Annotated in this window: 56 protein-coding genes and 1 tRNA gene (1 of these 57 running past the window's edge); 38 read left to right on the top strand and 19 right to left on the bottom strand. The window is 63.1% G+C overall.

What is annotated here, in order from left to right:
- Both MJ601_RS15000 and acnA read right to left on the bottom strand, forming a co-directional pair.
- On the bottom strand, positions 1-141 hold the start of the coding sequence (locus MJ601_RS15000) for a UDP-2,3-diacylglucosamine diphosphatase (protein WP_242127817.1). It extends 735 nt beyond the left edge of the window; the window shows 141 of its 876 coding nt (coding positions 1-141); it begins with the start codon at positions 139-141; the stop codon falls past the left edge of the window.
- A gap of 203 nt (positions 142-344) precedes the next feature.
- Positions 345-3,014, bottom strand: coding sequence for an aconitate hydratase AcnA (gene acnA, locus MJ601_RS14995; protein ID WP_242127815.1), 2,670 nt, complete (start codon positions 3,012-3,014; stop codon positions 345-347).
- Between the two features lie 414 nt (positions 3,015-3,428).
- On the opposite strand from acnA, the gene MJ601_RS14990 reads away from it, so the two are divergent.
- Complete coding sequence (locus tag MJ601_RS14990) at positions 3,429-3,686, top strand: hypothetical protein (protein WP_242127813.1); 258 nt, start codon at positions 3,429-3,431, stop codon at positions 3,684-3,686.
- A 39-nt stretch (positions 3,687-3,725) separates the two neighbouring features.
- On the opposite strand, the gene MJ601_RS14985 is transcribed toward MJ601_RS14990, so the two are convergent.
- Together MJ601_RS14985 and MJ601_RS14980 are read right to left on the bottom strand one after the other, a co-directional pair.
- The gene (locus MJ601_RS14985; RefSeq protein ID WP_242127812.1) at positions 3,726-3,929 is read right to left on the bottom strand and encodes a DUF5818 domain-containing protein; all 204 of its coding nucleotides are present in this window, start codon (positions 3,927-3,929) and stop codon (positions 3,726-3,728) included.
- A 5-nt stretch (positions 3,930-3,934) separates the two neighbouring features.
- Positions 3,935-4,120, bottom strand: a complete 186-nt coding sequence (locus MJ601_RS14980; protein WP_242127810.1) for a DUF1328 domain-containing protein — start codon at positions 4,118-4,120, stop codon at positions 3,935-3,937.
- A 238-nt stretch (positions 4,121-4,358) separates the two neighbouring features.
- On the opposite strand from MJ601_RS14980, the gene MJ601_RS14975 reads away from it, so the two are divergent.
- The 17 genes from MJ601_RS14975 to MJ601_RS14895 all read left to right on the top strand — a co-directional run bounded on the left by MJ601_RS14975 (position 4,359) and on the right by MJ601_RS14895 (position 22,858).
- A complete protein-coding gene (locus MJ601_RS14975) occupies positions 4,359-5,102 on the top strand; it encodes a DUF4198 domain-containing protein (RefSeq protein ID WP_242127809.1) in 744 nt (247 codons plus the stop codon).
- Between the two features lie 23 nt (positions 5,103-5,125).
- Entirely contained in the window at positions 5,126-5,506 is a 381-nt protein-coding gene (locus MJ601_RS14970; RefSeq protein ID WP_242127807.1) for a hypothetical protein, read from the top strand.
- 9 nt (positions 5,507-5,515) lie between these two features.
- Positions 5,516-6,244: a HupE/UreJ family protein gene (locus MJ601_RS14965; protein ID WP_242127805.1), complete on the top strand. Its 729-nt coding sequence runs from the start codon at positions 5,516-5,518 to the stop codon at positions 6,242-6,244.
- Position 6,245: 1 nt separating this feature from the next.
- The gene (locus MJ601_RS14960; protein ID WP_242127803.1) at positions 6,246-6,854 is read left to right on the top strand and encodes a hypothetical protein; all 609 of its coding nucleotides are present in this window, start codon (positions 6,246-6,248) and stop codon (positions 6,852-6,854) included.
- Positions 6,855-6,873: 19 nt separating this feature from the next.
- The gene (locus MJ601_RS14955) at positions 6,874-8,085 is read left to right on the top strand and encodes an acetyltransferase domain-containing protein (protein WP_242127802.1); all 1,212 of its coding nucleotides are present in this window, start codon (positions 6,874-6,876) and stop codon (positions 8,083-8,085) included.
- A gap of 335 nt (positions 8,086-8,420) precedes the next feature.
- Positions 8,421-10,565: a TonB-dependent siderophore receptor gene (locus MJ601_RS14950; RefSeq protein ID WP_242127801.1), complete on the top strand. Its 2,145-nt coding sequence runs from the start codon at positions 8,421-8,423 to the stop codon at positions 10,563-10,565.
- Positions 10,566-10,662: 97 nt separating this feature from the next.
- Positions 10,663-11,712, top strand: coding sequence for a PepSY-associated TM helix domain-containing protein (locus MJ601_RS14945; RefSeq protein ID WP_242127800.1), 1,050 nt, complete (start codon positions 10,663-10,665; stop codon positions 11,710-11,712).
- Positions 11,709-12,635, top strand: coding sequence for a 2-hydroxyacid dehydrogenase (locus MJ601_RS14940; protein ID WP_242127799.1), 927 nt, complete (start codon positions 11,709-11,711; stop codon positions 12,633-12,635). Before MJ601_RS14945 ends, MJ601_RS14940 begins: the two co-directional genes overlap by 4 nt.
- Positions 12,636-12,921: 286 nt before the next feature.
- Positions 12,922-13,590 carry a haloacid dehalogenase type II gene (locus MJ601_RS14935; protein ID WP_242127798.1) on the top strand — a complete coding sequence of 223 codons (669 nt, stop codon included), beginning with the start codon at positions 12,922-12,924 and terminating at the stop codon, positions 13,588-13,590.
- Positions 13,591-13,598: 8 nt separating this feature from the next.
- Complete coding sequence (locus MJ601_RS14930) at positions 13,599-14,882, top strand: NAD(P)/FAD-dependent oxidoreductase (RefSeq protein WP_242127797.1); 1,284 nt, start codon at positions 13,599-13,601, stop codon at positions 14,880-14,882.
- Complete coding sequence (locus MJ601_RS14925; RefSeq protein WP_242127796.1) at positions 14,879-16,414, top strand: ABC transporter substrate-binding protein; 1,536 nt, start codon at positions 14,879-14,881, stop codon at positions 16,412-16,414. The genes MJ601_RS14930 and MJ601_RS14925 overlap by 4 nt, the downstream gene beginning before the upstream one ends.
- Complete coding sequence (locus MJ601_RS14920) at positions 16,414-17,394, top strand: ABC transporter permease (protein ID WP_242127795.1); 981 nt, start codon at positions 16,414-16,416, stop codon at positions 17,392-17,394. Before MJ601_RS14925 ends, MJ601_RS14920 begins: the two co-directional genes overlap by 1 nt.
- Positions 17,391-18,212, top strand: coding sequence for an ABC transporter permease (locus MJ601_RS14915; protein ID WP_242127794.1), 822 nt, complete (start codon positions 17,391-17,393; stop codon positions 18,210-18,212). Before MJ601_RS14920 ends, MJ601_RS14915 begins: the two co-directional genes overlap by 4 nt.
- Positions 18,209-20,071: an ABC transporter ATP-binding protein gene (locus tag MJ601_RS14910; protein WP_242127793.1), complete on the top strand. Its 1,863-nt coding sequence runs from the start codon at positions 18,209-18,211 to the stop codon at positions 20,069-20,071. The genes MJ601_RS14915 and MJ601_RS14910 overlap by 4 nt, the downstream gene beginning before the upstream one ends.
- The gene (locus MJ601_RS14905; RefSeq protein WP_242127792.1) at positions 20,068-20,376 is read left to right on the top strand and encodes a (2Fe-2S)-binding protein; all 309 of its coding nucleotides are present in this window, start codon (positions 20,068-20,070) and stop codon (positions 20,374-20,376) included. The genes MJ601_RS14910 and MJ601_RS14905 overlap by 4 nt, the downstream gene beginning before the upstream one ends.
- On the top strand, positions 20,358-21,731 hold the full coding sequence (locus MJ601_RS14900; protein ID WP_242127791.1) for an FAD/NAD(P)-dependent oxidoreductase: 1,374 nt from the start codon (positions 20,358-20,360) through the stop codon (positions 21,729-21,731). Before MJ601_RS14905 ends, MJ601_RS14900 begins: the two co-directional genes overlap by 19 nt.
- Positions 21,728-22,858: an NAD(P)/FAD-dependent oxidoreductase gene (locus tag MJ601_RS14895; protein WP_242127790.1), complete on the top strand. Its 1,131-nt coding sequence runs from the start codon at positions 21,728-21,730 to the stop codon at positions 22,856-22,858. Before MJ601_RS14900 ends, MJ601_RS14895 begins: the two co-directional genes overlap by 4 nt.
- Positions 22,859-22,941: 83 nt before the next feature.
- Here MJ601_RS14895 and MJ601_RS14890 read toward each other — a convergent pair whose 3' ends face one another.
- The gene (locus tag MJ601_RS14890; protein WP_242127788.1) at positions 22,942-24,414 is read right to left on the bottom strand and encodes an aldehyde dehydrogenase family protein; all 1,473 of its coding nucleotides are present in this window, start codon (positions 24,412-24,414) and stop codon (positions 22,942-22,944) included.
- Between the two features lie 201 nt (positions 24,415-24,615).
- Between MJ601_RS14890 and MJ601_RS14885 the strand changes: the two genes are divergently transcribed.
- From MJ601_RS14885 to MJ601_RS14860, 6 genes are all read left to right on the top strand, one after another.
- On the top strand, positions 24,616-25,473 hold the full coding sequence (locus tag MJ601_RS14885) for a GNAT family N-acetyltransferase (RefSeq protein ID WP_242127786.1): 858 nt from the start codon (positions 24,616-24,618) through the stop codon (positions 25,471-25,473).
- Positions 25,470-26,933, top strand: a complete 1,464-nt coding sequence (locus MJ601_RS14880; protein ID WP_242127785.1) for an NAD-dependent succinate-semialdehyde dehydrogenase — start codon at positions 25,470-25,472, stop codon at positions 26,931-26,933. The genes MJ601_RS14885 and MJ601_RS14880 overlap by 4 nt, the downstream gene beginning before the upstream one ends.
- 116 nt (positions 26,934-27,049) lie before the next feature.
- Positions 27,050-28,129, top strand: a complete 1,080-nt coding sequence (locus tag MJ601_RS14875; protein WP_242127783.1) for a tartrate dehydrogenase — start codon at positions 27,050-27,052, stop codon at positions 28,127-28,129.
- A gap of 139 nt (positions 28,130-28,268) precedes the next feature.
- On the top strand, positions 28,269-29,654 hold the full coding sequence (locus MJ601_RS14870) for an aspartate aminotransferase family protein (RefSeq protein ID WP_242127781.1): 1,386 nt from the start codon (positions 28,269-28,271) through the stop codon (positions 29,652-29,654).
- Positions 29,655-29,675: 21 nt separating this feature from the next.
- Complete coding sequence (locus MJ601_RS14865; RefSeq protein ID WP_242127779.1) at positions 29,676-30,170, top strand: Lrp/AsnC family transcriptional regulator; 495 nt, start codon at positions 29,676-29,678, stop codon at positions 30,168-30,170.
- Entirely contained in the window at positions 30,167-31,315 is a 1,149-nt protein-coding gene (locus MJ601_RS14860; RefSeq protein ID WP_242127777.1) for a M20 aminoacylase family protein, read from the top strand. Before MJ601_RS14865 ends, MJ601_RS14860 begins: the two co-directional genes overlap by 4 nt.
- Before the next feature lie 25 nt (positions 31,316-31,340).
- On the opposite strand, the gene MJ601_RS14855 is transcribed toward MJ601_RS14860, so the two are convergent.
- The 6 genes from MJ601_RS14855 to MJ601_RS14830 all read right to left on the bottom strand — a co-directional run bounded on the left by MJ601_RS14855 (position 31,341) and on the right by MJ601_RS14830 (position 36,223).
- Positions 31,341-32,045: a copper resistance protein B gene (locus MJ601_RS14855; protein ID WP_242127774.1), complete on the bottom strand. Its 705-nt coding sequence runs from the start codon at positions 32,043-32,045 to the stop codon at positions 31,341-31,343.
- Positions 32,046-32,185: 140 nt separating this feature from the next.
- A complete protein-coding gene (locus MJ601_RS14850) occupies positions 32,186-33,136 on the bottom strand; it encodes a copper resistance protein B (protein ID WP_242127771.1) in 951 nt (316 codons plus the stop codon).
- Positions 33,133-34,884: a copper resistance system multicopper oxidase gene (locus MJ601_RS14845; RefSeq protein WP_242127769.1), complete on the bottom strand. Its 1,752-nt coding sequence runs from the start codon at positions 34,882-34,884 to the stop codon at positions 33,133-33,135. Before MJ601_RS14845 ends, MJ601_RS14850 begins: the two co-directional genes overlap by 4 nt.
- Before the next feature lie 35 nt (positions 34,885-34,919).
- Positions 34,920-35,501, bottom strand: coding sequence for an RNA polymerase sigma factor (locus MJ601_RS14840; protein WP_242127766.1), 582 nt, complete (start codon positions 35,499-35,501; stop codon positions 34,920-34,922).
- Positions 35,498-35,953 (bottom strand): periplasmic heavy metal sensor, encoded by a 456-nt coding sequence (locus MJ601_RS14835; RefSeq protein WP_242127764.1) that lies wholly within the window; start codon positions 35,951-35,953, stop codon positions 35,498-35,500. Before MJ601_RS14835 ends, MJ601_RS14840 begins: the two co-directional genes overlap by 4 nt.
- A 3-nt stretch (positions 35,954-35,956) precedes the next feature.
- A complete protein-coding gene (locus MJ601_RS14830; RefSeq protein WP_242127762.1) occupies positions 35,957-36,223 on the bottom strand; it encodes a hypothetical protein in 267 nt (88 codons plus the stop codon).
- Between the two features lie 233 nt (positions 36,224-36,456).
- On the opposite strand from MJ601_RS14830, the gene copC reads away from it, so the two are divergent.
- Together copC and copD are read left to right on the top strand one after the other, a co-directional pair.
- Positions 36,457-36,834 carry a copper homeostasis periplasmic binding protein CopC gene (copC, locus tag MJ601_RS14825; protein ID WP_242127761.1) on the top strand — a complete coding sequence of 126 codons (378 nt, stop codon included), beginning with the start codon at positions 36,457-36,459 and terminating at the stop codon, positions 36,832-36,834.
- A gap of 5 nt (positions 36,835-36,839) precedes the next feature.
- Positions 36,840-37,709, top strand: coding sequence for a copper homeostasis membrane protein CopD (gene copD, locus MJ601_RS14820; protein ID WP_242127759.1), 870 nt, complete (start codon positions 36,840-36,842; stop codon positions 37,707-37,709).
- On the opposite strand, the gene MJ601_RS14815 is transcribed toward copD, so the two are convergent.
- Positions 37,706-38,704, bottom strand: coding sequence for a 2-hydroxyacid dehydrogenase (locus tag MJ601_RS14815; protein ID WP_242127757.1), 999 nt, complete (start codon positions 38,702-38,704; stop codon positions 37,706-37,708). The two genes, copD and MJ601_RS14815, sit on opposite strands and share 4 nt — an antisense overlap.
- A gap of 125 nt (positions 38,705-38,829) precedes the next feature.
- Between MJ601_RS14815 and MJ601_RS14810 the strand changes: the two genes are divergently transcribed.
- Complete coding sequence (locus MJ601_RS14810; RefSeq protein ID WP_242127755.1) at positions 38,830-39,294, top strand: SH3 domain-containing protein; 465 nt, start codon at positions 38,830-38,832, stop codon at positions 39,292-39,294.
- A gap of 16 nt (positions 39,295-39,310) precedes the next feature.
- Here MJ601_RS14810 and MJ601_RS14805 read toward each other — a convergent pair whose 3' ends face one another.
- The gene (locus MJ601_RS14805) at positions 39,311-40,816 is read right to left on the bottom strand and encodes a peptide MFS transporter (protein WP_242127753.1); all 1,506 of its coding nucleotides are present in this window, start codon (positions 40,814-40,816) and stop codon (positions 39,311-39,313) included.
- A 137-nt stretch (positions 40,817-40,953) separates the two neighbouring features.
- Between MJ601_RS14805 and MJ601_RS14800 the strand changes: the two genes are divergently transcribed.
- Positions 40,954-41,532, top strand: coding sequence for a nitroreductase family protein (locus MJ601_RS14800; protein WP_242127751.1), 579 nt, complete (start codon positions 40,954-40,956; stop codon positions 41,530-41,532).
- Positions 41,533-41,604: 72 nt separating this feature from the next.
- The gene (locus tag MJ601_RS14795; RefSeq protein ID WP_242127749.1) at positions 41,605-41,949 is read left to right on the top strand and encodes a GntR family transcriptional regulator; all 345 of its coding nucleotides are present in this window, start codon (positions 41,605-41,607) and stop codon (positions 41,947-41,949) included.
- 64 nt (positions 41,950-42,013) lie between these two features.
- Here the strand turns inward: MJ601_RS14795 and MJ601_RS14790 are convergent, their stop codons facing one another.
- Positions 42,014-43,381 carry a DEAD/DEAH box helicase gene (locus tag MJ601_RS14790; RefSeq protein ID WP_242127747.1) on the bottom strand — a complete coding sequence of 456 codons (1,368 nt, stop codon included), beginning with the start codon at positions 43,379-43,381 and terminating at the stop codon, positions 42,014-42,016.
- A 111-nt stretch (positions 43,382-43,492) separates the two neighbouring features.
- Positions 43,493-43,927 carry a hypothetical protein gene (locus tag MJ601_RS14785; protein ID WP_242127745.1) on the bottom strand — a complete coding sequence of 145 codons (435 nt, stop codon included), beginning with the start codon at positions 43,925-43,927 and terminating at the stop codon, positions 43,493-43,495.
- 78 nt (positions 43,928-44,005) lie between these two features.
- On the opposite strand from MJ601_RS14785, the gene MJ601_RS14780 reads away from it, so the two are divergent.
- The 4 genes from MJ601_RS14780 (at position 44,006) to MJ601_RS14765 (ending at position 48,183) form a co-directional block, all read left to right on the top strand.
- A complete protein-coding gene (locus MJ601_RS14780; protein ID WP_242127743.1) occupies positions 44,006-45,445 on the top strand; it encodes an FAD-binding oxidoreductase in 1,440 nt (479 codons plus the stop codon).
- 153 nt (positions 45,446-45,598) lie between these two features.
- A complete protein-coding gene (locus MJ601_RS14775; protein ID WP_242127741.1) occupies positions 45,599-46,387 on the top strand; it encodes a SapC family protein in 789 nt (262 codons plus the stop codon).
- 294 nt (positions 46,388-46,681) lie between these two features.
- Positions 46,682-46,756: transfer RNA gene (locus tag MJ601_RS14770), tRNA-Glu, on the top strand.
- Positions 46,757-46,920: 164 nt separating this feature from the next.
- The gene (locus MJ601_RS14765; RefSeq protein WP_242127738.1) at positions 46,921-48,183 is read left to right on the top strand and encodes a tyrosine-type recombinase/integrase; all 1,263 of its coding nucleotides are present in this window, start codon (positions 46,921-46,923) and stop codon (positions 48,181-48,183) included.
- Positions 48,184-48,329: 146 nt separating this feature from the next.
- On the opposite strand, the gene MJ601_RS14760 is transcribed toward MJ601_RS14765, so the two are convergent.
- The gene (locus MJ601_RS14760) at positions 48,330-49,856 is read right to left on the bottom strand and encodes a serine/threonine-protein kinase (RefSeq protein WP_242127736.1); all 1,527 of its coding nucleotides are present in this window, start codon (positions 49,854-49,856) and stop codon (positions 48,330-48,332) included.
- A 495-nt stretch (positions 49,857-50,351) separates the two neighbouring features.
- On the opposite strand from MJ601_RS14760, the gene MJ601_RS14755 reads away from it, so the two are divergent.
- On the top strand, positions 50,352-50,969 hold the full coding sequence (locus MJ601_RS14755) for a nucleotide-binding protein (protein ID WP_242127734.1): 618 nt from the start codon (positions 50,352-50,354) through the stop codon (positions 50,967-50,969).
- 47 nt (positions 50,970-51,016) lie between these two features.
- On the opposite strand, the gene MJ601_RS14750 is transcribed toward MJ601_RS14755, so the two are convergent.
- Positions 51,017-51,907 carry a toll/interleukin-1 receptor domain-containing protein gene (locus MJ601_RS14750; RefSeq protein ID WP_242127731.1) on the bottom strand — a complete coding sequence of 297 codons (891 nt, stop codon included), beginning with the start codon at positions 51,905-51,907 and terminating at the stop codon, positions 51,017-51,019.
- Between the two features lie 43 nt (positions 51,908-51,950).
- Positions 51,951-52,208 (bottom strand): hypothetical protein, encoded by a 258-nt coding sequence (locus tag MJ601_RS14745; RefSeq protein WP_242127729.1) that lies wholly within the window; start codon positions 52,206-52,208, stop codon positions 51,951-51,953.
- 100 nt (positions 52,209-52,308) lie between these two features.
- On the opposite strand from MJ601_RS14745, the gene MJ601_RS14740 reads away from it, so the two are divergent.
- Positions 52,309-52,929, top strand: coding sequence for a helix-turn-helix domain-containing protein (locus tag MJ601_RS14740; protein WP_242127727.1), 621 nt, complete (start codon positions 52,309-52,311; stop codon positions 52,927-52,929).
- Positions 52,930-52,932: 3 nt separating this feature from the next.
- Positions 52,933-53,823, top strand: coding sequence for an ImmA/IrrE family metallo-endopeptidase (locus MJ601_RS14735; protein WP_242127725.1), 891 nt, complete (start codon positions 52,933-52,935; stop codon positions 53,821-53,823).
- A 900-nt stretch (positions 53,824-54,723) separates the two neighbouring features.
- On the opposite strand, the gene MJ601_RS14730 is transcribed toward MJ601_RS14735, so the two are convergent.
- On the bottom strand, positions 54,724-54,933 hold the full coding sequence (locus tag MJ601_RS14730) for a helix-turn-helix transcriptional regulator (RefSeq protein ID WP_242127723.1): 210 nt from the start codon (positions 54,931-54,933) through the stop codon (positions 54,724-54,726).
- Positions 54,934-55,447: 514 nt separating this feature from the next.
- Here MJ601_RS14730 and MJ601_RS14725 point away from each other — a divergent pair.
- Together MJ601_RS14725 and MJ601_RS14720 are read left to right on the top strand one after the other, a co-directional pair.
- Positions 55,448-55,750 carry a type II toxin-antitoxin system RelB/DinJ family antitoxin gene (locus MJ601_RS14725; RefSeq protein WP_242127721.1) on the top strand — a complete coding sequence of 101 codons (303 nt, stop codon included), beginning with the start codon at positions 55,448-55,450 and terminating at the stop codon, positions 55,748-55,750.
- Positions 55,747-56,046, top strand: a complete 300-nt coding sequence (locus tag MJ601_RS14720) for a type II toxin-antitoxin system RelE/ParE family toxin (RefSeq protein ID WP_242127719.1) — start codon at positions 55,747-55,749, stop codon at positions 56,044-56,046. The genes MJ601_RS14725 and MJ601_RS14720 overlap by 4 nt, the downstream gene beginning before the upstream one ends.
- The last annotated feature ends 2 nt before the right edge of the window (positions 56,047-56,048 follow it).

Below are 56,048 nucleotides of genomic sequence, written 5' to 3'. Positions count from 1 at the left end.
GAGATGGATGTCGGAAATCCAGATGGTGCGATAGCGCCGACGCTTTCCTTCCCGTTCGGGGATGGTGAACCTGTCGTCGGCGTCATCCCCCTCCGACAAGCCAACGTCTGCCAGGAAAGGCAGGCGTGTGATGGCGTTCATGATACGACCCCTGAGCTGTTTCCCTCAGGAGCGAATCCTTAGCGTGACAATGTTACAACTCCGCACCGAATATGACGGAAATGGTACGGTTTTGGCGAAAAAAGGCGGTATGATTCAGCGGCCGTGCGACCTTCTCGACCCTGAAAGAAAAAGGGCTCCCGCAACGGCGGAAGCCCTTGATTTCAACTCAGCGCGTCAGCCGATCAGGCGGCCAGCTTGCGCAGGACATATTGCAGGATGCCGCCGTTCAGGAAATAATCCAGTTCGTTGACGGTATCGATGCGGCACAGCGCGGTGAAGGTGAAGGTCGAGCCGTCGGCGCGCTTCACGATCACATCCACATCCTGGCGCGGCTTCAGGCCCGCGACATTCTGGATGGTGAACGTTTCGTCGCCGGTGAAGCCGAACGTGTCCTTGCTCTCGCCATTCTTGAACTGCAGCGGCAGCACGCCCATGCCGACCAGGTTCGAACGGTGGATGCGCTCGAAGCTTTCGACGATCACGGCGCGGACGCCCAGCAGGTTGGTGCCCTTCGCCGCCCAGTCGCGCGACGATCCGGTGCCATATTCCTTGCCGCCGATGACGACCAGCGGCGTACCGTCGGCCTTGTGCTTCATCGCCGCGTCGTAGATCGGCATGACTTCGCCTTCATAGCGGGTCATGCCACCCTCGACGCCATCCAGCATCAGGTTCTTGATGCGGATATTGGCGAAGGTGCCGCGCATCATGACTTCGTGATGGCCGCGACGCGCGCCATAGCTGTTATAGTCGGCCTGCGCCACCTGATGCTCCGACAGCCACTTGCCGGCCGGCGAAGTCGCCTTGATGGACCCTGCGGGCGAGATGTGGTCGGTGGTGATCGAATCGCCGAAGATCGCCAGCGGCTTGGCTTCGATGATGTCCGTGACCGGCTTCGGGGTCATGGTCAGGCCCTCGAAATAGGGCGGGTTGGCGACATAGGTCGACCCGGCGCGCCACTGATAGGTGTCCGAACCCGTGACCTCGATCGCCTGCCAGTGGGCGTCGCCCTTGTAGACGTTGGCGTAGCGGGCCTGGAACATCGGGCGATCCATGCAGCCGGCCATGGTCGAGGCGACCTCGTCATTGGTGGGCCAGATATCCTTCAGGAACACGTCCTGACCGTCCTTGCCCTGCCCGATCGGGGTGGTGATGAAATCCTCCACCACCGTGCCCTTGAGCGCGTAGGCGACGACCAGCGGCGGCGAGGCGAGGAAGTTGGCGCGCACGTCGGGCGACACGCGGCCTTCGAAGTTGCGGTTGCCGGAGATGACGGCGGCCGCAACCAGGCCATTTTCGTTGATCGCCTTGCTGATCGGCTCGGCCAGCGGGCCGGAGTTGCCGATGCAGGTGGTGCAGCCATAACCGACCAGGTTGAAGCCGACGGCATCGAGGTGCGACTGAAGACCGGCCTTTTCCAGATAGTCGGTGACGACCTGCGAACCGGGAGCGAGCGAGGTCTTGACCCAGGGCTTGGGCTTCAGGCCCAGTTCGTTCGCCTTCTTGGCGACGAGACCGGCGGCGACCAGCACGCCGGGGTTCGACGTGTTGGTGCAGCTCGTGATCGCGGCGATGGTGACGTCGCCGTCGCCAATGTCGAAATCCTTGCCCTCGACGGGAACGCGCTGCTGCGCCTTCTTGTAGGTGTTGGCCATGTCCGCGTTGAACACGTCGTCGACTTCCGGCAGCGACACGCGGTCCTGCGGACGCTTCGGACCGGCAAGGCTGGGGACGACAGTGGCGAGGTCCAGTTCCAGCGTGTCGGTGAAGACCGGCTCGACGGCGGGATCGATCCAGAAGCCCTGCTCCTTGGCATAGGCTTCGACCAGCGCGATATTCTCATCGGCACGGCCGGTGAGACGCATATAGTCCAGCGTCTTGTCATCGATGCCGAAGAAGCCGCAGGTCGCGCCATATTCCGGCGCCATGTTGGCCAGCGTCGCACGGTCGGCCAGCGATAGCGAGGCAAGACCGGGGCCGAAATATTCGACGAAGCGGCCGACCACGCCCTTGGCGCGCAGCATCTGGGTGCAGGTCAGCACCAGGTCGGTGGCGGTCACGCCTTCCTTCAGTTCGCCGGTCAGCTTGAAGCCGACGACTTCGGGGATGAGCATGGAGACGGGCTGGCCCAGCATCGCGGCCTCGGCCTCGATGCCGCCCACGCCCCAGCCCAGAACGCCCAGGCCGTTGATCATGGTGGTGTGGCTGTCGGTACCGACGCAGGTATCGGGATAGGCGACGGTGACGCCGTCGGGGCCGGTGCTCGACCAGACGGCCTGCGCGATATTTTCCAGATTCACCTGGTGGCAGATGCCGGTCCCCGGGGGCACGGCGTAGAAGTTGGCGAGCGACTTGCTGCCCCACTTCAGAAAGTCGTAGCGCTCCATGTTGCGCTGATATTCGATTTCCACATTCTGCTCGAACGCCTTGGGCGTGCCGAATTCGTCGACCATGACCGAGTGGTCGATGACGAGGTGGACGGGAACCTGCGGGTTGATCTTGCTGGCGTCGGCGCCTAGCGCGGTCATCGCGTCGCGCATGGCGGCGAGGTCGACGACACAGGGAACGCCGGTGAAATCCTGCATCAGCACGCGGGCGGGGCGATACTGGATCTCGCGCTCGGCCTTGCCCTTGTCATTCTGCCAGTCGACGATCGCCTGGATGTCCTCGGTGGTGACGGTGACGCCGTCCTCGAAACGGAGCAGGTTTTCCAGCAGCACCTTCATCGAGAAGGGCAGACGGCTGACGTCGCCGAGCTTGGCGGCCGCCTTCTTCAGCGAATAATAGGCGATGTCCTTGCCGCCGACCTTCAAAAGATCGCGCGTGCCCAGTGTGTCCTGTCCGATGGCGGTCATAAGTTGTGCGTCTCCTCGCATAGCCCCGACCGGGCAGCAGGATGACGTATTCCACCAGGGGCTCGCCGGACGGCGACGAAATACCGGACGGCAAGGTGGCGGGATGCGCCCCTTCCAACCGGTCGAAGCGGGTATGTCCCGATGCGCGCCGCCATAGCGCTTGTCGTCCCGGAGTCAAATGCGAAGGCGCGAAAACGGGACATCTCGCGAATCTTTCTTGTAGACGCGGTCCTCGGCACCGGGATACATTGGGGGACAGCCGCGTTCTGGTTCAAGGAGCGGGCTACGCAGAGATGAAAAACGGGTCGCTCGCTCTGACTGTCGTCGTTGCATCATGTCTGACGCGAAACGCATGCCTTCGCTCACGCCGATGCCCGATAATATATGTCTGAGGAGGAAGAGACGATGCGCCCAATGTCCAACCTCGCTACCGGCAAATCTTTTGACCCGGCCTTAAGGGGTTACATCATTCATTATCATCCGGGGGAAGCCAATCACTGCCCCAGTTGCGGCCGCAGCCAGTGGATGGTCGGCCGCCTGATGGCGGAATGCGCCTATTGCGAAACCGCGCTTCCGCTGGAAAATAACAGGGGCGTCGGCGCCTGCGCCCGTTTCGTGCGCGCGCATGACGTCATGACCCCTTGCGATCCCCGCGATTCGTTCAATCCGTGATGAGAGCACGGTTCTGAAGCCAATATGGCCGCAGCCCGTTCAGGCAGCGGCCACCCCTTCCACCTCGACAATATCGTCCCCGGCATAATATCCCTGCACCCGCACCCGTTTTTCGACATGGTCGACGGGCACGCGCAGCAGCACCAGCCGAAAGGTGCCGCCCAGATCGCGCTGGAGCAGGAAGCCGGCCTCGTCGCGTATCAGCCGGCCAGTCTCGTCCACTCCAGCGCCAATCTCGGTCATGGACGTCAGTCTATAGCGTTCTTGATGCCCTTGCCAGCCAGAAGACCCAGGACGAGGAAGATGGCGAACAGCGCAATCGCGACGATGAACAGAATCTTGGCGATGCCGACAAATGTGCCCGCAGCCCCACCAAAGCCCAAGATGGCAAGCACGGCGGCGATCACGAGCGAGATGATGGCCAGACGGATCATGCGACTCTCCTTTCGATGAAACAGCCGATTTCTCAACGGACGATGCAGCGAGGGGTTCCGGCCAGCGGGGAGAAGAGCGGCTGTCCGGACCATTTCCGCAGAGTTGCAACGCTTCACCTATTTGCGTCACTCATTTGACATAATCTGCTTCCGCCCGTCCTCAATTCGGCATCAAACGGCTGGCCGCTATCATAGCCTGCTTCTCCAAGAGGACATTTTGACCCAGCGGAGGCCTGCCATGAAATCGAACCGACTGATCACCGCAGCCCTTTGCGCGGGTGTCGCCCTTGCCGCCGCGGCGCCGTTGAGCGCCCATGGCATCTGGTTCGCGCAGCGGGCAAAGCAGCTTGCCCTGATCTATGGCGTGGGTGCCGACGATCTGGACGCGGTGAAGCGCCTGCCGCTGGTCAAGACCGTCACCGGCTATGACAGCGACTGGGCACCGGTCAACGTCTCGCTGCGCACGGCGGGAGCGATCCCGGTCGTCGACAGCGACGAACCGGTGGCGGCCGTCGCGGCGGTCATGGACTATGGCTATTGGAGCAAGACGCCCGATGGCGAATGGCACAACAAGGGCCGCGATGAAGTGCCCAACGCCACGCTGGCAGAGCATAATTTCAAATATGCAGTCCACCTGACGCAGATGCCGACCAAGCCGGTTCCGCTGCTGGAGGGCCACACGCTCCAACTGGTTCCCGCGGACCTCAACATCCCCCAGAAGATGGGCGAGCCGATGAAGGTGCGCGTCTATTACAAGGGCAAGCCCGTCGCCGGGGCGACCGTCATGCAGGATTATGTCAACGATCCCGACGAGGCCGCTCCCGCCAAGACCGGCGCCGACGGCACCGCGACGATCAGGCTGCGCAACCAGGGCATCAACGTGCTGATGGCCATCTATGTCGGCCCGACCACCGACGAGAAGGTCGATCATGAGGAATATCGCGCCTCGCTCTCCTTCGTCCTGCCGCACGCGCCGGAATGAGCCTTCATCTTGGAGAATATGCCATGAAGTTCCTGTCTTTTCGCGCCGGTCTTGCGGCCCTTGCCCTTGCCGCCCTGCCCGCCACCGCCTTCGCCCATGGCAGCATGAAGCCGCAGCATGGCGGCTTGGTCCAGATGACGGGCGAGACGATGTTCGAACTCGTCACCGGCCCGAAGGGCGTCGACGTGTACCTCAGCGAGGAGGATGAGCCGATCCCGGCCGCAGCCTATACCGCAAAGCTGACGCAGAGCGCGGGCGGTGCCAAGACCGAGGCGGCGCTCAAGCCCGCGGGCGGCAACAAGCTCTCCGCGCCCGGCTTCAAGGCGGTCAAGGGCGCGAAGATCGTCGTCGCCCTGATCGACAAGAGCGGCGCCAAGACCTTCGCCACCTTCCAGACCAAATAGGAATCGGACATGATCGGCGCGACCCTTTCCCCACCCAGTTCCCGGAACCTGCGGCGGGTCGCGCTGCTCGCCCTGGGGCTGATGCTGGCGCTGCTGAGTTCGACGCTCTGGGCGCATGGCGTCAATGAGAATGACAAGGCCTTCATAGAAGGCGCATCGGGCGTCAACATCATCCCCTACATGTATCTGGGCGCCAAGCATATGGTGACCGGATACGACCATCTGCTGTTCCTGGCCGGGGTCATCTTCTTCCTCTACCGGTTGAAGGATGTCGGCGCCTATGTGACGCTGTTCGCCATCGGGCACAGCACGACGCTTCTGCTGGGCGTCATCCTCGACATCCGCGCCAATCCCTTCATCGTCGACGCCATCATCGGCCTGTCGGTGGTCTACAAGGCGATCGACAATCTGGACGGTTTCCGCACCTGGTTCGGCTTTTCGCCCAATCCCAAGGCGGCGGTGCTGATCTTCGGCTTTTTCCACGGCTTCGGGCTTGCCACCAAACTTCAGGAGTTGACCTTGGCGAAGGATGGAATGATATATAATCTCATTAGCTTCAATGTCGGCGTCGAGATGGGGCAGTTCATGGCGCTGACGATCATCCTTCTTCTCATGAACCTGTGGCGCATGAGCGACAGTTTCCGCCGCAGCGCCATCTTCGCCAACGCCGCGCTGATGACCGCCGGTTTCGTTCTGATCGGCTACCAGCTTGCCGGCTATTTCACTCAAGGGGCCTGACATGAACACGCAGACCATATCCGCGCCTCCTGCCCGGATTTCTCCTTCCCCCGCGGCACTGGCCAAGGCGACCGGCGGCGCGGCGATCGCTGCGGCCGCGATCCTGACGCTGTTCGTGCTGCCCGCCGAATATGGCATCGACCCTAGCGGCGTCGGAACGGCCCTGGGCCTCACCGGCATGGTCGCGGGCAAGCCGAAAACCGTGCCCGCCACTCCCGCCCCTGCAGGTGCAAGTGATATTCCCACCCCCAGCAAGGCAAGCATTTCCCGGTCCACGCCGTGGCGGCAGGATGAAATGACGATCGCCCTGCCCCCGCACAGCGGGCAGGAAGTGAAGGCGCATATGCAGAAGGGCGACAGCTTCATCTTCGAATGGAAGTCGACCGGCCCGATCAAGGCGGAAATGCATGGCGAAGAACCGAACGCCGCCGACGATGCCTTTACCGATTACTGGAAGGAACTGGAGATCAGCGGCGGACAGGGAGACTTCACCGCGCCCTTTGCCGGCATCCATGGCTGGTATTTCCGCAACAAGGGCGAGACTCCCGTTACCGTCACGGTGAAGACGGTGGGCTTCTACAAGGATATCTACCAGCCCAAGGCCGAATAGAGCATAAAGGACAGGTGCCATGAGCAGTATCGCGGGCCAAGCCCCCTCCATCGGCCTTAGGGCCTCCGCCTCCCCCATGGACGCCGCCAAGGCGCGCACGCGCCTGATCGCCATCGATGCGTTGCGTGGCCTCGTCATGCTGTTCATGCTGGTCGATCATGTGCGCGAAACATGGTTCCTGCATTTGCAGGTGACCGATCCGGTGAATGCGAACACGACCGATCCGGGACTGTTCTTCACTCGCCTGCTCTCGACTTTCTGCGCGCCGACCTTCGTGGCGCTGACGGGCCTGTCGGCCTGGCTCTACGGTCAGTCGCACAGCAAAGGCGAAGTGTCGGAATTCCTGTTCAAGCGCGGCCTGTTCCTGCTGTTCCTGGAATTCACCGTCGTCTGCTATGCATGGCCAACACAGGCGAACATATTTCCGCCGCCGGTCCTGTGGATGCAGGTGATCTGGACAATCGGCCTCAGCATGATCTGCCTTGCCGGCCTGATCCACCTTCCGCGCCCGGCGCAGTTCGCGCTAGGTCTGGCGATCGTCTGCCTGCACAATCTGCTCGATCCGCTCCGGCTGACGGCGGAATCGCCCTTCTTCATCCCCTGGGCGCTACTGCATCAGCGTGACAAGTTCGAGATTGCGGGCATGGCCTTCAAGACCACTTATCCGGTGCTGCCGTGGATCGGCGTGATCCTGCTCGGCTATGCCTGCGGTCCCTGGTTCGCGAAGGGCAGCGATCCGGAGCGGCGCATCCGGCGACTGACCATGCTGGGCCTTGGCCTCGTCATCGGCTTCGTCATGATCCGCTACCTCAACGTCTATGGCGACAAGCCCTGGTTCATTGCCCAGACGCCCCTGCGCACGGTGATGAGCTTCCTGGCGCTCACCAAATATCCGCCTTCGCTGCTGTTCCTGATGCCGACCATCGGCACCGGCTGCCTGCTGCTCGCGCTGTTCGAAACCTATCAGGACAGCAGGGCCATGCCGCACCTCGCCATGCTGGGCGGCGCCCCGATGTTCTATTATATCCTGCATCTCTACACGCTGAAGGTCATCTACAACATCGCGCTGCTGATGTACGGCCCGACCAAGGGCACGGTGTTCGGGGTCGACCATCTGCGCTGGGTGTGGATCTGGGTCTTCATCCTGATCCCCATCCTCTATTTCCCCACCCGCTGGTTCGCGCAACTCAAGCAGCGCCGCAAGGACATCTGGTGGCTTAAATATCTGTGATCCCGAGTGCCTGCGGGTTCCTGGCCGCCTTCCCTGTGGAAGGCGGCCTTTTTCCCGGGCTTCCCGCGAGAGTAAACAGCCGGCGCACGACCGGATTTTCATGCCGTCCGGAAGGTCATTTCACAATTTTTCACCGTCAGGAGCACCCAGTTTGACGTAATATTTCTGCAACACGGACTTAGCCTGACTTCAACAAGAGGTGAAAATCACCCTGTGACCGGCCCCCGAACCAAAGGACGCGAAAGAAGTCCGGCGGGAAAGAAAGAGAAGAACAGGCCGGCTCACCCCGTTTCGCAGGACATAAGGGAACAGCGATTTTACAAGGGGTAAGCAATATGCGCAATTTTCCGGCTTTTCGTCTGGCCTTGACTGCCAGTGCCGCCGCCATCGCCTTCGCTTCCAGTGCCCAGGCCCAGACGGCAGGAGATGCCGGGGACGGCTCGATCGTCGTCACGGCGATGAAGCGCCAATATTTCGGCGACACGCCCGTCAAGGAAATCCCGCAGGCGGTGCAGTTCCTGGAAGGCAAGCTGCTCGACGACCTCAACATCACGCGCCTCGACACCGCGCTGGAACTGGCGAGCGGTGTTTCGAAGCAGAATAATTTCGGCGGCCTGTGGGACAGCTTCGCGATCCGTGGCTTTGCGGGCGACGAGAATTTCCCAAGCGGCTTCCTGGTCAACGGCTTCAACGGCGGCCGCGGCTATGGCGGTCCGCGCGATGCGTCGAACGTCGAGCGGATCGAAGTGCTGAAGGGACCGAATTCGGCGCTCTTCGGCCGCGGCGAGCCGGGCGGCACGATCAACATCGTCACCAAGAAACCGGTGCTGGAAAAGACCTTCGGCAGCTTCGGCGTCGCAGGCGGCAGTTGGAATAACTACCGCATCGAGGGCGACTATAACCTGCCCATCAACGAGATGTTTGCGGTACGCCTGAACGGAGCGGTGGAAGATGCCGACAGCTTCCGCGACACGGTCCACACCCGCAAATATGTGCTGACGCCGTCCTTCCTTGCCAAATTCTCGGACAAGGACCTGTTCACCTATGAAATGGAATATGTGAACCAGGCGGTGCCGTTCGATCGCGGCGTGGTGGCGCTCAAGGACCTGACGACGGGCGTTTACACACTGGGCGCCATTCCCAGCTCACGCTTCCTCGGCACGCCGCTCGATGGTCCGATCAAGGTCAAGGTTTTGGGCCATCAGGCGCAGTATCAGCATGACTTCAATGATGACTGGACGCTGATGCTGGGTGCCGGTTACAAGGACACGATCTTCCGGGGCTATTCCAGCGACCCTGAACTGGTTCAAAGCCGCCAGCAGCTCTATACGGACGGCCAAACACTTACTCGTCAGCGCCGCTATCGCGACTACAGCACCACCCATATGGTGTTCCGCGGCGAAATCAGTGGGAAGTTCGAAACCGGATCGATCCTCCACAATATCCGCATTGGCGCGGATTGGGACCGTTTCAAGATCGACACCTACCAGACCCGTTACCGTCCGCGGCCTAACCCCTACAGCATCAATATCTATAATCCAGACTACAGCACTCCGGTTCCCACGCCCAACAGCATCGTTCAGAACGCGACCGAAATTCAGAAAGCCTGGGGCATTTATGCGCAGGACCAGATCGAGATCACCGAACAGCTGAAGGTTCGCTTCGGCGGCCGCTATGACGATTTCAGTCAGGATATCGACAACAGGGCTCCGGGCGCGATCGACCCCAACCCTCACAAGGCCTATACCAAATTCAGCCCGATGGCCGGTCTGGTGTTTGAGCCGACGAAAAGCCTGTCGTTCTATGCCAGCTATGGCAAGGGCTTCCGCCCCAATAGCGGCACCGACTGGCAGGGCACCCCATTCGATCCCGAAATCAGCCGTTCCTACGAGGTTGGTGCCAAGTTCGTCACGCCTGATGGCCGCTTGACCAGCACCTTGTCGCTTTACTCTATGAAAAAGACGAACGTGTTGAGCAACGACTCTGCTCATGCGGGCTTCTCGGCGCCTGTGGGCGCTGCCAAAAGCAAGGGTGTTGAGTTCGACCTTAATGCCAAGCTACCCGCTGGTTTCGAACTGTTCCTGACTTATGCCTATACCGACGCAGGATGGGCAGACGCTGTTACGGACCCGAATTTCCAGCAACCTATCAACAAGGGCGATCCGCTGATCAACATTCCCAAGCATCAGGGCAATGCCCTGCTGTTCAAGAATTTCTCGATCGGGGAGCATGAAGCCATGCTGGGCGCGGGCGTGAACTATGTCGGGCGGCGTCTGGGCGAGACCGCAACCACCTTTTTCCTCCCCAGCTATACGCTGGTAAAGGTGCTGGGTTCGTTCAACATCACCGACCAGATCAAGGTGTCTGCGGACGTCAATAATCTGCTGAACAAAACCTACTACGCCAGTTCCTATGCAAGCTTGTGGGTCCAGCCGGGCACGCCGCGGTCGTTCACGGTTCGGGCGACGTTTGATTTCTGATGCTCTGATGTCGGGCCTCTAAGCTCGATCGGCCACCGGCGACCCAACCCTCCAAGCCTGAGGGTCGCCGGTGGCTTTTTCCTGTTCGGAGAATGCAATGAGCCGGGGGCAATGGCTTCGCATCCATAAATATATCGGGCTGACCATGGCGGCGTTGCTGCTGGTGCAGGCGCTCACCGGCATATTGCTCCTTTATCGCGGGCCGGTGGCGCGGACGATCGATCCTGCCGGGATGGTGAGCCATGCAAGCGGGCCGGTCGTTTCCGCCGGGACGGTCGTGACGGAAGCGGAGAAGGCGCTGCCCGGCTTTGCCGTGGCCCGGTTGTTCGCGCCCGATGTCGAGGGCGCGACCTATATGGCGGAAATGAGCGATGCGCAGGGCGCAATCCGCTATGCCTCGATCGATCCGGCGGGCGGAAAGCTGCTGCGTGCAGGCAGCGTCTGGGCTTTTCCGGTAGAGGCGGCGCTTCAGATTCACTACCGGCTGATGGCGGGCAAGGCGGGCATGGCCGTCGTGCTGCTGAATGCGCTGGGGCTGTTTGCCATGGCTGTGACGGGCCTGGTCTTCTGGTGGCCCAGGCGCGGGCCGGTGGCGAAACATCTTGCAATCCGCTGGAGCGTGGCTTTCCGGCTGGTGTTGCGGCAATTGCATCGCACCGTTGGCGTGGTGGCGTCGCTGCTTCTGGCTTTTCTCGCGGTAACCGGGATGTTGCTGATCGTGCCGGAACTTCTGGATGGGGATGGTCCCGCGCCGCGTCACCGAGCAGTCAACGCGGCGATGATCGACCAAGGATTGGCCTTGGCGCAAAGCACCTTTCCCGACAGCAGGCTCCGCGACTTCCGCCTGACCGACGAGCGCCTGACCGTCAATTTCCACGCGCCGGAGCGTAATGCGCTGGCCGTCCATCGCGTTGTCGTCACCATCGCCGCGCCGCATATCGTCAGCGCCACCCCCGCCGAGCAGAATCGCGCGCTCTGGATGACCGTCCTGCCTCTGCATGCGGGCAACAGCCTGGGGCCGGTTGGGCCGATGCTGTGGATGGTCGCGGCCCTGGCGCTCCTTGCCCTGTCCATTTCCGGGCCGCTGATGTGGTGGCAGGCTCGTGCCCTGCGCCGCCGTGTCCCAATCAGAAAGTTGCCCGCATGACGCTGCTTTACACCTCCGACCCCGAACGCGGCCGCATCTGGCGTGAGATATTCGCGACCGAAGCGCCTGACATCGCCTTCGTGACCCCCGATGAAATGGGTGATCCGGCCGCGATCCGCTATCTGGCGGCATGGGACCCGTCCGCCGATCTGCTGGCGCGGCTATCGGGGCTGGAAATCCTCTTTTCGGTGGGCGCCGGGATCGACCAGTTCGACATGGGCAAGCTGCCACCCCATGTCCGGCTGGTGCGCATGATCGAGCCGGGCATCACAGAAGGCATGGTGGAATATGTCTGTGGCGCGGTGCTGACGCTGCACCGCAAGCTGATCGACTATCGCATCGCGCAGCAGGAGCATCGCTGGGCGCCGGTCAAGCTTGTCCCCGCCGCCGCGCGCCGCGTCGGGGTGATGGGGCTGGGGCAACTGGGACAGGCCGTGCTGCGCGCGCTCCGCCCCTTCGGCTTTGCGCTATCGGGGTGGAGCCGGTCGCGTCGCGATATCGAGGGCGTGAACTGCCATGCCGGCGAGGCGGAATTGCCTGCCTTCCTGTCGGGTTGCGACATCCTCATCTGCCTCCTGCCTTTGACAGCGGAGACCCGCGGCATTTTGTGCCGGGACACGCTGTCGCAACTGCCGGATGGCGCTGCGCTGGTCAATGTCGGTCGGGGCGGACATCTGGTGGAGCATGATCTGCTGTCGCTGCTAGAAGAGGAGCATCTTTCTGCGGCGATCCTGGACGTGACAGAGCCTGAACCGCTGCCCGAACAGCATCCCTTCTGGGACCATCCGCGCATCCTGCTGACGCCTCACATCGCCAGCATGACACGCGCGGACAGCGCGGCGCGAGCGTTGATCGCCAATATTCGCAAGTTTGAAGCTGGCCTGCCAATGGACGGCGAAGTTCGCCCGGACCGGGGCTATTAACCGTTCCTCATCTTCGCTCCCGCTCAGGCGGGAATGACGACGGCGGAGGTAAAAGCGTCGACATTATCTGCCGCCCTTCGGCTTGTCGGCCGGTCCAAAGCAGCTTTCCATCCCCGCGATTGCCGTCCCGATCGGCCCGCGGCAAACTATGCCGAAACCATGGTATAAAAGGTCCAAATCTGCGCCGCTCGCCAAGCCAATCGGAGACATGTTCCGGACAGCCCATGCCGTAATGGCCCCATCGAAACGGCCCCACGGCCATGCTCAACAAGGGGGATTTCCACCCATGCCCAATTTCCGGCCCAAATATATCAGCTTCGACTGCTATGGCACGCTGACCCGTTTCCGCATGACGGAGATGGCGAGCGCCTTCATGGCCGACCGCGTGGCGACAGAGGACCTGCCCGCCTTCTGCAAGGATTGGGGCGCCTATCGGCTGGACCAGGTACTGGGTCCGTGGGAACCCTATCAGGAGATCATCCGCAATTCGCTCAGGCGCACCTGCAAGCGCTGGGGCGTCGAATATCGCGAGGCCGATGCCGACGCGGTCTACAATGCCGTCCCCACCTGGGGTCCGCATGAGGATGTGCCGGGCGGCCTTTCCAAGATCGGCGACAAGATTCCTCTCGTCATCCTCTCCAACGCGATGAACGACCAGATCCATCACAATGTCGGCATGTTGGGCGCGCCCTTCCACGCCGTCTACACCGCGCAGATGGCACAGGCCTACAAGCCCCGCATGCAGGCGTTCGAATATATGTTCGACCAGCTTGGCGCGAAGCCTGAAGAGATGATGCACGTATCCTCCAGCTTCCGTTATGACCAGAACACCGCGAGCGACCTGCATTTCGGCTGCCGCGTGTTCGTGGGCCGGGGGCATGAACCGTCCAACGCCTTCTATCGCGACGTCGAAATTCCGCATATCGGCGCTCTTCCGGCGGTCGTTGGCCTCTGACCCCAGCGATGAGCGCGTCCCCCCTCTCCTATTGGCTCGCCAGCGCCCCCGCCTTCACCGGCGGGGCGCGGGGCGCGGTGGAAGGCAAGGCAGATGTCGTCATTATAGGCGGCGGCTTCACCGGGCTTTCGGCGGCACTGGCGCTGGCAAAGCGCGGCGCGAGCGTCGTGCTGCTGGAGGCGGGGCGCGTGGTGGGCGAGGCATCGGGACGCAATGGCGGCCAGTGCAACAATGGAACGGCGCATGACTATGGCGCCCTCTCCGCCCGCTTCGGCAAGGAGATCGCCAAGGTCTATTATCGCGCCCATTGCGATGCGGTCGACATGGTGGAGCGGCTGGTGACGGAGGAGGCCATCGATTGCGCCTTCAACCGCTGCGGCCGCGTGAAGCTCGCCGCCAAGCCGCAACATTATGAGAAGCTGGTGCGCGCGCATGACCTGCTCGCCGCCGAGGTGGACGATGATGTCCGGCTCGTGCCGCCGGAGCGTATCCGCGAGGAAGTGGGATCGGACGCCTTTTACGGCGCGCTGATCCAGACGACCAGCGCGCAGCTTCATCCGGCGCGTTTCGGCATCGGGCTGGCGGAGGCCGCCGCGCGGGCGGGCGCGAAAATATATGAGGGCGCGGAGGTGACGGGGCTGGACAAGCTGGCCGCGGGCTGGCGCCTGACCACGCCCAGGGGACAGGTCGTGGCGGACCAGGTGCTGGTCGCGACGGGCGGAGCGCCCGCCGCCGCGCCCTTCGGCTGGTTCCGGCGGCGGATCGTGTCGGTGGGAAGCTTCGTGGTAGCGACGCAGCCGCTCGACGATGCGCTGATCGACAGGCTGTTGCCCGGCCGGCGCAACTATGTAACCAGCAAGAATATCGGCAATTATTTCCGCCTGACCGCCGACAACCGGCTGATCTTCGGCGGACGGGCGCGCTTTGCGATCAGTGACCCGCGTTCGGACCTCAAGAGCGGGCGCATCCTGGAACAGACGATGGGCGATATCTTCCCGGCGCTGAAGGGCGTGGGCATCGACCATGTGTGGGGTGGGATGGTCGACCTGACCGCCGATCGGCTGCCGCGCGCGGGCGAACAGGACGGGCTTTTCTATTCCATGGGCTATAGCGGCCATGGCGTGCAGATGGCGACCTATATGGGCCAGATGATGGCGCGGGCGATGGCGGGGGACAAAGCCGCCAATCCCTGGGACGGCCTCGACTGGCCCAGCGTTCCCGGCCATTTCGGCAAACCCTGGTTCCTGCCGCTGGTCGGCCTTTGGTACAAATGGCAGGACATCATCCATTGACCGACGGGCTTCCCTTTTCGCGGCGCGAGCTGCTGGGCGGATTGGGCGCCGGGCTGTTGTTGCCACAGGCTGCCCTTGCCGCGCAGCCCGGGCCACGCGTCGGAGGGCGCATTCGCGTGGCGAGCCTGTCCAGTTCGACCGCCGACACGCTCGATCCGGCCAAGGGCGCGCTGTCGACCGACTATGTGCGCCATTATATGTTCTACAACGGGTTGACGGAGCTGGACGGCAACATGGTCGCCCGCCCCGCTCTGGCCGAACGGATCGAGAGCGGCGACCAGCAGAACTGGCATATCCGTCTGCGCCGGGGCGTCAGCTTCCATGATGGGGCGACTTTGTCGGCCCGGGATGTGGCCTGGTCGCTGCTGCGGCACAAGGACCCGGCGACCGGCTCGAAAATGGCGACCATCGCCGATCAGTTTGCCGAAGTGAAGGCGACAGGGCCGCTCGATGTCACCATCCGCCTGACCGGTCCCAATGCCGACCTGCCGACCATCCTCGCCCAGTCGCATTTCCTGATCCTGCGCGCCGGGACCAGGGATTTTCGCAGCGCCAACGGCACCGGCCCCTATCGCTGCGCGCAATTCCGACCCGGCGTGCGGACGCTCGCGCGGCGCAACCCTGACTATTGGCGCAACGGCAAGCCCTATCTGGAAGAGATCGAGCTGATCGGCATTCCCGACGAGGTCAGCCGCGTCAACGCGTTGCTGTCGGGCGACGTTCACCTCATCATCGCGGTCAACCCGCGCTCGGCCAAGCGCGTCCGCGCCTCGCGCGGCCATGCCCTGCTGGAAAGCAAGTCCGGCCTCTACACCAACCTCATCATGCGGCAGGATGGCGCGCCGACGAACAATCCCCATTTTGTCGCGGCGATGAAATATCTGGTCGACCGACCCCTCATCAAGCGAGCGCTCTATCGCGACTATGCGACGATCGCGAACGACCAGCCGATCCCCCCCTTCCATCCCTATTATCGCGCCGATCTGCCCCAGACCGGGCTCGATCTCGACAAGGCGAAATGGCATCTTCAGCGCGCGGGGCTGAGCGGCGTGCGCTTGCCCGTCTATGCTTCCCCGGCGGCGGACGGGTCGGTCGACATGGCGTCGATCATGCAGGAATATGGTTCGCGTGTGGGCCTGAACCTCGCCGTCAACCGGGTGCCGGGCGACGGATATTGGTCGACCCACTGGATGAAGCATCCGCTGACCTTCGGCAACACCAACCCGCGCCCGACCGCCGACCTGATCTTCAGCCTCTTCTACAAGTCCGATGCGGCCTGGAACGAGTCCGGCTGGAACAATCCGCGGTTCGACCGGCTGCTGCTGGAAGCGCGCGGCGAAGCGGATCAGGCCCGGCGCAAGCAGCTTTACGGCGAGATGCAGGGATTGGTGCATGACCGCTGCGGCGTCGCCATACCGGTCTTCATCAGCCTGATCGACGGCTACGACCGGCGCTTGAAGGGGTTGCGATCCATGTCCACCGGGGGCCTGATGGGTTATCAATTCGCCGAACATGTGTGGTGGGAAGGCTGATGGCGGGCGGTTCATCCACGTCCGGTGCGAGAGCGGCGCTGATGCTGACGGCCAAGCGTTTCGCCTCCTCGCTGCTGACGTTGTTTCTGGTGTCGGTAGTGGTTTTCACCATCGCGCAACTCCTCCCCGGCGACGCAGCGCAAGAAGCGTTGGGCCAGAGCGCAACCGCAGAACAGGTCGCCGCACTGCGCCATGAAATGGGCCTCGATCGCCCCGCGCCCGAACGTTATGCGAGCTGGCTGGGCGGCATGGTGAGCGGCGATCCCGGCCAGTCGATGGTCGCCAACCTGCCCGTTTCCGAAGTGATTTCCAGCCGCCTGCCCAACAGCCTGCTGCTGGCCGCTCTAAGCGCCCTGGTCGCCGTGCCGGTCGCCCTTGCCATCGGCATTGGTTCCGCCATGAACCGGGGTGGGCGGCTGGATCGGGCGCTCAACATCGCCACCCTCTCCATGGTCGCGGTGCCGGAATTTCTGGTGGCGACGCTCGCCGTGCTGATCTTCTCGGTAAAGCTGCGCTGGCTGCCCTCCATCGCGCTGGTCGCCGACGATATGAGCTGGGGCGACTATCTGCGCGGCGCGGCCATGCCGATCCTGTGCCTCGCCGTCGTCGTCATCGCCCAGATGGCCCGCATGACCCGCGCCGCCGTGATCGACCAGATGGACCGGCCCTATGTCGAAATGGCGGTATTGAAGGGCGTGCCGCCGGTGCGCGTCGTGCTGCGGCACATCATGCCCAATGCGGTCGCGCCCATCGTCAATGCCATGGCGCTCAGCCTTTCCTATCTGCTGGGCGGGGCGATCATCGTCGAGACCATCTTCAACTATCCGGGCCTGGCGAGCCTGATGGTGAACGCCGTCACGAGCCGGGACATGCCGCTGCTGCAAGCCTGCGCCATGATCTTCTGCGCGGCTTACCTCATCCTCATGCTGATCGCGGACGTCACCGCCATCCTCGCCAACCCCAGGCTGCGTGCGCAATGACCGCTTCTTCCCTCCGTTGGGCGAAGGCCCTTCCGCTGTCCGCCAAGGTCGGGCTGGCGTTCGTCCTCTTCTGGCTGGCCATCGCGATCTTCGGGCCGATGCTCGCGCCCTATCCGGTCGGCGCTTTCGTGGCCTATGACGTGTTCGACGGGATGTCGGCGCAGCATTGGCTGGGCAGCGACTATCTCGGCCGCGACGTGTTGAGCCGCCTGCTGTCGGGCGCGCGCTATACCGTAGGTCTGGCGGCCGCAGCCGCCATGCTCGCCAGCGCGACGGGCACGGCGCTGGCGCTGACCGCAGCCGTGGGCGGTGCCGGGGTCGACGAGCCGCTGTCCCGTTTCATGGACACGCTGATCTCGATCCCGTCCAAGATTTTCTCGCTGGTGCTGGTCGCGGCCTTCGGTTCCTCGCTGGCGCTGCTGCTGCTGATCGCGGCGGTGACCTATGTGCCTGGCAATTACCGCATCGCCCGCGCGCTGGCGGTGAACCTGGCGCAGATGGACTATGTGCAGGTGGCGCGGGCACGGGGCGAAGGGCGCTTCCACCTCGCGCTGCGCGAAATCCTTCCCAACATGATCCACCCGCTGCTGGCCGATTTCGGACTGCGCTTCGTGTTCATCGTGCTTCTGCTTTCGGGCCTGAGTTTCCTCGGCCTGGGCGTGCAGCCGCCGGATGCGGACCTCGGCTCGCTGGTGCGCGAGAATATTTCGGGCCTTGGCGAAGGCGCACTGGCGATCCTGATGCCTGCCATCGCCATTGCAACGCTGACGGTGGGCGTCAATCTGCTGATCGACGGCCTCAAGGGGAAGCGCCCATGACCGCGCATGTGCCAGATCCTCATGGGCCAAATCCTCATGGGCCAAATCCTCATGTGGAAGTGAAAGGCCTGCGCGTCACCGCCCGCAATGCAGCGGGCGAGATTTTCCCCATCGTCCGCGACATCGACTTCACGCTGAAACGCGGCGAGGTGCTGGCGCTGATCGGGGAATCCGGATCGGGCAAGACTACCATCGCGCTCACCCTGCTAGGCCATGCCCGGCCGGGCGCGACGATTGCGGGTGGATCCATCCGCGTGGGCGACTCCCAAATCCTTTCGCTGGATGCGAGGGGGCTGGCCCAGCTTCGCGGCAACCGCATCGCCTATATCGCGCAGTCGGCCGCCTCCGCTTTCAATCCCTCGCGCACGATCATGGATCAGGTGATAGAGCCTGCGCTGATCCACCATCTGATGCCGCGCGCTCAGGCCGAGAAAAAGGCCATCGAACTGTTCCGCGCCCTGGCCCTGCCCTTTCCCGACACCATTGGGTCGCGCTATCCGCACCAGCTTTCGGGCGGGCAGTTGCAGCGGCTGATGGCGGCGATGGCGCTCGTCACCGATCCTGAACTGGTCATATTGGACGAGCCGACCACGGCGCTCGACGTCACCACCCAGATCGAGGTGCTGCGTGCCTTCAAGGCGGTGGTGCTGGAGCGCGGCGCGACGGCCATCTATGTGTCGCACGACCTGGCGGTGGTGACGCAGATGGCGGACCAGATCGTCGTGCTGAACAAGGGCCGCATCCGCGAAAAGGGCAGCGCCGATCAGATACTGCACCGCCCCGTCGACGATTATACGAAAACGCTGATGGCAGCAGCCCGTCCTGCTATCCGATCCGCTCCGAAACAGGCGAATGTTCCTGCAGCGCCCCTGCTCGAAATCCGCGGCATGACGGCAGGCTATGGCAGGATCGGCAAGGACGGCCGCCCGCATATCCCCGTGCTACGCGACATCAACCTGAAGATCGAGCGCGGCGCGACGCTGGGCGTGATCGGGGAGTCCGGTTCGGGCAAGTCCACCATGGCGCGGGTGATCGCCGGGCTGTTGCCGGCCGCTCAAGGCGAGGTGCTGCTGGGTGGCGAGCCGCTCCCGCCGGGCCTCAAGGGGCGAAGCCGCGACCAGTTCCGGCGCATCCAGCTGGTGTTCCAGAATGCCGATACAGCACTGAATCCAGCCCATTCGGTGGGTCAGATTCTCTCTCGCCCGCTGGCCTTCTATCACAGGCTGACGGGTAATGCGGCGCGGCTGCGTGTGCTGGAACTGCTCGACCTCATCCGCCTGCCCTCTTCGGTTATCGACCGGCGCTGCGGCGAATTGTCGGGCGGGCAGAAGCAGCGCATCAACCTTGCCCGCGCTCTGGCCGCCGATCCCGAACTGATCCTCTGCGACGAGGTGACCTCAGCGCTCGACACGGTGGTGGGCGCAGCGATCCTCGACCTGATGGCGGAGCTGCGCAAGGAATTGGGCGTCGCCTATATGTTCATCAGCCACGATATTTCGACGGTGCGCGCGATCTGCGACGACATCCTCGTCCTCTATTCGGGCAATATGGTCGAGATGGGCGGGCGCGAAGGCTTCCGGGAAGCGCCCTTCCACCCCTATACCGACCTGCTGATCGGGTCCGTGCCGGAAATGCGCGCGGGCTGGCTGGAGGAAAGCGGCGCGGCGCGTTCGCTCCCCCTGATCGGAGCGTCGGCGGAAGAGGTCGAACTGTGCCGCTTCCTGCCGCGCTGCGCGGCGCGGATCGACGGGGTCTGCAACAAGGTCGCGCCGCCGCGCCACCGCCTTGCCAAGGGCAACGATATCCTGTGCCATCATGGAGAAGAGAGATTGACGAAGGTTCAGGGGGTGGCCGCATGAGCGGGCGCTTCGTTCGTCTGGGCGAAACGGAACGCCCGCCGGTCACGCTGCATGTCGATGGCCAGCCCGTCACGGCGCTGGAGGGCGACACGCTGATGGTCGCGCTGCTGAGTGCTGTCGGCACCCTGCGCAGTTCCGAATTCGGCGATGGCCGCCGGGCAGGCTTCTGCCTGATGGGCGCCTGTCAGGATTGCTGGGTGTGGACCGAACTTGGCGATCGCCTGCGCGCCTGCTCCACCCTTGCGGCTTCGGGCCAGCGCATCCTCACCAGCCAGCCGGAGCCGACATGGCCGAACCTCGGATAATCGTCGTCGGTGCAGGTCCGGCCGGTACGCGGGCGGCGGAGGCTGTGGTCAAGGCGGGCATCCGTCCGATCGTCATCGACGAAGGGCGGCGCGACGGCGGCCAGATCTACCGCCGCCAGCCCGACAATTTCAGCCGGCCCTATGAGAAGCTCTACGGCACCGAAGCCAGTCGCGCGAAGGCCCTGCACGACAGTTTCGACGCGCTGAAAGGACAGATCGACTATCGGCCCGAAACGCTGGTGTGGAATATCGCGGGCGGGCAGGTCTGGACGGCGAATGGCCATGTTCAGGAGACTCTGACCTATGATGCGCTGATCCTCTGCACCGGGGCGACGGATCGGCTGATGCCGGTCAAGGGCTGGAATCTGGCGGGCACCTACAGCCTCGGTGGGTCGCAGGTGGCGCTCAAGTCGCAGGCGGTGTCGATCGGGCACGAGGTGGTGTTCATGGGGTCCGGGCCGCTGCTCTATCTCGTCGCCTCGCAATATGCGGAGGCCGGAGCAAAGGTGGTTGCGGTCCTGGACACCTCGCCAGCCGGCGCGCGGATCAAGGCGCTGCCCGATCTGATGGCGCTGCCTTCCGTGCTGTGGAACGGCATCAAATTGACGCGCGCGCTGAAGAAGGCGGGCGTTCCGGTGCATCACCAGATTACGCCGGTCGAGATCATCGGTGATGCCGGCAGTGGCGTGAAAGGCGTGCGGTTCCGGAAGGCTTCGGGCGCGGAAAGGACGATCGGCTGCGATGCGGTCGCGGTTGGTTATCATCTGCGGCCTGAGACGCAGCTCGCCGACCTTGCGCGCTGCGAATTTGCCTTCGATCCCGGCACGCATCAATGGCTGCCCAGGCGCGATGCCGACGGGCGCGCCACGACGCAGGGCGTCTATCTTGCAGGCGACGGCGCAAAGATCCTTGGCGCCCGGTCTGCGGAGGCAAGCGGGAAGCTGGCTGCACTGGCGGCGCTTTGCGATCTTGGCTTGCCGGTCGATGGCGGAGAGATGACGGCGCTGCGCCGCGATGTCGCCACTTATGCGAAATTCGCACGGGGGCTGGCCAAGGCCTTCCCCTGGCCCGCCCAACAGGCAGCCGCCCTGCCCGACGAAGCGATCGTCTGCCGCTGCGAGACCGTCAGCGCGGGCAACCTGCGTGCCGTCATGCGCGAAACCGGCGCCATCGAAGCCAACCGGGCCAAGGCCTTCAGCCGCGTCGGCATGGGACGCTGCCAGGGACGCTATTGCGGCCTTGCCGCGGCGGAGATCATTGCCGCCGAAGCCAAAATCCCGGTTGAACAGGTCGGCCGTCTGCGCGGCCAGGCGCCGGTCAAGCCCCTGCCCATCGCCATCGGAGAAGAAGGATGAGCACGGCGAGCGACGTCATCATCGTGGGCGGCGGCCTCATGGGTTCTTCGGCGGCGTTGTTCCTGCGCGGCCATGGAATGTCGGTCACGCTGCTGGAAACCGACCTGATCGGGCGGCAGGCCAGCGGCACCAATTTCGGCAATGTGCGGCGGCAGGGGCGCGCGCTGCATCAGCTCCCCCTCGCCAACCGCGCCATCGCGATCTGGCGCAAGTCGCGGGAATTGCTGGGCGCGGACGTGGAATATCTGCAATCCGGGCATATCCGTGTCTGCTATCGGGAACGGCCCGAACTGGTCGGCGCGATGGAGGATTATGCCGACAAGGCCCGGCTGGAGGGCCTGGACCTCGAACTCCTCACCGGTAATGCGCTGCGGGCGAAATTTCCCTTTTTCGGGGCCGATGTGCTGGCGGGTTCCTATTCCGCGATGGACGGCCATGCCAATCCGCGCCTGGCCGCGCCTGCCTTTGCCCGGGCGGCGCAGCGCATGGGGGCAACCATCCATGAGAATACGAAGATCGTCGACGCGCAGAAGGTGGGGGAGGATTTCCTCGTCACCGCTCAGGATGGCCGCACGTTTCGCGCGCCGATATTGCTGATCACCGCCGGGGCATGGGGCAATGCGCTGTCGTCGCAATTTGGCGAGCCGGTGCCCATCGTCCCGCGCGGCCCAAACATGAGCGTGACCGAGCCGGTGCCTTACGCCATCCATCCCGCCGTCGGCGTGATGACCCCGATCGAGGAGGAAACCGTCTATTTCCGGCAGGTGGCACGCGGCAATATCGTGCTGGGCGGCAGTACGCGGGGGCCTTCCTATCCGGATGAGTATCGCAGCTATGTGCTGCCGCAGAACACGATGAGCCAGCTCAAACAGATACGCCGCCTTGCGCCCGCTCTCAGCAAGCTCAACATCATCCGAGTCTGGTCGGGCATCGAGGGCTATATGCCCGACAGCCAGCCCGTCATGGGGCCGAGCGCCACGACCAGCGGGCTTTATTATGCCTTCGGCTTTTCGGGCGCCGGGTTCCAGATCGGGCCGGGCGTGGGCGAGACGATGGCGGAAATCATCGCCAAAGGCGGCACGGATATTCCGATGGAGCCCTATCGGATCGGCCGGTTCGCGGAATAAGCTGTTGTGTTCCTGCGAAGGCAGGAACCCGGTTCCGGCATTGGAAACTGGGCTCTGCCTTCGCAGGAGCAAATGGCGCCTGGTTAGAACTCGATCAACGCAGTCTTGGTCTTGAGGTTCGCCATATAGGCTTCCCGGCCGAGATCCTTGCCGATGCCGGACTGCTTGTAGCCGCCGGTGGGCAGGATGAAGTCGTTGCTCCGCCCATAGCGGTTGACCCAGACCGTCCCCGCCTCCAGCGACCGCGTGGCGCGGAGCGCCAGCGCGACATCGCCGGTGTGGACGCCCGCCGCCAGCCCATAGTCGCTGTCATTGGCGAGGGCATAGGCCTCTTCCTCGTCGGCGAATGTCTGGACCGTCAGCACCGGCCCGAAAATCTCGCCCTGAACGGCTTCGCTTTTCTGGTCGACATGCGCAAGCAGCGTCGGCGCGAAATAACTGCCCTCTTGCGGAGAAGTCGCCCGGCCGCCGCCGGCCAGCAGTTCGGCACCCTCCGATATGGCCCGCCTGACGATGCCGTCCATCCGGTCGAGTTGACCTTCGGAAATGATCGGTCCCAGCGTCGTGTCGGTGCGCCAGGTCGGCCCGGCCCTGTGCGCGGCAAAGGCGGCGAGGATGCGGTCGATCACCTGATCCGCGACTTTCTCCTGTACCAGCAGCCGCGATCCGGCGACGCAGACCTGCCCTGCGTTGAGCGTGATCGCCCGGGCGACGATGGCCGCCGCCTTGTCCAGCCCGGCATCGGCAAAGATGATCTGCGGGCTCTTGCCGCCCAGTTCCAGCGTGACCGGCTTCGGCCCGGTTTCCGCGCAAGCCGCCATGATCGCCGCACCCGTGCGGGTGGACCCGGTGAATGTCACCTTGGCGACTTCGGGGCGGCGCACCAGCGGATCGCCGATCGAACGGCCGTTGCCCTGCACGATGTTGAACACGCCTGCGGGCAGGCCAGCCTCGATCGCCAGTTCGGCGAGGCGCACGATGCTGAAAGGCGTCATTTCGGAGGGCTTGAGAACCACGCTGTTCCCCGCCGCGATGGCAGGCGCGATCTTCCAGCCCGCCATCACCAGCGGCAAGTTCCACGGGCTGATCGCTGCCACCACGCCATAAGGCTCGGCGATAGTCAGGCCCAGCTTGTCGGGCGTCGTGGCCGCCACTTCGCCGCCGATCTTGTCCGCCCATTCGGCATAAAAGCGGATGGTTTCAGCGGTATAACTCAAATCCCAGGCGTTGATCTCGTTGATCGTGCGGGTCGATCCCAACGCTTCCAGCGGCGCCAGGTTGGCCGCATCCGCCTCGATCAGGTCGGCCCAGCGGCGCAGCACCTTCATCCGGCCGCGGGGATCGGTCTGCGCCCAGCCGCTCTTCTTGTAGGCGGCCTGCGCATTTTCGACCGCCTGCGCCAGTTGATCCGCAGCCGCACTGTCGAGGTCCGCCTGCGCCCGGCCGTCGGAAGGGCGGCGGACCATGATCGCCTGCCCCCGCCCTTCGACGCGGCGGCCGCCGATGAAATTATTGCCCCTGGCAAGACTGATCAGATCGGGGTTGAAACCGCTCACGGCATAATCTCCTGCTGCACGCCTGCGACGCAAAAATAGGCTTGCCCGGCGGCATTTGTTGCAGTTGCGCGCGAAAGACTGCGCGATATTCTTCCAAAAAAGACGCGAAGGCGGCAGCCAATGCTTAGGGGCTGCTCCTAATGTCCCGGTCACTGATTCATGACCAAAGGCGGGTTCCCCTTTCCGCCAAGGAGCAAGACGATGGCGACAGGCATAAAGGCGATGGTGGACCTGCGGCGCATGAGCGCGGAGGATCTGGCAGCCGCCCACGACCTTTCCCACGAACAGAAATGGCCGCACAGGATCGAGGATTGGGAAATGTTGTTCCAGCTCGGCTTCGGCTATGTGGCGCAGCGCGGTGGAGAGGTGATCGGCACGGCCATGGCGTGGCTCTATGGCGAGGACGCCGCGACCGTCGGCATGGTCATCGTGTCCCCCCAAGCGCAGGGCATGGGGATCGGCCGCCGCCTGATGGACGCCGTGCTGGATGATCTGGGCGACCGCACGGTCCTCCTCAACGCCACGGATGAAGGCGCACCGCTTTACCGCAAGCTGGGTTTCGAACCGATCGGTCCCGTTTTCCAGCATCAGGGCGCTGCCTTTGCCGTTCCCATGGCGCAACTGATCCCCGACGAGCGCGTACGCCCGATGGGCAGCAAGGACATGGACGTGCTGCGCGGCCTGGCCCGCGAGGCGACGGGGATGGACCGCGATGCGCTGCTCGACGCGCTGGTGCCCGGCGCGCAGGGCGTGGTACTGACGCGCGCGAACGAGCCGGTCGGCTTCGCCCTCTTCAGGCGGTTCGGGCGCGGCTATGTGGTGGGCCCCACCATCGCGCCGGATACGGGCGGGGCGAAGGCGCTGATTTCCCACTGGCTGGGTTCCAACAACGGCATCTTCTGCCGCCTCGACGTGCCGGAAGAGAGCGAGCTGTCCGGCTGGCTCGACGAACTGGGCCTTCCCTGCGTCGGCCGGGTCGTGCGCATGGTGCGCGGCAGGCCGATCGACGGCGGTTCGGCCGTCAGGACCTTCTCCCTCACCACGCAGGCGCTCGGATGACACTTTCCCTCGACAATCCCGCACTGCTGATCGAGCGCGCCTTCATTGGCGGCGAATGGGTGAAGGCGGCCTCCGGCGCGACGGTGGCCGTGGACAATCCCGCCACCGGCGCGATCATCGGCACGGTTCCCGATTGCGGCGAGGCGGAGACGCAGGCCGCCATTGCCGCCGCCGAAGCCGCTTATCCCGCATGGCGGGCGAGGACGGCGAGCGAACGCGCCGCCTTGCTGGAACGCTGGCATGCGATGGTGCTGGAGAATATCGCCGATCTCGGCCGGATCATGACGGCCGAACAGGGCAAGCCCATTGCCGAAGCCGAAGGGGAAATCCGCTACGCCGCGAGCTTCATCAAATGGTTCGCGGAGGAAGCGCGCCGCGTCGAGGGCGGCATCATTCCCGCTCCCGAAGCCAATCGCCGCATATTGGTGATGAAGGAACCGGTCGGCGTTTCCGCCGCGATCACGCCCTGGAACTTCCCGGCTGCGATGATCACCCGCAAATGCGCGCCCGCTCTGGCGGCCGGTTGCCCGGTGGTGGTGAAGCCATCCGAACTGACCCCCTATACCGCGCTGGCGCTGGCGAAGCTGGCGCAAGAGGCGGGATTTCCGGCGGGCCTGTTCAATATCGTCACCGGCATGCCGACCGCCATCGGCGGCGCGCTGACATCCAGTCCGGTGGTGCGCAAGCTGTCCTTCACCGGTTCGACCCGCGTGGGCGCGCTGTTGATGCGGCAGTGCGCCGACACCATCAAGCGGGTCAGCTTCGAACTGGGCGGCAATGCGCCTCTGATCGTGTTCGACGATGCCGATCTGGACCTGGCCGTCGCCAGCGCGATGGTCAGCAAGTTCCGCAACGCCGGGCAGACCTGTGTGTGTGCGAACCGCATTTTGGTGCAGGACGGCGTGTATGACGCCTTTGCCGAAAAGCTGGCCAGGGCCGTCTCCGCGCTGAAGGTGGCGCCGGGCGACATGCCGGGCAGCACCATCGGACCGCTTATCAACAGGGCGGCGGTGGAAAAGGTCAGCGCCCATGTAGACGATGCGCTGTCCCGTGGCGCCAGACTCTTTGCCCAGGCGCCCGAAGGCGCCAGCGGCGAACGTTTCGCCACGCCCGTCGTGCTGACCGGCGCGACCCGCGACATGCGGCTGGCGAGCGAAGAGACGTTCGGCCCGGTCGCGCCGCTGTTTCGCTTCACCCATGAGGAGGAAGGCATAGCGCTCGCCAACGACACCAGCTTCGGTCTTGCTAGCTATTTCTACACCGAAAATCTCCACCGCGCCTTCCGCGTGGCGGAACGGCTGGAGGCGGGCATGATCGCGCTCAACAGCGGATCGGTGGCGATGGAAGTCGCGCCCTTTGGCGGGGTGAAGATGTCGGGCCTTGGCCGCGAAGGCGCCCATGCCGGAATCGAGGAATATCTGGAGACCAAGGCATTCCATGTCGCCGGGCTGAAGCTCTGACCCATTCTCAAGCGCGGTTCCGTGTTCCTGCGCAGGCAGGAATCCAGTTCCGCCCTCCGGAACGGCTGCTGCCTGCGCAGGAGCACGTCTTCCGGTTTTTCGAACGAGGGTAGCCAATGACACGATCCGACCGCAACTACTCCATCTCCGTCATCCCCGGCGACGGCATCGGCAAGGAAGTCATGCCCGAGGGCATCCGCGTGCTGGAGCGCGCCGCCAGCCTCTACGGCTTTTCCATCGAGCAGACATGGCATGATTTCGCCTGCTGCGACTATTATGCCAAACATGGCCAGATGATGCCCGACGACTGGAAGGCGCAGATCGGCAGTCCCGACGCGATCTTCTTCGGCGCGGTCGGCTGGCCCGACACGGTGCCGGACCATGTCTCGCTCTGGGGATCGCTGCTCCAGTTCCGGCGGGAATATGATCAATATGTCAATCTGCGCCCGGTGCGGCTGATGCCGGGCGTCCCCTGCCCGCTTGCGGGGCGCGAGCCGGGCGATATCGACTTCTGGGTCGTGCGGGAGAATACGGAGGGCGAATATAGCTCGGTCGGCGGCAGGATGTTCCCCGGCACGCCTCGCGAAGTCGTGATCCAGGAAACGGTGATGACCCGCCATGGTACCGACCGCGTGCTGCGCTATGCCTTCGAACTGGCGGCGACGCGGGAGCGCAAGCATGTCACCTCCGCCACCAAGTCCAACGGCATCGCCATCACCATGCCCTGGTGGGACGAGCGGGTGGAGGAGATGGCCGGCAATTACCCGACTGTCACCCACGACAAATATCATATCGACATATTGACCGCGCAGTTCGTGCTGAACCCCGATCGTTTCGACGTGGTGGTGGCGTCCAACCTGTTCGGAGATATCCTGTCCGACCTTGGCCCGGCCTGTACCGGCACGATCGGCGTTGCCCCTTCCGGCAATATCAACCCGGACCGCACCGCTCCCTCGCTGTTCGAGCCGGTCCATGGTTCGGCACCGGATATTGCCGGCAAGGGTATTGCGAACCCGGTCGGTCAGATCTGGTCGGCCGCGATGATGCTGGAACATCTGGGCGAGGCCGAAGCCGCAGCCGCCATCATGCGCGCGGTGGAAACCGTGCTGGCGGAACCCGCCCTCCGCACCGGCGACCTCAAGGGCAAGGCGAATACGATGGAGTGCGGCAAGGCGATTGCCGAGGCGCTGGCCTGATCATCCCGGCGGCGCGGCACAAAATGCCGCGCCGCTTCCCCAAAAAGCCGCGAGCCTTTCATCAACCTGTTCAAATTGGCGCATCCGTTCGTGGGCGGGGGATAGTCTGATCCCGTAAACAACCCTTGCGAGTTTCCTGATGACGCTGACGCCCAATCGGTCCCTGATCGACATCGACCGCGATCACCTGATCCATCCCGTCACTTCCTTTCGCGGCCATGAAGCGCAGGGCGCAACGCTACTGCAAAGCGGCAAGGGCATGTGGCTGACCGATCTGGACGGCAAGGAGCTTTTGGACGCCTTTGCGGGCTTGTGGTGCGTGAATGTCGGCTACGGGCAGGAAAGCATCGTCGAGGCGGCAGCGGAACAGATGCGCCGCCTGCCCTATGCGACGGGCTATTTCCACTTCGGATCGGAACCGGCGGCACGGCTGGCGGAAAAGCTGGCCGACCTCAGCCCCCGGGGTCTCGACCATGTCTATTTCACGCTGGGCGGGTCCGACGCGGTGGACTCGGCCATCCGCTACATCGTGCATTATCACAACGCCACGGGCCGCCCGGACAAGAAGCAGTTCATCGCACTGGAGCGCGGCTATCATGGTTCCAGCACGACCGGCTCCGGCCTGACCGCGCTGGCGAACTTCCATCGCAATTTCGACCTGCCGCGCCCCTGGCAGCATCATATTCCGTCGCCCTACCCCTATCGCAGCGATCTGACCGATGATGCCGCCATCATCGCCCGCTCCGTCCAGCAGTTGAAGGACAAGGTGGCGGAACTGGGCGCGGACACTGTCGCGGCCTTCTTCTGCGAACCCATCCAGGGATCAGGCGGCGTCATCGTGCCGCCCAGGGGCTGGCTCAAGGCCATGCGCGATGCCTGTACCGAACTCGACATATTGTTCGTCGTGGATGAGGTCATCACCGGCTTCGGCCGCACCGGGCCGTTGTTCGCCTGCGAGGCGGAGGATGTTTCGCCCGATCTGATGACGCTCGCCAAGGGGCTCACCTCCGGCTATGTGCCGATGGGTGCACTTCTCATGTCGGACAAGGTGTATCAAGGCATTGCGGACGGCGCCGCACCCGACCTCGCCATCGGGCATGGCATGACCTATTCGGGCCATCCGGTGAGCGCGGCGGTGGGGCTGGAAGTGCTCCGCCTCTATACCGAAGGCGGCATCCTTGCCAACGGACAGAGCGTGGCCCGGCGCTTCGACGCGGGTCTGGCGGGCCTTCTCGACCATCCGATGGTGGGCGAAACACGCGGGCGCGGCCTGCTTGGCGCGATCGAACTGGTGGCGGACAAGGCGACCAAGGAACGCTTCGATCCTTCGCTCAGGATTCCCGACCGGCTGTTCGCCAAAGGCTATCGGAACGGGGTCATTTTCCGCTCTTTCCCCGACACGATCATCGGGCTGGCCCCGGCGCTCTGCGCGTCCGACGGGGAGATGGACGAGATTTTCGCACGCATCCGCAAAACGCTCGACGACCTGCTGGAAGAAGCGGATATTCGCGCAGCGCTGGGATAAGATAACGGGGGAACAAGGCCTATGTTCGGTGGACCAAAGCTGGACCGGATCGACCTCAAGATCCTGACGCAACTTCAGCAATCCGGCCGCATCACCAATGTCGAACTGGCCGACGCGGTGGGCCTGTCCCCCAGTCCCTGTCTGACCCGCGTCAAGCGGCTGGAGAAGGCCGGGTACATCACCGGCTATGGCGCGCATATCAACCTGCACAAGCTGGGCGAATTTCTCACCGTCTTCACCGAAGTCACGCTGACCGAGCATCGTGCGGGCGACTTTTCCCGCTTTGAAAGCCGTATCCGCAAGCTGGACGAGATCGTCGAATGCCATCTCGTCAGTGGCGGATATGATTATCTGCTGAAATTCGTGACGCGCGGCGTCGCCCATTATCAATCGATCATCGAGGGGATGCTGGAAAGCGACTATGGGATCGAGAAATATTTCAGCTATGTCGTGATCAAATCGCCGTTCATAAAGCATCACTACCCCATCCAGCATCTGTTCGGTGAGCAAAAATGATCGACGACCTGCTCGAACCCCTGATTGCCTTCCGCCGCGATATCCACCAGCATCCCGAACTGGGCTTTTGCGAACACCGCACGGCGGGCCGGATCGCGGAGCAGCTCCGCACGCTGGGGCTGGAAGTGCATGAGGGGGTCGGCAGGACGGGCATCGTCGCGGTGTTGCGGAACGGCACGTCCGGGCGCAGCATCGGCCTGCGCGCCGACATGGACGCGCTGCCGATCCATGAACAGACCAACCTGCCTTATGCCAGCCGGACGGACGGCACTTTCCACGGTTGCGGCCATGACGGCCATGTCGCCATGCTGCTGGGCGCGGCGCAGCATCTTGTCCGAAGCCGCAATTTCGACGGCACGGTCCATTTCTTCTTCCAGCCTGCCGAGGAAGGCCAGGGCGGCGCGCGGGAGATGGTGAAGGAAGGGCTGTTCGATCGCTTCCCGTGCGAGCGGGTGTTCGGGCTGCATAACTGGCCGGACCTGCCGGCCGGGACCATCGCCACCCGCCCCGGCCCGATCATGGGCGCGGCCGACAAGTTCGAAATCGCCCTGGAGGGACGCGGCGGCCATGCCGCCATCCCGCAGGATACGCCGGACGCGATCCTGGCTTCCGCCGCTCTCGTATCGCAGTTCAACAGCATCGTCGCGCGCCGAATCCCGGCGGCGAAATCAGCCGTACTGTCGGTCACGCAGATCCACGGCGGCCACACGCACAATGTCATCCCGGCGGTGGTGAAGATCGTCGGCACGGTGCGGACCTTCGATCCGGTCGTGCAGGATGTGATCGAGGATGCGATCCGCAAGATCACGGCAGGCGTCGCGCTAGCCCATGATCTGACGGCCGCGGTGGACTATGACCGCTATTATCCGGCGACCATCAACGATGCGGAGGCGGCGCAGGAAGCGCTGACCGCGGCGGCGACCGTGGGCCATGCACTGCTCGCGCCGGAACCGGCCTTCACCTCGGAAGATTTCGCCTTCATGCTTCAGGCCTGCAAGGGTGCCTATATCTGGCTGGGTCAGGGAAGGCCCGAAGGATCGGTCCCGCTGCACAACCCGCATTACGACTTCAACGACGATGTGCTGGGGCTTGGCGTCCGCCTGCACGTTGCACTGGTTGAACAGCATCTCGCCAGAGCCTCTTGAACTCGCAAAATGCCGCAAACAGACATTACAGGCTGAAACCGAAGCCCATCACGGCAACGGTAGATGTCACCGCCTCGCCCTGCGAGCGGGCCAGGGCGCGGGTGCCGCCCAGCAGGCTTTCAAGCACCAAGCCTGCATGGGCATTGATCCTGGCGGTCAGCCGATAGCGCAGGCGCAGGGCCGTTTCCGCTTCGGTGAAGCCGGGGCGCACCCCCTCGCCGTCGATCTTCTGCGCCGACCAGCCCACCGCGACGCGCGGCTCCAGATAGAGACGCTGCGTGATCGGCAGGGCATAGATGATCTGCCCCTCGCCGGTCAGGCGCCCGGCATCGGAAAGGAAAGCATAGCTTTCCCAACTCAGCCGCGATCCGATCTGCCCCTGCACGCCGACGACGGCATGAGTGTCGCGGGGATGAGGTTTGAAATCCTTGCGCACGCCCACCAGCAGCACGCTGTTGCCGCCCATTGTGCGGCCGTAGAAGAGCCTTGCCTGCGCCTCGTCGATCTGACCGCCCAGGGCGCCGCCGCCCTGCACCACCAGCATCGCCTGGTCGCTGCCGTTGCCATAGGCAAAGGCGCCGTCCCAGATGAAGGCGTCCCCGTCATCTCCGGTGCGCAGTTCGACAAGGTCGAAGCCACCGGTCAGGGATGCGGCGTCCTGCGCCATGGCGGTACCGCAAGCCAGCGGGGTGCTGGCATAGAAAAGGAGGCCCGGCAAGGCGAAGCGCACTGATCCTACCCTGAATGTTTCGGCGTTCTTCAGGAAAGATTATGGGACGACGGGCGGCGCATATGCGCGAAGCGCAGGCACCGCGCCGTCGATCATGACAAGTTGTTGCTGGGTGGCGGCAGATCGTGCCGGTCTGCCAATCAGAACCAGAAACGCACGCCCATGACCAGGCTGGGCACCGATGCGCGTTCGCCCTCGGCGCGGGCGAAGCGGGCGGTATCGCCCAGCTTGCGTTCCCAATTGACGCCGACATAGGGCGCGAACTCGCGAGCGAATTCGTAACGCAGGCGCAGGCCCAGTTCGATATTGGATATCCCCGAACCGATGCCCAGTTCGGGCACGTCCTGCGCCGCGATGTTCACCTCCGCCGCCGGTTGCAGGATCAGCCGCTGGGTGATGCGCTGGTCATAGCTGCCCTCCAGCCGCAGATGCGCATCCCCCTTGTTGGAGAGAAAGGCCTGCGCGCTGACCTCGAACCAATAGGGCGCCAGCCCGTCTATGCCGACCACGGCATAGGTGCGCTGCGGATCGGGACGGATATCGTGGCGTACACCCGCCTCCAGGTTGAACCAGGGATCGATGGCACGGCTGTAGAGCGCCTGAACCTCCGCGCTTTCCAGCGGCCCGCCGATCTTTCCCTCGCCTTCGGTCTTGAAGGCGAAACGGTTGATGTCGCCGCCGATCCAGCCCTCGCCTTCCCAATGATAGCCGTCCATGCCCTTGCCCAGCCGATATTCCAGCCGGTCGAGCATGAACTGCGAAAAGGTCATGCCGCCGCTTTCCTGGAGCATGGCAAAGCGTGAGCGCGCCATTTCGTCCGGGTTGTAGAAGGCTTCGGCGGCATGGTCCGCCGGGATCGGCGGCGCCGTGCCTTTGGGGATGCCGTCATCCGCGGCGGGCTGGCCGTGCCCGGCATGAGGATCATCGGCGGGGGGATGGTCAGCGGTTTCCTGTGCGGGCGGCCGATGGGCGGAATGATCCATGCCCTCCATCGCGCCATGATCCATCCGGCTGTGATCCATTTCCTGGGCCAAGGCAGGAAGCGCAGCGGAGGCAAGCAGCAGCGCGGCAGCGGAGGCAAGCGACTTCATGCCGCGCCTCCCTCATGCCGGACAGTGACAACGCGCATCATCCCGCTGTGCATGTGCAGCAGCATGTGGCAGTGGAACGCCCAGTCGCCCAGCGCATCGGCCGTCAGGTCGAAGCTCACCTTTCCGCCCGGCAGCACATTCACCGTATGCTTGCGTGGATGATGTTCGCCCGCGCCCGTCACCAGTTCGAAGAAATGACCATGCAGATGGATCGGATGCGGCATCATCGTGTCGTTGATCAGGTTCACCCGCACCCGCTCCATATGGCGGAAGGGGATCGGGTCGGCGCCGTCGGACAGCTTCACCCCGTCGAAGGACCACATATAGCGCTCCATGTTGGCGGTCAGATGGATGTCCAGCGAGCGGGTCGGGGTGCGCCGGTCCGGGTTGGGCTCCAGCGATTTGAGGTCCGCATAGGTCAGCACCCGATGGTCGACATTCTCCAGGCCGGTCGGCCGGTCGGCGGTGCGATCGGCCGGCATGGGCGAGAGCGTCGCGACCCCCGGCCCCATCTTCACCTCCGGCGCCACGGATTTGTCCCGCATCTTCATCGAATGGCCCGACATGCTGTCATTGGCCGGCTGGCTGAGGTCGATGACGCCGCCCTGCCCCATGTCCATGCCGGACATGTCCATGCCCATATCCTTCATGCCCAGCAAAGGACGCTCGCGAACCGGAGGGATCTCCGCTGCCATGCCGATGCGCGGCGCCAGCGTGGCGCGGACGAGGCCGGACCGGTCGATGGCCTCGGCAATCAGGCCATAGGGCTTCGCCTCGCCGGGCTGCACCAGCACGTCATAGGTCTCGGCAATGCCGATCTGGAACTCGTCCGTCTCGACCGGCTGCACATGCTGGCCGTCGCACTGGACCACCGTCATCGGCAGGCCCGGCAGGCGAACATTGAAATTCGTCATGGCCGAGGCATTGATGATGCGCAGCCGGACCTGTTCGCCGGGCGTGAAAAGGCCCGTCCAATTCTCCGCCGTGCCATGGCCGTTGATGAGGAAGCTGTAGGTCGACCCGGTCACGTCCGAAATATCGGTCGGGTCCATCCGCATGGCGCCCCATTGAAGGCGGTCCCTGGCGCTCTGGTCCTTGCCCGCAAGCTGCCCGGCCAGCGTCTGCTTCTGCATGTTGAAATAGCCGCCCATCTGCTTGAGCCGCTTCAGCAGAATATGGGGGTGAACCGGGCTCCAGTCGGACAGGACGATGACATGCTCCCGATCGCTCCGCACCGGGTCGGCCCCGGCGGGATCGATGACGATGGGGCCATAATGGCCGACGGCCTCCTGCATGCCCGAATGGCTGTGATACCAGTAGGTGCCCGACTGGCGCACCGGAAATTCATAGGTGAAGGTCTCGCCCGGCCGGATGCCGGGGAAGCTGACGCCCGGCACGCCGTCCATCTGGAAGGGCACGGTCAGGCCGTGCCAGTGGATCGACGTGTCTTCCTTCAGGCTGTTGGTGACGGAGAGGTGGACATTCTGCCCCTCCCTCAATCGGATCAGCGGCGCGGGCAGCGTGCCGTTGATCGTCACAGCATGAGCCGACCGGCCGCCGGTCGAGAAATGACTCTCGCCCACGGTCAGCGCGATGCTTTCGCCGCTCAGGATACCGGGCGCGGCGGCACCGGCGGTTCCGCTCTGCGCCCAGCCGGGAAAGGCGCGGGATATGGCGAGCGCACCGCCCACGCCGCCCAGGGCGCGGATCAGGGTTCGGCGGTCAATATCTTGCAAAATAAGGGGCATGAGGGTCGGACGCTCTGCTGGAGGACTGTTTACCTCTATACGCGGCCCATGCCGTCATCCCTCAACTGTTCGGCCAGTTTGTTGCGGGCGCGATAGAGCCGGGTTTCGACGGCCTTTTCGCTGATCCCCAATATCTGCGCCGCCTCGGCTTGGCTCGCCCCTTCGATAGCACGCAATACCAGCACATCCTTGAGATTGACGGGCAGGGCCGCGATGGCGGCATTGATCCGCTGCAACTCCCGCTCCGACTGGACAGCCTCCTCCGGCGTCGCGGCAGGATCGGCCATGGCGACCGCCTCCTCCATCGGCCGGGCGAAGGTGAAGAAGCGCCGCACCGCCCGCCGCCGCGCCCAGTCATGGCATTTGTTGATCGCGATCCGCGCGATCCACAGCCGGAAAGGCCGCGCCGCATCATAACGGGCCAGCGCAGCAAAGGCGGCGATGAACGCCTCCTGCGTGATGTCCAGCGCCTCGGTCGCGTCGCCAGCATGGCCCCGGGCCAGACGGAACACGGCGTCGCGATGCCGCCGCATCAGCTCGCCATAGGCGCTCTGCTGCGCGGTGAGGGCCAGCGCTGCCAGCTCCGCGTCGCTGCGCTCGGAGAGTGGAGGACTCACCTTTCGGTTGGGGTCTGGGCGGGCTGGGTCAGAACCTTGACGACGGCGGCATCGAACTGCGCCGCCTGATCGGGTCGCAGTACGGCACGCATCGCGAAGATATGCTTCAGCGTCTCCTTTTGCAGCATGCCCATCACATGGTGGGAACGGTCGACCGCTGCGCTGACCTGGGGACCATAGCCATGTTCGGCCGCAATGGCCTGCGCCAGCCGGGCGTTGTCGGCGCGCATTTCGGCCTCCATGGCTTCGCGCCGTTTCGCGAAATCCGCCTCCAGCGCGCGAATGCGCTGCTCCTGGCTCCCGTCCAGCTCGAGCTTCTTGTGAATGAGGGCATGCACCTCGCTCTCCACGCGGGGTGCCGGTGCGATCCATGTTCGCGCGACCAGCACCGCCGCCAGCGCCGCTGCAAAGGCGACCAGCGCAACCAGTCCGTAGCGGCCTGCCCCCTTCATCCCTTACTGCCCCAACAGGCGCGAGGGCGCATAATCCGACATGCCGATCACCACAGGCCGGGAGGCGGCCTGCGCCGGGCCGCCGGGCACCACGCTGCCGATCCAGCCAATGCCGATCGCGACGATCCCCGCCAGCGCCAGGCTGCGCCGGGCAACCGCGCGCTCGCGGCGCACGGCAACGCCCGCCATCACCGTCTCTTCGATATCCATCAGGCGCGGATCGGCCGGCTGGCTGCGCATCCGGTCCAGCAGCTGATCGAGATCGCTCATCACTCACACTCCCTAGTGCATTTTCAGGTCGGCCGTTGACGGTCAACGGCTGGGAAAATGCGGTATGAAAAAACAAGAGCGTTTTCGCTCAAAGTGAAAACGCTTTAGTCGTCCATCCGCAATACGCGCCGGATCGCCCCACCCCTCATGCAAAAATTTATGGGGTTTAGTCGAGGGGTCGGAAAAGGGGATGCGTAATCGTCCTTATGGCAACCCTATTGGAGACTGGTCCCATGCGTCACATCCTGCTTCCCGCCGCTCTTGCCCTGGCCGCCCTGCCCTCCGTGGCGATGGCGCATCCCAAGCTGCTCTCGTCCACCCCGGCGGCGGGCGCCACGGTGTCCAAGCCGACCAGGCTGACCCTCAGCTTCTCCGAAAAGATGCTGGCCCCCATGAGCGGCGTTGACCTCACCATGACCGGGATGCCGGGCATGGCGAACCATGCACCGATGCCGATCAAGGGCTTCAAGACCGCCGTCGACGGCGACGGCAAGACCATGACCGTCACCCTGCCCCGCGCGCTACCTGCGGGCAATTATGACGTCGACTGGCATCTGGTCGGCGCGGACCAGCACAAGGTTTCCGGCAAGTACAGCTTCTCGGTCAAATAAGGCCGATGGACGGCGTTCTCGTCGCCACCCGCTTCGCGCTTTATGCCGACCTCGCCGCGCTCGCCGGTCTGCCGCTATTCTGGTGGAGCATGGGCGTGGCCGGTCGGCGCACGGTGCCGGCGCTGCTGACGGCCGGGGGGCTTTTGCTGTCCGGCCTGTGGCTGCTCGCCAGCGCGGCGGGGATGGCCGGAACCCCTCTCCTGTCACCGGACTGGAGCGTCGTCGCCATATTGCTCAGGGATACGCCGATCGGCACCATGCTGGCGGTTCGCGCGGGAGCCTTGCTGCTGATCCTGCCACTGCTGTTCCGGCGCGCGGAAGGCCGGAACGCAGCGATTGCCCTGCCCGCGGCGATCGCCGCCATGACGCTCGCCTGGTCAGGCCATGCCGCCGCCAGCGAGGGGATGGCGGGAAGCGCCCACCGCCTGGCCGACGCACTGCATGTCCTGGCGGCCGCCGGATGGCTCGGCGCATTGCTCGCCCTGCTGGGCGCGGTTCTGGCCGGGCGGCAGATCGGCCTGACAGCGGTCATGCTGGAACGCTTCTCGCTGTTCGGCACGATCTTCGTCGCCACGCTGATCGCGACCGGGGCTTTCAACGCCGTCATGATCGTGGGCCTGGCCCAACTGCCTGCATTGCTGCACAGCCTCTACGGCCGGCTTCTGCTGGTCAAGCTGGGGCTGTTCGCGGCCATGCTGCTGCTCGCCGCCGCCAATCGCTGGCAACTGACGCCGAAGCTGGAGCACGCCGTCACGACCGGCGGCAGCCATGCCGCGATGGCGCATTTGCGCCTGTCGCTGCTGCTGGAAACCACCCTTGCCGTCGCCATCCTTGCGCTGGTTGCCGCGCTGGGGACACTCGATCCGCTGGCTTAGACCCAGCCTTCCAGCACCTGATTGGGCGGGCGATGTCCATCGACCCAACTGCGGATATTGGCGATCACCCGCGCGCCGGTCGCATCGCGCCCTTCGAAGGTCGCCGACCCCATGTGCGGCAAGAGCACGACATTGGACAGCGCCAGCAGGCGCGGATCGACCGCGGGTTCATGAGCGTAGACGTCCAGTCCCGCCCCGGCGATGCGCCCTTCGGACAAGGCGGCGATCAGTGCGGGTTCGTCGGTGATCTCGGCGCGGGACGTGTTGATCAGATAGGCGTCGGCCCGCATCAGCGCGATGCGCCGGGCGTCGATCATGTTCCGGCTGTCGGCATTGAGCGGACAGTGGATCGACACGATATCGCTCGCCTCGAGCAGCGAATCCACGTCCGGATACCAGTGCGCCTGCAAATCCTGCTCTACTTCGAAGGGCAGGCGGTGGCGATTATGATAGGCGATGGAAAGCCCAAAGGCCGCGGCGCGCCGGGCAACCGCGCGGCCGATGCGGCCCATGCCGATGATGCCCAGCTTCTTGCCGCCGATGCGATGGCCCAGCATCCCCGACGGGCTCCAGCCGGTCCAGCCGCCCGATCGCACCAGCTTTTCCCCCTCTGCCAGACGGCGCGGCACCGACAGGATCAGCGCCATGGTCATGTCGGCCGTATCCTCGGTCAGCACGCCCGGCGTATTGGTGACGATGATCCCCTTCTGCCGCGCGGCATGGAGGTCGATATGATCCACGCCGCTGCCGAAACTGGCGATCAGCTGCAGCCGTTCGGGCGCAGCCTCGATCAGGGTGGCATCGATCTGGTCCGAGACGGCGGGCACCAGCACATCGCATTGCGCCATGGCGCGGGTCAGCGCGGCCCGATCCATCGGCACGTCGCCGATGTTGAAGACGGTGTCGAACAGTTCCCCCATGCGCGCCTCCACATTGGGAGGCAGCCGGCGCGTGACGATGACGCGCGGATGAGCGGGGCGCGGTTTCCTGGCCATGTCAGGCCGCTATTCTCCGGCGCGGCGATGGTCAAGCGCTTATCCCGGATACACAAGAGAGCGGTTGTCGCCTATGGGGCGGCGCGTTTATGATCGCGCATCGCAGGATGGGGAATGGAACGGGCATGAAGGGGTTATTGGGCGCAGGCATTCTCGCCGCATTATGCTGGGCGAACGGCGCATCGGCTGCCCCCGCCAAGCAGGTTCCCTATTGGGCGTCGCTCACGCAGCAGGAGGCGCGGATGCGCGTCGGACCCAGCCTGGATTACCCCTCAAGCTGGGTCTACCACCGCCGCGACCTGCCGCTGAAGGTCGTTCAGGTGCTGGGCCTGTGGCGCAAGGTCGAGGATTCCAGCGGCACGCAGGGCTGGATGCATGTCCGGCTGCTCAGCGACACGCCGACAGCGATCGTCACCGCCGGCATCGCCCCGATGCGGGAGTCCCCGCGTGAGGACGCCCGCGCCGTCTATCGCGCGCAAAGGGGCGTGGTGGGGCGCGTCGCCTCCTGCAGCAAGGGCTGGTGCGGCTTCGACGTGAGCGGACAGAAGGGCTTTGTCCGCGCCGCCGACCTGTGGGGGGCGACGCAGTAGCGCCGCCGGCCCCAGGCTATTCCTCCACCGTCTCGCTATGCATCAGCCGCTTGACCAGCGGCGCCAGCGCCATCACGACCACGCCCGCGCCGATGGACCACCAGCCGATCTGGCTGTAGACGGCCAGCGTGCCATCCCGGGTGGCAGCGCCATGCTCCCCGCCCGTCGCCGCCGCGATCGCACCGGCCGCATATTCACCCAGCGCCATGGCGAGGAACCAGATGCCCATCATCAGGCCGATCATGCGCGAGGGCGCAAGTTTGGACATGGCGGACAGGCCGACCGGCGACAGGCACAGTTCGCCCAGAGTGTGGCACAGATAGAGGAGGAAGATGAACAGCACCGGCGTCAGCGTGCCTGGCGCACCCGTACCGGCCACCAGCACCAGGAAACCCGCCCCGACCAGCGCCAGCGCGATGCCGAATTTCGCGGGCGTCGACGGCTCCCATCCCCGCTTGGCCAGCCAGATCCACAGGCCCGCCAGGACGGGACCGAAGATCAGGATATAGGCGGCGTTCACGGACTGGAACATCGATGCCGGAACGTCGAAGCCCAATATGTGGCGATTGGTATAGCGGTCCGTGAACAGGTTCAGCGACGATCCCGTCTGCTCGTAAAGGCCCCAGAAGATCGGGTTCAGCACCAGCAGGAACAGCGCCGCCAGCATCCGGTCTCGGCCGACGCGTTCCATCCGGCCAAAGGCTTCCCAGAGGATGTAAAGCACGACCACCGCGCTCGACAGCGCCAGCATCCATCCGACGACCGCATGTTGCTGGACCAGCAACCAGCAGAGCGCGATCGAGGCAAGGCTGGAAAGATAGACCAGCCACTCCCGGCTCATGATCCCTCCGACACGCTGCCCCAGATGCGCGGGGTTGGGCGGCTCTCCCTTGCCTTGCAGGACCGGCCTGCTGAGGGCGAAGCCGATGACGCCCGCGATCATGCCGACAGACGCCGCGCCGAAGCCCCAGTGCCAGCCCCATGTCTGCCCCAGATAGCCGCAGATCACCGGGCCCATGGTCGCCCCCAGATTGATGCCCATGTAGAAGATCGTATAGGCAGGATCACGCCGCATGTCGTCGCGCGGATAAAGCTGCCCCACCAGCGCCGACGCGCTGGATTTGAGGAAGCCGGTGCCGGTGATGACCGTCGCCAGGCCAAGCCAGAACAGGCTGAGGCCCATCGTCCCCCCATCGTCGCTTTTCATGCCCAGGATGAGATGGCCGATCGCAATCACGATGCCGCCGAACAGCACCGCCTTGCGCTGCCCCAGATAACGATCGGCCAGATAACCACCCATCAGGGGCGAAATGTAGATGAGCGACATATAGGCGCCATAGGCATAGGAGGCGTCCCGGTCGGAAAAGAGGAAATGCTGGGTCAGGTAGAAGATCAGCAGCGCACGCATGCCGTAGAAGGAAAAGCGTTCCCACATTTCCACGAAAAACAGCAGGAACAGGCCACGCGGATGGCCGAGCCAGGTCTTGCCTGACCCGGCGGTCGATAAAGTGGAGGTCGCCATTCGGGCCCCTTATTCTTGTCTTGTTGCGAGGCGGTTGAAGGCGCCCCATGATGGCCTCAGACTAAAGCGCAAATTATTCATCTGTCAAAGCAGCCTCGCTCTTGCGTCGGATTGGCGGGCGAGCCATGTGAACCGCCATGTTCAACGACCGCAGTTCGCCGCTTTCGCTTCTCCAGACCCGCCGATCCGGCAAGCCGCGCGACCTGATCGCGCCTGGACCGGATGACGGCCAGTTGCGCACCATATTGGAAGTGGCGCTGCGCACGCCCGATCATGGCAAGCTGGCGCCCTGGCGCTTCGTCATCGTGCCGCAGGATAAGCGCGCAACGCTCGCAGCCCTGCTGGAAAGCGCCTATCGCGCGGAGAAACCGGACGCCGGGCGGCTGGAGATGGAGGCCATGCACCAGTTCGCGCATCAGGCCCCTGCGCTGGTGGTCGCGCTCTCGGCCCCGGTGGACGGCAGCAAGATTCCGGTATGGGAACAGCAGCTTTCAGCGGGCGCCGCGATCATGAACCTGCTCCATGCGGCCCATGCGCTGGGCTTCGCGGGAGGCTGGTTGACCGGCTGGGCAGCCTATAATGAAGATGTCCGCGCCGCCTTTGCCAGGGGTGATGAACGGATCGCTGGCTTCCTCTTCATCGGCTCGCCGGGCAAGGAACAGCAAGAGCGGCCTCGGCCAGAATATAATAATATAGTTTCCATCTGGGACAGATAATTACACTTGCGATATGGGTGGCCGGCCTTCGCTTACTTGACCCGCATGGCTGTATTATGGCACTGATGCACCATGGCCGACGAATCCAAGCCCGTCTATCTCCGCCTGCGTGAGATCATCGCAGCGTCCATATTGGACGGGGAATTTCGCGATGGAGACCTGCTTCCTTCGGTCCGTGCGCTGGCCGCGCAGCAGGGCGCCAATCCGCTGACGGTGGCGAAGGCCTATCAATGTTTCCAGGACGACGGACTGGTCGTGGTGAAGCGCGGCGTTGGCATGTTCGTCGCCGACGGCGCCACCCGTCGGCTGCGCGCGGCGGAACGGGCGCGCTTCCTGGGTACGGTGTGGCCGCCGGTGGCGGAACAGATCAGGCGGCTGGGCATCAGCGTGGAGGATCTCGACCTGCACAGGGTCTGACGCCGTCCATCACGCAAAATGCCGATGAAGCTGCAAGGGGGAGGACCGCCCCCTCGAGCAATTTTTACCCGCCGAAGCCCACGGACAGAAATTCGGGCACCGGGCCATTCCAGCCCTCGTCCGGACCATCATCTACCGGCTCGGGCCGACGCGGAGGCCGAGCGCCATTGCCTTCGGGACGGGCCGCGCGAGGCGGCTCCTCGCGCCGGCGGTCGTCCCGCCGCCTGTCGGACTTGCGATCCGCCTGACGATCCCCCTTGCGATCCCTTTCCGGCCGGCGAGGCTCTTCGACAACCTTCCCGGCCGGAGCCGCCGCCAGCGGCGCCGCAATCGTCTCGATCTGCTGCTTGATCAGCTTCTGGATATTGTCGATCGCCTCGGCATCGTCCGCCGTCACGAAGGTATAGGCGACCCCCTTTGCCCCCGCGCGGCCGGTGCGGCCGATGCGGTGGACATAATCGTCCGGGTGCCAGGGCGCGTCGAAATTGAACACATGGCTGACGCCCTTGATGTCCAGGCCGCGCGCCGCCACGTCGGATGCCACCAGGATATTGACCGTCCCCGCACGGAACCGCTCCAGTTCCGCGATGCGCGCCGACTGGTCGATGTCGCCGTGAATTTCGCCCGACTTGAAACCGTGGCGCTGAAGGCTCTTGTTGAGTTCCCGCACCGTCGTCTTGCGGTTGCAGAAGATCACTGCGCTTTGCACGTCCTCCGCCTCCAGCATCGCGCGCAGCGCTTCCCGCTTCTTGCGCGAATCGACCTTCACCAGCCGCTGGGTGATATTGGTCGAGGCGGTCGCAGGCCGCGCCACCTCGATCGACTTGGGATTGCTCAGGAAACGATCCGCCAGCTTCTTGATGACCGGCGGCATGGTAGCGGAAAACAGCAGCGTCTGCCGCTGGGCAGGCAACTTGGTGCAGATTTCCTCGATGTCGGGGATGAATCCCATGTCCAGCATGCGGTCGGCTTCGTCGATCACGAGCATGCTGCAGCCGTTGAGCAGGATCTTGCCGCGCTGGAACAGATCCATCAGGCGGCCGGGCGTCGCGATCAGCACGTCCACGCCCTTTTCCAGCGCCTTGATCTGATCGCCCATCTGCACGCCGCCGATCAGCAGCGCCATGGAAAGCTTGTGATACTTGCCGTATTTCTCGAAATTTTCGGCCACCTGCGCGGCCAGTTCGCGCGTCGGCTCCAGGATCAGCGATCGCGGCATCAGCGCGCGGGCGCGGCCATGGGCAAGGATGTCGATCATCGGCAGTACGAAGCTTGCGGTCTTGCCGGTCCCCGTCTGTGCAATGCCGATAATGTCCTTCATCATCAGCACAGGCGGGATCGCCTGCGCCTGGATCGGCGTGGGCGTGTCATATCCGGCCTCGGTTACGGCCTTCAATAATTCGTCGGAAAGGCCGAGATCGGCAAAAGTCATTCAGTTGTCCGGAACTGGAGGCTGTCCGCCGCGCTGCTACGCCTTAACGGAAATCGCGCGCGCCTTGCGGAAATATCGCCTTCTTGTCAAGAAATTCACGCGCGTTCGGGCTCAATCATCCGGATCGGCTTCCTCTAGCCGCCGGAAACTCTCGATCGCGCAGCTTGCCCCGCTGCGCGCCTGCAACTCGTCCCGCCCCGAACAGAGCGATCCATCCTCATCCGGCTCGACATAGAATCCGGAATAAAAACCCATGCTGTTGCACCCGCGCTCCAACCGCGCGCGGTAGCGATGATTGTCCGCCAGCAACAAATCTATGGCATTGTCCATGATGAGGCTGGCCGACCGAATCGAGCGCAGGGCGATGCAGCGTGGTCCTTTCTTTTCCTTCCACTCATTGCGCGCTTCGGGCGCGGGACGCGCCGGAGCACGCCCCCTTTTCGCCATCGGCACGCGAATGATGACGCGCTGTTCGATGGTCAGCTGCGCCCATTGCACGGGCTCGGCGGCTGGCGCATTCAGCAGCAGCAGGACGGAATAAAGCAAGTCGAACCCCTTTTGGGACGGAAACGCTATGGACCAGTGGTTGAACCGCCGATGAATTCCAAGGCATAGGACAGTCCCATGATAGGACAAGACATTATCGCCCGCTTCGACGTGCTTCTGGGGCCCAAGTGGGTGGTCACCGACCCCGGCGACATCGCTCCCTGGGTCAGCGACTGGCGCGGACGCTATCATGGCGCCGCCGCCGCGATCCTCCAGCCGGAGTCGACCGAACAGGTCGCCGCCGCCGTGGCCCTGGCGGCAAAGCTCGGCATTCCGCTCGTCCCCCAAGGCGGCAACACCTCCATGGTGGGCGGCGCCACGCCACCGGCGGACGGTTCCGCGCTCATCCTGTCGCTTCGCCGGATGAACCGCATCCGCAACCTGTCGCCCGAAGACAATCTGGCGCTGTGCGAGGCAGGCGTGATCCTCTCCAACCTGCACGATGCCGCCGCGGAGGCGGGCCGCCGCTTCCCCTTGAGCCTGGGCGCCAAGGGATCGGCGACGATCGGCGGCCTCATCTCCACCAATGCGGGAGGCACGCAGGTCCTGCGCCACGGCACGATGCGCGCGCTGGTCGAGGGGATCGAGGCGGTTCTTCCCGACGGCAGCATCTTCCATGGCCTCGACGCCCTCAGGAAGGACAATCGCGGCTATGACATCAAGCAGTTGCTGATCGGCGCGGAAGGCACGCTGGGGATCGTCACGGCGGCCTCGCTACGCCTTGTCCCTGCCATTGCCGCGCGCGCAGTGGGCTGGGTGGGGGTCGCCTCCCCCGCCGATGCCCTCACCCTCCTCCGCCTGGCCGAGGCACGGCTGGGCGACAGCGTGGAGGGGTTCGAGATCATCGCCGACGATGGCCTGGGCCATGTGCTCTCCCACATTCCCGGCACCCGCTGCCCGATCGAAACCCGCACGCCCTGGCATGTCCTGATCGAAATCGACCATGGCGACCTGAATGAACCCGGCCCCGCCGAGCGGCTTGAAGCGACGCTGGCCGATGCCCTGGAAAAGGGCATCGCCATCGACGCCGCCATCGCCGCCAACGAAGCGCAGGCCGAAGCCTTCTGGCGCATCCGCGAGTCCCTTTCGGAATCGGAAAAGGCACAAGGCCCGGCGCTGCAATATGATATCAGCGTCCCGGTCGCCCGCATGCCCGCCTTCATGGTCGATGCGGCGGCGGCGGCGGAAAGGAGCTTTCCCGGCACCACCGCCTCCTCCTTCGGCCATCTGGGCGACGGCAACGTCCATTTCCACGTCCGCGCCCCCAAGGGCACGAGCGACGGCCCGGCATGGATCGCGGCGGAAGGCCAGGCGATCAACGCCTTCGTCCATGACGCAGTGGTCGCCGCCGGCGGATCGATCTCCGCCGAGCACGGCATCGGCCAGATGAAGCGAGCCGAGCTCGGTCGCCTCGCCAGCCCCGCCCGGCTCCATGCCCTACGCGCGATCAAGGCCGCCTTCGACCCGCAGGGCATCATGAACCCGGACAAGCTGATCCCCCGCCCCGAGGAAGGCTGAAACACGTCCGTTCCACCGGGCGGGCCATGGGCACCGGGCATCCACAAAGCGATTGCCTCGCGCGCCCAAGCCCTTTATCCTACTCGGCCCAGTATCAGGCCCGGCGGCGCAAGGAAAATGCGCCGCTTTTTGTTAGAAATGGACTTACGCATCATGGCAAGCGCGCCCGCGAACGGCCTTCCCGTCTTTTACAACGACCTCATCCCCCTCAGCAGCGTCGATCACGCGGCGTTCCGCAGCCGCACGGTGGACTCAGCCCCTTTCCTCACCAAGCAGCATGCCATTCCGCTGACCGTGGATGAATTCGTCGCTGCCCAGCGCTTCGTTCCGATCATCTTCTCGGCCGGCGACGAGGCGGTTCCGCTGGCGCTGATGGGCCTCAACGAAGGCGTCAACACCTTCCTCGACGATGAAGGCAAGCTGCGCGGCCCGGCCTATGTCCCGGCCTATGTGCGCCGCTACCCCTGGATGCTGGCGAAGCTGCGCCCCGACAGCGACGAACTGTCGCTCTGCTTCGACCCCACCAGCGACGCCGTCGGCGAGTTCGAGGAAGGCCAGCCGCTGTTCGAGGACGGCAAGCCCAGCGAACTGACCCAGGGCGTCCTCAAATTCTGCGAGGATTTCGAACAGGCCGCCGCCCGTACCGGCCAGTTCATGAAGGACCTGACGGATCTCGACCTGTTGATGGACGGCGAAGTCGCCATTCAGGTTCCCGGCAATGACCAGCCCTTCGTCTATCGCGGTTTCCGCATGGTCAACGAGGAAAAGCTGCGCGACATGCGCGGCGACCAGCTGCGCAAGATCAGCCAGAACGGCATGCTGCCGCTGATCTACGCCCACCTCTTCTCGCTTCAGCTGATGCGCGAAGTGTTCGAGTCCCAGGTCGCGCAGGGCAAGGGGCCGATCGCGGTTCCGGCCGCTCCGCAAACGGCGGATGCTTAACGCAAATTAAGCGTTTCATGACAAATATTTAGGGAAAAAGGTTGCGCGGCGCCACTTGAAACACCGCGCGATCTTCTCTATTTACTGAACATACGGCGCACCTGCCCCCCTTTCGGGTGTGTCGTATGGGCGCCTCCCCCTTTGGAGGCGTCTCCTCCCTGAACCTTGGCCACCCCATGCGAATCGCATGGGGTGGTTTTTTATGTGCCGAAGGCGGGCGTTCGGGTTTCGCTTGACGGCTTAGAACAGCCCCCGTAAAGGCGTCCACCTGCCGGTCGCCCGAAGCGACCCAAAGGCCCCTTCGTCTAGCGGTCAGGACGCGGCCCTCTCACGGCTGAAACACGGGTTCGATTCCCGTAGGGGTCACCACCTTCCTCTCCCGGGAGGTGCCAAACCGTCTCGTAAATGGCTGTTTTATGCGGATTTTCTGTGGTATAACCGTCTCAGACGGAGCAGGCAGATACCACCTCATACCAACAATCCGATGGTAGATATGATGGTAGCGCCTCACTCCCCTGACGGGAGATACCATCATGGGTCTGACTGCTGTTGCTATCAAGGCGGCCAAGGGCCGCGACAAGCCTTATAAGCTCACCGATGGCGACGGGCTGTTCCTCTATGTGACCCCCAATGGCGGACGCTACTGGCGGATGAACTATCGCCATCTCGGCAAGCAGAAGACCCTGGCCTTCGGTGTCTACCCCGACACCGGCCTCGCCGATGCGCGCGAGCAACGCGATGCCGCCCGCAAGCTGCTGGCGCGGGGCGAAGACCCAGCCGAGCGAATCAAGCTGGACCGGATCGCCGCGACGGTGGCGGCGTCCAACAGCTTCAAGGCGGTGGCCGACGAATGGCTGGTGAAGGTCGAGCGCGAAGACCGCTCCGCCGCCACCATGAAGAAGCTGCGCTGGCTGCTGGATTTCATCAATGCGTCGGTCGGCAAACGCCCCATCGCCTCCATTTCCGCGCAGGAATTGCTGGTGATGCTCCGCAAGATGGAGGGCAAGGGCAAATATGAGACGGCCAAGCGGCTCCGCAGCACCTGCTCACAGATATTCCGCTATGCCATCGCCACGGCCCGCGCCGAACGCGATGTCGCGGCAGACCTGCGCGGCGCGCTTATCGCCCCCAAGCCTGTCCATCGCGCCGCCATTACCGGTGCCCATGAGGCTGGTGGACTCTTGCGTGCCTTGGACGTGTTCGAGGGGCATGCCAACACAAGGGCTGCCCTGCGCCTGCTCCCGCATGTGTTCGTCCGCCCCGGTGAACTACGGTACGCCGAATGGGCCGATTTCGATTTCGACAAGGCGTTGTGGACCATTCCGCCGCACAAGACCAAGATGCGCAGGGCGCATACGATCCCCCTCTCCCGTCAGGTGCTCGCCATCCTCGCGACCATCGAGCATGACGCGGAGTATAGCCGCTTTCTGTTCCCGTCCCTGCGTTCGGTCGATCGCCCAATGTCGGAGAACACGATCAATGCTGCGCTGCGGCGTATGGGCTACGCGCAGGACGAGATGACCGGTCACGGCTTCCGGGCGATGGCGGCCACGCTGCTCAACGAGATGGGCCTATGGCATCCCGACGCGATTGAGCGCCAACTCGCCCATTGCGACAACAATGCGGTGCGCCGCGCCTATACGCGCGGGGAATATTGGGACGAGCGCGTTCGCATGATGCAGCACTGGTCCGATCACATCGACTTCCTGCGCGACGGCGCGAAGGTGATAAAGGGCACGTTTCCAAAGCCAAGGCTTAAGGCAAGGGTGCCGGATTCCAGCGAAAAGCCAAGATAGGTTACCCAACCCTGGGTCGTAACGACATCGTTCCTTGGAGCGGCTGTCCGCTAGCTAGAGAATAAACGAGCGTCCGGTATCCTCGTTAACCGACAGAATCCTCCAGCCGACATTCGATCCGGCGGAGTAATAGCGGACCCTACCCGTTACCGGAGATAATGATCTGGGATGGGCATTTGATTAGGCCTATTTAACTCACCGGTCACAGCCTTACTGAAAAGAGTGAGCCATCGGTGCTGGAATTGGTCCTCATCCTCGCCGTCGATAGCCAACGGCCCATAGGCTGAATTTGTCGCCCCCATGGTATTTGAAAAGGCTATCTGGAACTCCCGATCATCCGGCTGGAGTGCAAAAGGCTCATCTCCCCCATTGCGGTTTGCGCCAAAACTCCAGAAAGCAGTTTCCCGCCAACGATAATTTGGGTCTTCCTTCGACCGGCCAAAGAAGAGCGTCGCCCCCCATTTATAATCCCGATCATCCGGCGTCGAGCGGCCGACATAAATAATTGGGAACCCCTCAACGCTGCGCGCTGGGTGCACAAATTTAGCCCTAGTGAGGGAGAGTGTAGCACCGGCCACTATTTCCCAGGTTGGTCGCGAACCATATGCATCGTTACTCAGTTGAACGGCATTCGTCCCGGAAAATGACAGCGTTCCGCGACCGAGAGAAATACTGGATTTTGATGAACTAACGTCGTCCGAAACCGAGACAACAGACGCCCATAAACGGCCGATGATTGCATCAAGCTCATTGCTGGCTTCATTCACCAGGTCTCTTCGTTGTCGATCCAACGTCGCCTTAGCTTCAGCTGCAGCTTCTGCGGCGGCTACCGCACGGGAAACTTGCCCTGCGGCAGCAAGGAGGCCCGCATGTGCTGGTCGCGCGTTCGCGGCTTCAATTAACCCGATCACCTCAATGCACCGTTCCACGGTCGGCCTTGATGCGGGCGACTTTCGCAACATCTGCCCGACGAAAGCAGCCAAACGAGGTTCTCCAACAAGCGCTGGTGGGACGGCATGAAGATGCGCCTCCCTGATTTCATCCTGGGTTCCGGTAAACGGCGGTGCGCCATTCAGCATCGTATGTAGCATGCAGCCCAGAGCATAGACATCCGTCGCATGAGAAGGTGCTTCGCCTCGCCATTGTTCCGGCGCACCATATGCGGGCGTCAAACTCCCACGAAGGGTGCGAAGGGAGGTACTATCCTCGACGAACTTCGCAATCCCAAAATCGGCCAAGCGCCATCGGTCTTCAAAATACAAGACGTTCCCTGGCTTGAGGTCGCGATGAACAATATCGTCCACCTCCCGCAACCCAGCCAAAACGTCCAGCGCTACTGCCTTAGCCTCAGTCAGCGTAAGAACGCCCCTGCTTTTTACCTCATCTTGAAGGCTGCGGTCGCAGACCGGCATTACAAGAAAATAGCCGTCCGAATTAGCGTCTTGGCCGTAGTCCAGTATCGGAACTACATGATCAAGCGTTCGAGAACCAAGTGATCGGCCGATGTTCATTTCCCTATGGGCGGCGTCGCTGGCGGTCAGCTTCAGTCTCTTGACTGCGACAATTCCGTTAGAACCGGAGCCACGGAACACTTCACCAAATCCGCCTGGAGGGCCGAGCCTGTCTCCCTCATCGAACGTCCACTCATCATTGTTTAATCGAATCGCCGGCATGTGGCCTCCCTCCAAATAGGCTAGATGAGCGCGTTCGATTCGCGCAATCGCCTCAGTTGCAAGATTTTTTGGCATCCTCCGTTGGGTGAAGACGGCGATAACAAAATGGCGTCGGCCTTTACCTACCCTTAGTAGCCATTCAAACGCCGATTTTTCGATCCCCAGGCGCTGGCTGCCTGCTTACCCACTAAGTGCGCTCAAGGCTGGTCGCTATGGCCTTTGCGGTTGGTGTTCAGTCACACTTCTATGATCCATGCCCCTCCTAGAATTATTCCAGTTATCCCTTGCGAAGCTGATGCCAAACGCTCACATAGAAGATATGACAACCGCAGCTTCCTCGACGGCCAAAAAGAACACGCACACAACCGCGCAGAAGGTTGGCCGCAGTGCTGTCACAGGCCAGTTTGTGCTCGCCCCGGCCTCGAAGGGCGGCAAGATTACGGTCGCGAAGGCGCGATCTGCCGCAAATTCCGTGCATAGCTCGAAGAAGTAGATTTGGCTTCGGAACAGCTGTCGACGGACGATGTTTTCATAAATTGTCCCTTCGACAAAGATTTCAAACCGATCTTCCAGGCGCTGGTGTTCACGATTTTCGCGTGCGGATTTCGTCCACGTTCAGCCCGCGAACTCGATGATGGCGGCCAAACCCGCATCGACAAGCTCTATGGTCTGATCGAAGAGTGCCGCTATGGGATTCATGATCTCTCACGCACCGAACTCGATGATGTTCACAAATTGCCTCGATTCAACATGCCGCTCGAGCTTGGCCTTTTCCTGGGGGCTAAACGATATGGCGACAAGGCACAGCACGGCAAGCGGCTGCTGATCCTCGATATCGAGCGGTTCCGCTATCAGAAGTTCATTTCTGACCTCGCTGGCATCGACATACATGAGCATGGGGGGAAGGCTGAAGCAGCTGCCCGGGAAACGCGCGACTGGCTTGCGAACGTTTCGCGCCGCCAGATTGCTAGCGCAGATAGGGTCGTTCGCCTCTACGACCAATTCACAGTCGATCTACCAGCGCTAGCCGCAGCGTTGGAATTTGACCCTGTTAAGATTCCTTACGTAGACTTCGAGCGGATCGTCGTAGGCTGGCTCACGCGGGACGCTTGACCGATGAGTTCGCTGTTGACTGCAGAGCTGACTATGATCGACAAGGTTCAGTCCTCGACCGGACCACCAGCATCATCCGCCGTCCGCAACTTGTTGCGCATCTTCAAAAGTTCGGCGACGATCTCATCGGTCGTATTGACCGCAGTGTTGAGAGCCAAACGGACAGCAAGGGATGGAGCATGCTGTGCAACCTCGTCTACCGTTACCTTGTGCCAGATGGGCAGTAAGCGGCCCGACCCCAGCATGTCTCTCTGTACCAGCCCATCGAGTTCGTACTGCGGCCAAGGTTTTTTGAAAAAGTCGGCGGAGAGGACGACCACGCCAAAGTAGGCGCTGGCGAGACCGCGATCGATCTTCTGACGCAGATTATCACCCCACTCTAACTCGAAGCGATCATACCACACGTCGAGGCCTGCTGCGCGGGCCTTGGCGACCAGACCATCGACAAACGCTTCCTTGTCCTCAGACGCGTGCGAGATGAAGAAGTCGTGGATCTTGCCCGTTTCATCCGCACGCAATACCGGCACGATCGTCACCTCCGCCCGTTCCGCCAACTGATTTTCGAGGTCGCGAATGCGCTGGTCATACGATCGCTGCCGCTCGGAATCGTGTGCCAGCCGCTTCCTAAACTCTGCCTCTTCAGCGCGGCTGATCGAGGCTTGAACGCGAGCAATTTCGTTTGTTTTGTCCGCGATCTTTTTTGAGATCAGCGCGCGTTGATTCTGCGCTTCTACCGCCTTCTTGCTCTCGCGATCCGCATCACGAAAATAGGATGAGACCAGCGAAGTGGAACTCGCCCTACTCGCGCTGTTCGCCGCGGCATTGGCGCGCTTGTTGGCGTCTGCTTCCTTGCGCATCTGCTCGGCTTCTTGCTTGCGAAGAGAAGCCACATCGCCGTTGAGGCGGTTCAAGGTGCTGCGATCGGACGTGAGCGACATTTGATTTCCTATTGAATATTGGTCTTCCCGGAACGAAACAATCTCAGTTGATCGAGTATTCGTGCCATGGGATTGCGCGCAACGGTACGCTTGACATGAACCGCACAATGTCACGACGACCATAATAGGTCGGCCGCCCGCGTCCGTCCTGCACCATCAGAACAACCGGTACGCCGAACACCGGCGCGAAACTGCGGATGGTGTCGGCCGCCACGCTGCTGTTTTGGACGATGTGCGGTTTGACGATCACGACCGCGAAGGTCTGCCCCTGCTCGCGGATTATCGCTCCTTGGACGCGCATACTCGCTTCTCCTTGATCCTGAAAAAGAGCCGGGCGAACCCGGCTCTTCCTTTACTTCTTGCGATTAGGCCGCTGCGTCAGCGCCGAAGCCGCCGCCGTCTTGGCCGCTGCGCTCGATTTGGGATTGCTGAGAACCTTCGCCGCTGCCGATGCCGCCTTCGCGCTCGTCACTTCCTTATTGCCTGCCATTTCAATCACCCCCTTTCCGGGACGGATGCATCGGGAATCGATGGAGCCGCACTCGCATTATCTTCAACGCGCGCTTGATATGTCAAGCGATATCAAGCGCGCTTGTGATATCAAGCAAATGATGCTAGAAATTCGACATGATTACCGCTTGCCTGGATTGACCATGCCTGACAGCAAAAAGCAGGCGTTAACGCTCGGCGGCTATTTGGCAGCGGTGCGATCCGATCGCGGGCTTTCGCTCCGACAGGTGGAGGAGATGACCGGAAAGGAAGTCTCCAATGCTTATCTGAGTCAACTTGAGAACGACAAAGTAAAGCAGCCCTCACCTAACGTGCTTCATGCGCTATCGGCAACATATGAGATAGACTACATTGGCGTCATGGAGCGTGCTGGATATTTGACACCGCAACAATCGGCAGCGGCACCCAAGCGCCATGGTCGGGCCGCAACTTTTGCGGAGATCGATTTGACATCGGATGAAGAAGCTGAACTTCTTCGTTTTCTCAAATTCATGCGAAGCGAGAAGAAATAGGCAGTGCGTAGGGACGACAGCTCGCTGAGTCATGACGAGCGGGCGTTCGTCGAAAGCCGAGCGAAGATGCTGCTCCAGCGTGCCGATGCATGGGGCGTCGTACCCGTCCCAATCGAGGATTTACTCAGTGCTGCGAAACTCAAAGTTGCGCCCACCAGCATGTTCGATCCGCGCGCCATCGCTGCATATGCCGTAGCTCAGGGCAAGAAAGCGGCAGATGTCGTCAAACGGGCCTTGGGAAAAATACTCGGCATCCTCGACGCACATGAGGAGGTCATTCATATTGATGACACGGTTTTGGAATCTCGTCAGCGTTTTTTGAAGCTACACGAGACCGGACATTTTGAACTGCCGCATCAACGCAAGATTTTCCGATTCTTCGAGGATAGCGAGGAAGAACTGAACCCTTCGATCGCCGACAAGTTCGAACGCGAAGCAAATAATTTTGCACGATATGCGATCTTTAACGGCAACGCCTATGCCGAGCGCGCAGCTGATCTCCCCCTTGCGTTCTCTTCTGTCAAGAAGATGCAGCGCGGGTTCAAAGTGTCGCTATATGCCGGGCTTCGCGAATATGCGAGGACACACCGGCACATCTGCATTGCGATGGCGGTTGAGAAGCCCGCTTTATGTCCACAAAATGGCTGGAGCGCTGAGATCCGCCGGGTTGAAACGTCGTTTGCGTTCGAACAGCAGTTTGGACGGCCGCAGCTTCCTGCAATAACGGTGACTCATCCGCTGTGGTCACTAGTCCCTTTTGGAAAAGTGACCAAACCCACTAGGGTACGACTGACTGACCTCAATGGCGAGCAGCACGAATTCATCGGTGAGGCGTTAGACACCACATATAATATCCTGATCTTTGCCTGCCCAACAGCGCTGTTCAAAAGGTGATTTTCTTTGCTCGACCTTCGAGCGGGCGTGATGCCGCCATTGCCGTCTGCCTGTCGGCGGCGGTATTAGCGAAGATAGACGCTATCTCCTTCGAGGACATGCATGGACGACAGCGCCCCGGACCACCGCTCAACTGCGCAGAAGGCGAAGAAAATTAACTAGCCTACGTTGTTGGTGTTCTTCAAAATCATCCGTCGCGAATACCTCGAACTCGCTCCATCGGCTTATTTGCACACGCTGAAGGTCCGTCATGGCGCTGTCACAGAGAGCGCCATATCTGTCCCCCATGAATATCGGTTCATATTTCCGCCTCGAGGGCGTCCTGATCGCGGGCGCTGTCTGCCTTTATGTCCAGGCGCGTGATGGCGCGCTTTGGGATGAAAGACGTCGGCCATCTTCTGCAAACCCATGTCGCAGTTGAAGGCATCCGCGCGGGTGCCGAAGCAATCGCGGTGAACTGGGTAGAGGCAGTCACGCCCATTCAACGGGTGCTCTCGTCGGCGGCTATGTAGCCCCAACCGGGTTACAAGAATCCGCTCTTTTCAGTTGAAAACCAGACAAAAGGAACCCCGCCGGAGCAAGCTCGACGGCGGGGTTTAAAATGGGGTGTCACTCCGGGGGGCGTGGAGTGACGAGATCCGACATAGTGCCGACCGATGAACGTTCCATTAAGGATGGTGCAGCCATGCACCTGATATTGCCTGTCTTTCAGCTATCGCCATAGTTTCGGGCGTGGTTTTTTTTCCGAGGCAGTCGTTGACCATCGATTCCCGCCATCCCTGTTGAAGACCAGCGTCCGAAACGATCATCGGCTTCGGGAAGAAGCAACGGCGGGCTGTCGCCCGCCGCGCCCCCGGCGACCGAGCTCGGCAATCCGCGGATTGGTGCAAGGGGAATTGTTCACCGTAACGGGCTTGCTTCCTCCCGATAGCTTCGCGGGTCGGCGATCCAGCGATTGACGGCAGATTCGTGCCAGCCAGCGCCGTGGACGCTGATCGGTATCTGCCTGGGGAACGTCCCCTCCGCGATCTTGCGGTAGAGGGTGGAACGGGAAAGCCCGGTGCGGGCCAGAACGGTCTTCATACGGATGATACGATCACTATTGTTCATGGGGCAATTCTTTCAATTCATGTTGCTGCACACGCCCCCAAGGATCAGCATCGGGCGGCTCCGTTCGCCCGGCAAGAGGGCTGAACGGATCAATTGGGAGCGTTGGGGTTCAGGATGGCAAACGCTGGCGGGCTTTGGCGGTCCATGGCGGTCCATGGCGGAACAGGGCGGAAATCGGCGTAGCGTCGGCCACGCAAAATGGACGGCGCAGATTTTTTCCCACCGCGTCCCACGGACACAGTGCTCAACGTTTTGCAGAGCCGCGTTTGATGCGACCAAGCGCTTGGTTCAGGTCGATTCGTTCATGGCAATTCCTCCAAATCGTGAAGGTCTGGCCGCCGATGATCAGCCTGCGTCAAACGATCCCGCCTCGCAAGGGGGGAGGCACTGAAGTGCCGCTTTGTACATTTCCGTGCCTGTTTGGGCATTTCAGTGCCGCCCGATGGCTCGTCCTCCACCGCTTCTTGGTGGCAATCGTCATGCGATTGCATTACATTGCGGGCGAAGGAGTCCCATGGCCAATAATGCGCTGATCCAGACGCGAATCGACGCGGACGTGAAGGAGCAAGCCGCCGCCGTCTTCGAAAAGATGGGGCTGACCGTGTCCGATGCCGTCCGTATCCTGCTCACCCGCACGGCCCGCGAGGGCATCGTCCCCATGGAACTGCTTGTGGAGAAGCAGGCCTACGACGAGTGGTTCAGGGCACGGGTGCAGGAGGCGCTGGACGACGAACGGCCCGACATTCCCGATGAAGACATCTCGGCGACATTCGCGGCGCTCCGGGAAAAGGCGCGCAAGGGCCTTCCCCCGCAATGAAACTGGTCTGGTCGCGACACGCGGCCGCCGACCGCATGGCGATTTTCACCTGGATCGCGCAAGACGATCCACGAGCGGCTGCGCTTGTCGATGACCGGCTGGAGGGTGCGGTACGCCGGCTCACCGACTTTCCGGAAAGTGGCCGCCCTGGCCGGGTCGAAGGCACGAGGGAACTCGTAGTGGCCCGGACCCCCTATGTCGTTCCTTACCAGATCGTCGGGGACACGGTGCGCTTGCTCCGCGTCATTCATGGCGCACGCATGTGGCCGCAGGAGATAAACGACGGGGATGGTTGAAC

Source organism: Sphingobium trunci (assembly GCF_022664535.1).
Classification (GTDB): domain Bacteria; phylum Pseudomonadota; class Alphaproteobacteria; order Sphingomonadales; family Sphingomonadaceae; genus Sphingobium.
This window is presented reverse-complemented; position numbering and strand designations above follow the sequence as displayed.

What these genes read in the sequence shown, in the direction of transcription:
- acnA (WP_242127815.1), bottom strand. Translation starts at nt 3,014, where the DNA reads ATGACCGCCATCGGACAGGACACACTGGGCACGCGCGATCTTTTGAAG.
- MJ601_RS14990 (WP_242127813.1), top strand. Translation starts at nt 3,429, where the DNA reads ATGTCCAACCTCGCTACCGGCAAATCTTTTGACCCGGCCTTAAGGGGT.
- MJ601_RS14985 (WP_242127812.1), bottom strand. Translation starts at nt 3,929, where the DNA reads ATGACCGAGATTGGCGCTGGAGTGGACGAGACTGGCCGGCTGATACGC.
- MJ601_RS14980 (WP_242127810.1), bottom strand. Translation starts at nt 4,120, where the DNA reads ATGATCCGTCTGGCCATCATCTCGCTCGTGATCGCCGCCGTGCTTGCC.
- MJ601_RS14975 (WP_242127809.1), top strand. Translation starts at nt 4,359, where the DNA reads ATGAAATCGAACCGACTGATCACCGCAGCCCTTTGCGCGGGTGTCGCC.
- MJ601_RS14970 (WP_242127807.1), top strand. Translation starts at nt 5,126, where the DNA reads ATGAAGTTCCTGTCTTTTCGCGCCGGTCTTGCGGCCCTTGCCCTTGCC.
- MJ601_RS14965 (WP_242127805.1), top strand. Translation starts at nt 5,516, where the DNA reads ATGATCGGCGCGACCCTTTCCCCACCCAGTTCCCGGAACCTGCGGCGG.
- MJ601_RS14960 (WP_242127803.1), top strand. Translation starts at nt 6,246, where the DNA reads ATGAACACGCAGACCATATCCGCGCCTCCTGCCCGGATTTCTCCTTCC.
- MJ601_RS14955 (WP_242127802.1), top strand. Translation starts at nt 6,874, where the DNA reads ATGAGCAGTATCGCGGGCCAAGCCCCCTCCATCGGCCTTAGGGCCTCC.
- MJ601_RS14950 (WP_242127801.1), top strand. Translation starts at nt 8,421, where the DNA reads ATGCGCAATTTTCCGGCTTTTCGTCTGGCCTTGACTGCCAGTGCCGCC.
- MJ601_RS14945 (WP_242127800.1), top strand. Translation starts at nt 10,663, where the DNA reads ATGAGCCGGGGGCAATGGCTTCGCATCCATAAATATATCGGGCTGACC.
- MJ601_RS14940 (WP_242127799.1), top strand. Translation starts at nt 11,709, where the DNA reads ATGACGCTGCTTTACACCTCCGACCCCGAACGCGGCCGCATCTGGCGT.
- MJ601_RS14935 (WP_242127798.1), top strand. Translation starts at nt 12,922, where the DNA reads ATGCCCAATTTCCGGCCCAAATATATCAGCTTCGACTGCTATGGCACG.
- MJ601_RS14930 (WP_242127797.1), top strand. Translation starts at nt 13,599, where the DNA reads ATGAGCGCGTCCCCCCTCTCCTATTGGCTCGCCAGCGCCCCCGCCTTC.
- MJ601_RS14920 (WP_242127795.1), top strand. Translation starts at nt 16,414, where the DNA reads ATGGCGGGCGGTTCATCCACGTCCGGTGCGAGAGCGGCGCTGATGCTG.
- MJ601_RS14915 (WP_242127794.1), top strand. Translation starts at nt 17,391, where the DNA reads ATGACCGCTTCTTCCCTCCGTTGGGCGAAGGCCCTTCCGCTGTCCGCC.
- MJ601_RS14910 (WP_242127793.1), top strand. Translation starts at nt 18,209, where the DNA reads ATGACCGCGCATGTGCCAGATCCTCATGGGCCAAATCCTCATGGGCCA.
- MJ601_RS14905 (WP_242127792.1), top strand. Translation starts at nt 20,068, where the DNA reads ATGAGCGGGCGCTTCGTTCGTCTGGGCGAAACGGAACGCCCGCCGGTC.
- MJ601_RS14900 (WP_242127791.1), top strand. Translation starts at nt 20,358, where the DNA reads ATGGCCGAACCTCGGATAATCGTCGTCGGTGCAGGTCCGGCCGGTACG.
- MJ601_RS14895 (WP_242127790.1), top strand. Translation starts at nt 21,728, where the DNA reads ATGAGCACGGCGAGCGACGTCATCATCGTGGGCGGCGGCCTCATGGGT.
- MJ601_RS14885 (WP_242127786.1), top strand. Translation starts at nt 24,616, where the DNA reads ATGGCGACAGGCATAAAGGCGATGGTGGACCTGCGGCGCATGAGCGCG.
- MJ601_RS14880 (WP_242127785.1), top strand. Translation starts at nt 25,470, where the DNA reads ATGACACTTTCCCTCGACAATCCCGCACTGCTGATCGAGCGCGCCTTC.
- MJ601_RS14875 (WP_242127783.1), top strand. Translation starts at nt 27,050, where the DNA reads ATGACACGATCCGACCGCAACTACTCCATCTCCGTCATCCCCGGCGAC.
- MJ601_RS14870 (WP_242127781.1), top strand. Translation starts at nt 28,269, where the DNA reads ATGACGCTGACGCCCAATCGGTCCCTGATCGACATCGACCGCGATCAC.
- MJ601_RS14865 (WP_242127779.1), top strand. Translation starts at nt 29,676, where the DNA reads ATGTTCGGTGGACCAAAGCTGGACCGGATCGACCTCAAGATCCTGACG.
- MJ601_RS14860 (WP_242127777.1), top strand. Translation starts at nt 30,167, where the DNA reads ATGATCGACGACCTGCTCGAACCCCTGATTGCCTTCCGCCGCGATATC.
- MJ601_RS14850 (WP_242127771.1), bottom strand. Translation starts at nt 33,136, where the DNA reads ATGAAGTCGCTTGCCTCCGCTGCCGCGCTGCTGCTTGCCTCCGCTGCG.
- MJ601_RS14845 (WP_242127769.1), bottom strand. Translation starts at nt 34,884, where the DNA reads ATGCCCCTTATTTTGCAAGATATTGACCGCCGAACCCTGATCCGCGCC.
- MJ601_RS14835 (WP_242127764.1), bottom strand. Translation starts at nt 35,953, where the DNA reads ATGAAGGGGGCAGGCCGCTACGGACTGGTTGCGCTGGTCGCCTTTGCA.
- MJ601_RS14830 (WP_242127762.1), bottom strand. Translation starts at nt 36,223, where the DNA reads ATGAGCGATCTCGATCAGCTGCTGGACCGGATGCGCAGCCAGCCGGCC.
- copC (WP_242127761.1), top strand. Translation starts at nt 36,457, where the DNA reads ATGCGTCACATCCTGCTTCCCGCCGCTCTTGCCCTGGCCGCCCTGCCC.
- copD (WP_242127759.1), top strand. Translation starts at nt 36,840, where the DNA reads ATGGACGGCGTTCTCGTCGCCACCCGCTTCGCGCTTTATGCCGACCTC.
- MJ601_RS14815 (WP_242127757.1), bottom strand. Translation starts at nt 38,704, where the DNA reads ATGGCCAGGAAACCGCGCCCCGCTCATCCGCGCGTCATCGTCACGCGC.
- MJ601_RS14810 (WP_242127755.1), top strand. Translation starts at nt 38,830, where the DNA reads ATGAAGGGGTTATTGGGCGCAGGCATTCTCGCCGCATTATGCTGGGCG.
- MJ601_RS14805 (WP_242127753.1), bottom strand. Translation starts at nt 40,816, where the DNA reads ATGGCGACCTCCACTTTATCGACCGCCGGGTCAGGCAAGACCTGGCTC.
- MJ601_RS14800 (WP_242127751.1), top strand. Translation starts at nt 40,954, where the DNA reads ATGTTCAACGACCGCAGTTCGCCGCTTTCGCTTCTCCAGACCCGCCGA.
- MJ601_RS14795 (WP_242127749.1), top strand. Translation starts at nt 41,605, where the DNA reads ATGGCCGACGAATCCAAGCCCGTCTATCTCCGCCTGCGTGAGATCATC.
- MJ601_RS14790 (WP_242127747.1), bottom strand. Translation starts at nt 43,381, where the DNA reads ATGACTTTTGCCGATCTCGGCCTTTCCGACGAATTATTGAAGGCCGTA.
- MJ601_RS14780 (WP_242127743.1), top strand. Translation starts at nt 44,006, where the DNA reads ATGATAGGACAAGACATTATCGCCCGCTTCGACGTGCTTCTGGGGCCC.
- MJ601_RS14775 (WP_242127741.1), top strand. Translation starts at nt 45,599, where the DNA reads ATGGCAAGCGCGCCCGCGAACGGCCTTCCCGTCTTTTACAACGACCTC.
- MJ601_RS14765 (WP_242127738.1), top strand. Translation starts at nt 46,921, where the DNA reads ATGGGTCTGACTGCTGTTGCTATCAAGGCGGCCAAGGGCCGCGACAAG.
- MJ601_RS14760 (WP_242127736.1), bottom strand. Translation starts at nt 49,856, where the DNA reads ATGCCGGCGATTCGATTAAACAATGATGAGTGGACGTTCGATGAGGGA.
- MJ601_RS14750 (WP_242127731.1), bottom strand. Translation starts at nt 51,907, where the DNA reads ATGTCGCTCACGTCCGATCGCAGCACCTTGAACCGCCTCAACGGCGAT.
- MJ601_RS14745 (WP_242127729.1), bottom strand. Translation starts at nt 52,208, where the DNA reads ATGCGCGTCCAAGGAGCGATAATCCGCGAGCAGGGGCAGACCTTCGCG.
- MJ601_RS14730 (WP_242127723.1), bottom strand. Translation starts at nt 54,933, where the DNA reads ATGAACAATAGTGATCGTATCATCCGTATGAAGACCGTTCTGGCCCGC.
- MJ601_RS14725 (WP_242127721.1), top strand. Translation starts at nt 55,448, where the DNA reads ATGGCCAATAATGCGCTGATCCAGACGCGAATCGACGCGGACGTGAAG.
- MJ601_RS14720 (WP_242127719.1), top strand. Translation starts at nt 55,747, where the DNA reads ATGAAACTGGTCTGGTCGCGACACGCGGCCGCCGACCGCATGGCGATT.